This window comes from Thermopirellula anaerolimosa (assembly GCF_054657335.1).
Genome location: NZ_BAAHYX010000001.1, coordinates 1 through 47,365, shown reverse-complemented (window position 1 = coordinate 47,365; position 47,365 = coordinate 1). Strand labels below are relative to the sequence as shown.

46 protein-coding genes, 1 other RNA gene and 2 pseudogenes are annotated in these 47,365 nt (G+C 65.2%); 37 read left to right on the top strand and 12 right to left on the bottom strand.

From position 1 onward, the window contains the following. The 14 genes and pseudogenes from ACYQ6J_RS00240 to ACYQ6J_RS00175 all read left to right on the top strand — a co-directional run. Positions 1–572, top strand: a 572-nt coding sequence (locus ACYQ6J_RS00240) for an AAA family ATPase (RefSeq protein WP_460182185.1), incomplete at its 5' end; no start/stop codon positions are given. Between the two features lie 5 nt (positions 573–577). Continuing rightward, positions 578–793, top strand: a pseudogene (locus ACYQ6J_RS00235) (DUF669 domain-containing protein); the annotation flags it as partial. A gap of 58 nt (positions 794–851) precedes the next feature. Further along, entirely contained in the window at positions 852–1,034 is a 183-nt protein-coding gene (locus ACYQ6J_RS00230) for a hypothetical protein (protein WP_460182188.1), read from the top strand. Between the two features lie 102 nt (positions 1,035–1,136). Next, positions 1,137–1,796, top strand: coding sequence for a hypothetical protein (locus ACYQ6J_RS00225; protein ID WP_460182187.1), 660 nt, complete (start codon positions 1,137–1,139; stop codon positions 1,794–1,796). A gap of 269 nt (positions 1,797–2,065) precedes the next feature. Beyond that, on the top strand, positions 2,066–2,455 hold the full coding sequence (locus ACYQ6J_RS00220) for a RusA family crossover junction endodeoxyribonuclease (RefSeq protein WP_460182184.1): 390 nt from the start codon (positions 2,066–2,068) through the stop codon (positions 2,453–2,455). Beyond that, a complete protein-coding gene (locus ACYQ6J_RS00215) occupies positions 2,455–4,146 on the top strand; it encodes a DEAD/DEAH box helicase (protein WP_460182186.1) in 1,692 nt (563 codons plus the stop codon). Before ACYQ6J_RS00220 ends, ACYQ6J_RS00215 begins: the two co-directional genes overlap by 1 nt. 14 nt (positions 4,147–4,160) lie before the next feature. Beyond that, complete coding sequence (locus ACYQ6J_RS00210; RefSeq protein WP_460182183.1) at positions 4,161–5,423, top strand: DNA N-6-adenine-methyltransferase; 1,263 nt, start codon at positions 4,161–4,163, stop codon at positions 5,421–5,423. Further along, positions 5,410–5,847 (top strand): hypothetical protein, encoded by a 438-nt coding sequence (locus tag ACYQ6J_RS00205; protein ID WP_460182182.1) that lies wholly within the window; start codon positions 5,410–5,412, stop codon positions 5,845–5,847. Before ACYQ6J_RS00210 ends, ACYQ6J_RS00205 begins: the two co-directional genes overlap by 14 nt. Continuing rightward, a complete protein-coding gene (locus ACYQ6J_RS00200; protein ID WP_460182181.1) occupies positions 5,831–6,211 on the top strand; it encodes a dATP/dGTP diphosphohydrolase domain-containing protein in 381 nt (126 codons plus the stop codon). Before ACYQ6J_RS00205 ends, ACYQ6J_RS00200 begins: the two co-directional genes overlap by 17 nt. Next, entirely contained in the window at positions 6,212–8,497 is a 2,286-nt protein-coding gene (locus ACYQ6J_RS00195) for a DUF3987 domain-containing protein (RefSeq protein WP_460182180.1), read from the top strand. A 281-nt stretch (positions 8,498–8,778) separates the two neighbouring features. Then, the gene (locus ACYQ6J_RS00190; protein ID WP_460182179.1) at positions 8,779–8,943 is read left to right on the top strand and encodes a hypothetical protein; all 165 of its coding nucleotides are present in this window, start codon (positions 8,779–8,781) and stop codon (positions 8,941–8,943) included. Positions 8,944–9,126: 183 nt separating this feature from the next. Then, complete coding sequence (locus ACYQ6J_RS00185; protein ID WP_460182178.1) at positions 9,127–11,529, top strand: DNA methyltransferase; 2,403 nt, start codon at positions 9,127–9,129, stop codon at positions 11,527–11,529. Beyond that, positions 11,526–11,777: pseudogene (locus ACYQ6J_RS00180) on the top strand (HNH endonuclease signature motif containing protein); the annotation flags it as partial. The gene ACYQ6J_RS00185 and the pseudogene ACYQ6J_RS00180, both read left to right, overlap by 4 nt. Before the next feature lie 211 nt (positions 11,778–11,988). Then, positions 11,989–12,366, top strand: coding sequence for a DUF1937 family protein (locus ACYQ6J_RS00175; protein WP_460182177.1), 378 nt, complete (start codon positions 11,989–11,991; stop codon positions 12,364–12,366). Between the two features lie 20 nt (positions 12,367–12,386). Here the strand turns inward: ACYQ6J_RS00175 and ACYQ6J_RS00170 are convergent, their stop codons facing one another. The 9 genes from ACYQ6J_RS00170 to ACYQ6J_RS00130 form a co-directional block, all read right to left on the bottom strand. Then, a complete protein-coding gene (locus tag ACYQ6J_RS00170; RefSeq protein WP_460182176.1) occupies positions 12,387–13,061 on the bottom strand; it encodes a class II glutamine amidotransferase in 675 nt (224 codons plus the stop codon). A 9-nt stretch (positions 13,062–13,070) separates the two neighbouring features. Next, entirely contained in the window at positions 13,071–13,361 is a 291-nt protein-coding gene (locus tag ACYQ6J_RS00165) for a hypothetical protein (protein WP_460182175.1), read from the bottom strand. Positions 13,362–13,386: 25 nt separating this feature from the next. Continuing rightward, an RNA gene (locus ACYQ6J_RS00160) (hammerhead ribozyme type II) lies at positions 13,387–13,457 on the bottom strand. Continuing rightward, positions 13,458–14,309, bottom strand: a complete 852-nt coding sequence (locus ACYQ6J_RS00155) for an amidoligase family protein (RefSeq protein ID WP_460182174.1) — start codon at positions 14,307–14,309, stop codon at positions 13,458–13,460. A gap of 366 nt (positions 14,310–14,675) precedes the next feature. Further along, positions 14,676–15,239, bottom strand: a complete 564-nt coding sequence (locus ACYQ6J_RS00150) for a winged helix-turn-helix domain-containing protein (protein WP_460182173.1) — start codon at positions 15,237–15,239, stop codon at positions 14,676–14,678. Positions 15,240–15,272: 33 nt separating this feature from the next. Then, positions 15,273–15,608 carry a DUF6900 domain-containing protein gene (locus tag ACYQ6J_RS00145; protein WP_460182172.1) on the bottom strand — a complete coding sequence of 112 codons (336 nt, stop codon included), beginning with the start codon at positions 15,606–15,608 and terminating at the stop codon, positions 15,273–15,275. 18 nt (positions 15,609–15,626) lie between these two features. Continuing rightward, positions 15,627–15,869 (bottom strand): hypothetical protein, encoded by a 243-nt coding sequence (locus ACYQ6J_RS00140; protein WP_460182171.1) that lies wholly within the window; start codon positions 15,867–15,869, stop codon positions 15,627–15,629. 18 nt (positions 15,870–15,887) lie between these two features. Continuing rightward, complete coding sequence (locus ACYQ6J_RS00135; RefSeq protein ID WP_460182170.1) at positions 15,888–16,088, bottom strand: hypothetical protein; 201 nt, start codon at positions 16,086–16,088, stop codon at positions 15,888–15,890. A 12-nt stretch (positions 16,089–16,100) separates the two neighbouring features. Then, positions 16,101–16,346 (bottom strand): hypothetical protein, encoded by a 246-nt coding sequence (locus ACYQ6J_RS00130; RefSeq protein WP_460182169.1) that lies wholly within the window; start codon positions 16,344–16,346, stop codon positions 16,101–16,103. 145 nt (positions 16,347–16,491) lie between these two features. On the opposite strand from ACYQ6J_RS00130, the gene ACYQ6J_RS00125 reads away from it, so the two are divergent. The 17 genes from ACYQ6J_RS00125 (at position 16,492) to ACYQ6J_RS00050 (ending at position 30,738) form a co-directional block, all read left to right on the top strand. Beyond that, positions 16,492–16,716 carry a hypothetical protein gene (locus ACYQ6J_RS00125; RefSeq protein WP_460182168.1) on the top strand — a complete coding sequence of 75 codons (225 nt, stop codon included), beginning with the start codon at positions 16,492–16,494 and terminating at the stop codon, positions 16,714–16,716. After that, the gene (locus tag ACYQ6J_RS00120) at positions 16,706–18,982 is read left to right on the top strand and encodes a terminase gpA endonuclease subunit (protein WP_460182167.1); all 2,277 of its coding nucleotides are present in this window, start codon (positions 16,706–16,708) and stop codon (positions 18,980–18,982) included. The genes ACYQ6J_RS00125 and ACYQ6J_RS00120 overlap by 11 nt, the downstream gene beginning before the upstream one ends. Then, a complete protein-coding gene (locus tag ACYQ6J_RS18940; RefSeq protein WP_487248090.1) occupies positions 18,975–19,193 on the top strand; it encodes an NrdR family transcriptional regulator in 219 nt (72 codons plus the stop codon). The genes ACYQ6J_RS00120 and ACYQ6J_RS18940 overlap by 8 nt, the downstream gene beginning before the upstream one ends. Before the next feature lie 279 nt (positions 19,194–19,472). Next, positions 19,473–19,670 (top strand): hypothetical protein, encoded by a 198-nt coding sequence (locus ACYQ6J_RS00115; protein WP_460182166.1) that lies wholly within the window; start codon positions 19,473–19,475, stop codon positions 19,668–19,670. A 13-nt stretch (positions 19,671–19,683) separates the two neighbouring features. Next, positions 19,684–21,150, top strand: coding sequence for a phage portal protein (locus ACYQ6J_RS00110; protein ID WP_460182165.1), 1,467 nt, complete (start codon positions 19,684–19,686; stop codon positions 21,148–21,150). Continuing rightward, on the top strand, positions 21,131–23,257 hold the full coding sequence (locus ACYQ6J_RS00105; protein WP_460182164.1) for a phage major capsid protein: 2,127 nt from the start codon (positions 21,131–21,133) through the stop codon (positions 23,255–23,257). The genes ACYQ6J_RS00110 and ACYQ6J_RS00105 overlap by 20 nt, the downstream gene beginning before the upstream one ends. Positions 23,258–23,303: 46 nt before the next feature. Further along, positions 23,304–23,639 carry a DUF2190 family protein gene (locus ACYQ6J_RS00100; RefSeq protein WP_460182163.1) on the top strand — a complete coding sequence of 112 codons (336 nt, stop codon included), beginning with the start codon at positions 23,304–23,306 and terminating at the stop codon, positions 23,637–23,639. A gap of 7 nt (positions 23,640–23,646) precedes the next feature. Next, positions 23,647–24,027, top strand: coding sequence for a hypothetical protein (locus ACYQ6J_RS00095; RefSeq protein ID WP_460182162.1), 381 nt, complete (start codon positions 23,647–23,649; stop codon positions 24,025–24,027). 6 nt (positions 24,028–24,033) lie between these two features. Then, the gene (locus tag ACYQ6J_RS00090) at positions 24,034–24,681 is read left to right on the top strand and encodes a hypothetical protein (protein ID WP_460182161.1); all 648 of its coding nucleotides are present in this window, start codon (positions 24,034–24,036) and stop codon (positions 24,679–24,681) included. A gap of 25 nt (positions 24,682–24,706) precedes the next feature. Further along, entirely contained in the window at positions 24,707–25,984 is a 1,278-nt protein-coding gene (locus ACYQ6J_RS00085; RefSeq protein ID WP_460182160.1) for a hypothetical protein, read from the top strand. Between the two features lie 5 nt (positions 25,985–25,989). Then, entirely contained in the window at positions 25,990–26,418 is a 429-nt protein-coding gene (locus tag ACYQ6J_RS00080; RefSeq protein WP_460182159.1) for a hypothetical protein, read from the top strand. A 12-nt stretch (positions 26,419–26,430) separates the two neighbouring features. Further along, positions 26,431–26,814 carry an HK97-gp10 family putative phage morphogenesis protein gene (locus ACYQ6J_RS00075; RefSeq protein ID WP_460182158.1) on the top strand — a complete coding sequence of 128 codons (384 nt, stop codon included), beginning with the start codon at positions 26,431–26,433 and terminating at the stop codon, positions 26,812–26,814. A gap of 41 nt (positions 26,815–26,855) precedes the next feature. Next, the gene (locus tag ACYQ6J_RS00070; RefSeq protein ID WP_460182157.1) at positions 26,856–27,245 is read left to right on the top strand and encodes a phage tail tube protein; all 390 of its coding nucleotides are present in this window, start codon (positions 26,856–26,858) and stop codon (positions 27,243–27,245) included. A 41-nt stretch (positions 27,246–27,286) separates the two neighbouring features. Continuing rightward, positions 27,287–27,721, top strand: coding sequence for a hypothetical protein (locus ACYQ6J_RS00065; protein ID WP_460182156.1), 435 nt, complete (start codon positions 27,287–27,289; stop codon positions 27,719–27,721). A 20-nt stretch (positions 27,722–27,741) separates the two neighbouring features. Beyond that, positions 27,742–27,936, top strand: a complete 195-nt coding sequence (locus tag ACYQ6J_RS00060; protein WP_460182155.1) for a hypothetical protein — start codon at positions 27,742–27,744, stop codon at positions 27,934–27,936. Between the two features lie 144 nt (positions 27,937–28,080). Then, a complete protein-coding gene (locus tag ACYQ6J_RS00055; RefSeq protein WP_460182154.1) occupies positions 28,081–29,922 on the top strand; it encodes a phage tail tape measure protein in 1,842 nt (613 codons plus the stop codon). 18 nt (positions 29,923–29,940) lie between these two features. After that, the gene (locus ACYQ6J_RS00050; RefSeq protein ID WP_460182153.1) at positions 29,941–30,738 is read left to right on the top strand and encodes a hypothetical protein; all 798 of its coding nucleotides are present in this window, start codon (positions 29,941–29,943) and stop codon (positions 30,736–30,738) included. Here ACYQ6J_RS00050 and ACYQ6J_RS00045 read toward each other — a convergent pair. The 3 genes from ACYQ6J_RS00045 to ACYQ6J_RS00035 all read right to left on the bottom strand — a co-directional run bounded on the left by ACYQ6J_RS00045 (position 30,696) and on the right by ACYQ6J_RS00035 (position 32,824). After that, a complete protein-coding gene (locus ACYQ6J_RS00045) occupies positions 30,696–31,379 on the bottom strand; it encodes a hypothetical protein (RefSeq protein ID WP_460182152.1) in 684 nt (227 codons plus the stop codon). The two genes, ACYQ6J_RS00050 and ACYQ6J_RS00045, sit on opposite strands and share 43 nt — an antisense overlap. Positions 31,380–31,504: 125 nt before the next feature. Continuing rightward, positions 31,505–31,999, bottom strand: coding sequence for a hypothetical protein (locus ACYQ6J_RS00040; RefSeq protein ID WP_460182151.1), 495 nt, complete (start codon positions 31,997–31,999; stop codon positions 31,505–31,507). 93 nt (positions 32,000–32,092) lie between these two features. Next, complete coding sequence (locus ACYQ6J_RS00035; RefSeq protein ID WP_460182150.1) at positions 32,093–32,824, bottom strand: hypothetical protein; 732 nt, start codon at positions 32,822–32,824, stop codon at positions 32,093–32,095. Between the two features lie 33 nt (positions 32,825–32,857). Here ACYQ6J_RS00035 and ACYQ6J_RS00030 point away from each other — a divergent pair, with 33 nt between their 5' ends. The 6 genes from ACYQ6J_RS00030 to ACYQ6J_RS00005 all read left to right on the top strand — a co-directional run. Then, positions 32,858–33,130, top strand: coding sequence for a hypothetical protein (locus tag ACYQ6J_RS00030; RefSeq protein WP_460182149.1), 273 nt, complete (start codon positions 32,858–32,860; stop codon positions 33,128–33,130). Continuing rightward, complete coding sequence (locus ACYQ6J_RS00025; RefSeq protein ID WP_460182148.1) at positions 33,127–34,176, top strand: glycosyltransferase family 4 protein; 1,050 nt, start codon at positions 33,127–33,129, stop codon at positions 34,174–34,176. The genes ACYQ6J_RS00030 and ACYQ6J_RS00025 overlap by 4 nt, the downstream gene beginning before the upstream one ends. Beyond that, positions 34,173–35,477 (top strand): radical SAM protein, encoded by a 1,305-nt coding sequence (locus ACYQ6J_RS00020; protein ID WP_460182147.1) that lies wholly within the window; start codon positions 34,173–34,175, stop codon positions 35,475–35,477. Before ACYQ6J_RS00025 ends, ACYQ6J_RS00020 begins: the two co-directional genes overlap by 4 nt. Further along, entirely contained in the window at positions 35,470–36,402 is a 933-nt protein-coding gene (locus ACYQ6J_RS00015; RefSeq protein WP_460182146.1) for a glycosyltransferase family 2 protein, read from the top strand. The genes ACYQ6J_RS00020 and ACYQ6J_RS00015 overlap by 8 nt, the downstream gene beginning before the upstream one ends. Positions 36,403–36,829: 427 nt before the next feature. Continuing rightward, the gene (locus ACYQ6J_RS00010; protein ID WP_460182145.1) at positions 36,830–39,961 is read left to right on the top strand and encodes a tetratricopeptide repeat protein; all 3,132 of its coding nucleotides are present in this window, start codon (positions 36,830–36,832) and stop codon (positions 39,959–39,961) included. Between the two features lie 1,157 nt (positions 39,962–41,118). Continuing rightward, on the top strand, positions 41,119–47,365 hold a 6,247-nt coding region (locus ACYQ6J_RS00005), incomplete at its 3' end, for an Ig-like domain-containing protein (RefSeq protein WP_460182144.1).

Here is a 47,365-nt window from a genome sequence, read left to right as displayed (position 1 = left end):
GCCACCGCACGCCGTATCTGGCCAGTTGGCCGGAGATCGAGCCCTGGCTCGACGGCCTGGCCTCAGGCGGCCACGACTACCAGACGGTCGTGATCGACTCGATCGACTGGCTCTTGCGCAGGATCGAGGAGCACGTGGCCGGCGTGGACGGCACGCCCACCGGCATGAAACAGACCCTCAACCGCTCGCACGGCGGCTACGGCAACGGCCGACAGGTGCTCAAGAACTACGTCTACCAGTACCTCTTGCCGGTCTTGGATCGGCTGGTCAACGCGGGCGTAGCCGTGCTGCTATTGGCCCATGCCGCCCGCCGCTCGATCACCACGATCGACGGGATCGAACTGGAGAAGTCCGCCCCGGAGATTCACCCCGACTTGGCCAACACGATGATCGAGTGGTCCGACTTCGTCGGAGCGATTCGTCTTGTCGGCCAGGAACGGGAACTCGTCCTCTGCGAGACGCCGCAACTGGTGGCCAAGAACCGCTATGGGCTGTCGGAGAGCCTGCCTTTGTCCTGGCCGGCCTTCGTCGCGGCCGTGAGCAACCGCAACCTCAAGCCCCAAGGAGCCTGAACATCATGGCGAACCTCGGCAATTTCGATGCGTCTCAGGTGGAGCCTACCACCGCATTCGATCCCATCCCCGCCGGGAAATACCTGGCGATGATCACCGCCTCGGAGATGAAGCCGAACAAGGCCGGCACGGGCAGCTACCTCGAGCTGGTCTTCACGATCCTCGAGGGCGAGTACAAGGGTCGGCAGCTTTGGGTACGGCTCAACCTGGACAACCCCAACGAGCTGGCGGTGAAGATCGCCCGGGCCGAGCTGTCGGCCATCTGCCGGGCCGTCGGGCGTGCTCACGCCGCGCGACAGCGTGGAGCTGCACAACCTGCCGCTGGTGATCAAGGCCGGCTGCCAGAAGCGCAAGGACACCGACGAGATCGCCAACGTCATCCGTGGCTACGAGAAGCGGGACGCCGCGACCGGCCGGCCGCAACAGGCCCAATCGAGCACGCCGCCGTGGCGGAGGCCGTGATGGCTTGCAGTGTAGCGAGACAGGGCTGGGGTCAGACGGGGCATGGTCCGGCCTGGCGTGGCGTGGTCAGGCGTGGTGCGGCTGGGCAAGGCAAGGCGTGGCATGGCTTTTCATTCACAAGGGGAACGTATGCACAACGGAAACGGCAAACCCAAATCTATCGGGCCCGAGGCGACCAACGGCGCCTGCGGCACCATCGCGCTTTCGTTGCCTTATCGCGTCAAGGTTACGGTCCGCGGCGAGGCCGACGTGCTATTCCACCGTTGGAACTGCGAAGCGGTCGAGGCCAAGGCGAAGGCGGCCAAGGGTTCGGCAGCCAAGAAGGCCGACGATCTGGAATCCTACGTCTACCGCAATGATGCCGGGGAACTGTGCCTCCCCGGGGAGTACCTGCGGCAGGCGATCATTGCTGCCGCCAAGTACCGGCAGGACCCCCGCTCGCCACGCAAAAGCGCGATGGACTTGGTGAAGGCGGCCATCGTCAGCCTGACGCCGTTGGCCAGTCTGGGAGTGAAGGCGTGGGACTACGAGCATCGCTGCCGCGTGCAGGTGCAGCGCAACGGAGTCACCCGCGTGCGGCCAGCCCTCGGCGCCGGCTGGTCGGCGTCCTTCGTGCTTCTGGTGAATCTGCCGGAATACGTCTCGCTGGAGATGCTGCATGGCCTGCTGACGGATGCCGGGCGGTTGATCGGCGTGGGCGACTTCCGGCCCACCTACGGCCGGTTCCAAGTAATGCGATTCGATCTGTTGGACGCGCAATGACAGGGCATGGCCGGGCATGGCGGGCCTTGGCACGGCTTGGACAGGCGAGGTTTGGCACGGTTCGGCGTGGCGTGGCAGAAACGAGGAGGTCATAGGCGTGCGTGCGAGCCGGCGCGGTGGAGCGGCGACGACAGGTCAGCGCCCCGGTGGAGCCGAAAAGGAAAGGCGAAGGCGAAACGATCGTCCCCGCGACTTGCAGGACACGCACCGGCGACTGTCGGTCCCCTGCGAGACGCACGCCTGCACCTCCGCACGAAGAAAGGAAGAGCATGCTTACGGTGGAGCTGTCCTACCCGCCGTCTGTCAATCATTACTGGCGACGAGTTGGGCCGCGGACCCTGATCAGCCGCCAAGGACGGGCGTATCGCCGCGACGTGGCGACCGCCGTGCGGCTGATCGACCATGCGGCAGACCGACTGCCCTTGACCGGTCCGCTCCGTGTGGAAGTCTCGCTGTATCCGCCCGATCGCCGGCGACGCGACTTGGACAACGCCCTGAAGGCGCTGCTCGATGCGCTTCAGCATGCAGGCGTGTACCCGGACGACAGCTTGATTGAACAGCTCTCGGTCGAGAAGCGAGACGTTGTGAAAGGGGGCAAAGCCGTCGTGACGATCCGGCGGCGGTGCGTGCTGTGCGACGGGCTGGAGGTGCCGACGTGATGCAGCTCCGTCCCTACCAGCAGGCTGCGGTCGAGGCCGTCTACGAGCACCTCCGCACGCGCGACGACAATCCGGCGGTCGTGCTTCCCACAGCGGCCGGCAAGTCCCTCGTCATCGCCCAGTTGGTCCAAGACGCCGTGCTCAGGTGGAACGGCCGGGTGCTGGTGCTGGCCCACGTCAAGGAACTCTTGGAGCAGAACGCGGACAAGATTCGCCGGCTGTGCCCGGAGGTCGCAATCGGCATCTACTCGGCGGGGCTGAATCGCCGCGAAGGCGACAAACCTGTCGTGGTCGCTGGCATCCAATCGGTCTACAAGCGGGCCTGCGAGCTGGATGCCTTCGACCTGGTGATCGTCGACGAGGTCCACATGGTGCCCCCCGACGGCGAAGGGATGTATCGCACCTTTCTGGCCGAGGCGAAGGTCGTCAATCCGCACACGCGAGTCATCGGCCTGACGGCTACGCCGTTTCGCCTGTCCAGCGGACCGATCTGCACACCGGACGGCATCCTCAACCACATCTGCTACGAGGTGGGCGTGCGGGAACTCATGCGCGACGGCTACCTCTGCCCCCTGGTCACGAAGGCTGGCATCCACAAGGCCGAGTTTGAGCGACTGCACATCCGCGGCGGCGAATTCGTGGCGGACGAGGTCGAGGCCATGATGGACACCGATCGCTTGGTGATCGCGGCGTGCAGCGAGATCGTCACGCACACGCACGATCGCCGGAGTGTGTTGGTGTTTGCCGCCGGTGTGCGGCACGGGCGCCACGTGGCCCGCGTGCTGGCCGAGATGTCGGGGCAAGAGGTGGGCTTTCTGGACGGCCAGACGCCGGCCGCCGAGCGCGCCGAACTGATCGCCCGCTTCCGCCGCGAACCGCTTTCGGGCGACTTGTTCGGCAAGAGCGTGCCCCTGAAATACCTGGTCAACGTCAACGTCCTGACCACGGGCTTCGACGCCCCGAACATCGACTGCGTGGCCATCCTGCGTCCCACGATGTCGCCGGGACTCTGGTATCAGGCGGTCGGGAGGGGCTTCCGGATACATCCCGGCAAGCAGAACTGCCTTGTCCTGGACTTCGGCGGTAACGCCCTGCGCCACGGGCCGGTGGATCAACTGAAGACGCCCGAAGCGCCCGGGCGCGGCAGCGGCGAGGCGCCGGCCAAGGAATGTCCCGAATGCCATGCGGTGATCGCTGCCGGCTACGCCCGCTGCCCCGAGTGCGGCCACCAGTTCCCGCCGCCGGAAAGGCAGCGCCATGACGCCCGAGCCGCCACCACAGGCGTGCTCTCAGGCCAGGTCACCGACACCGAGTACGAGGTCCTGGACATCCGCTACAGCGTCCACACCAAGCGAGACGCCCCGCCGGATGCCCCGCGGTCCATGCGTGTGGAATACCGCATCGGCCAGTTCACCTGGGTCTCCGAGTGGGTCTGCTTCGAGCATGGCGGCTACGCCCGCTGGAAGGCCGAACAGTGGTGGCGGCGCCGTTCGCCCGACCCGGTGCCGGAGACGGCCGAGCGGGCCGTCGAGGTCGCCGAGGCGGGCGGGGTGGCGTGGACCGAAAAGATCGTGGTGCGCACGGTGGCCGGCGAGAAATACGACCGCATCGTGGGCTACACCCTGGGGCCGAAGCCGGACCCCGTGCCAGTTGGCCCCTCGGAATACGACCTGGACGACGTTCCGTTCTGAACGGAGGCAACGCTGTGAATGCCGTCTTGGAATGCTTGCCCCTGGACTTGGTGGACGACCACCCGGATAACCCGCGGCTGGCGTTCCGCGAGGACGTGATCGACGCCATCGCCGCGAACCTCGATGGCCAGTACCCGCAGAAGCACGCCATCCACGTGCGGCCGGTGGACGGGCGGTTTCAGTTGATGGCCGGCCACCACCGCGTCCGGGCCGCACGCAAGGCCGGTTTGCAGAGGATTTGGGCCTGGGTGGAACCGCTCGATGACCAGGCGGCGATGATGGAACTCGTGCTCTCGAACCAGCAGGGGGAACTGTCGCCCCTGGAAATCGGCTTGCATTGTCTGAAGGCGGTGCCATTAGGCAAAGGCGGTCGTGGCGTTGCCGGCGGACTGCGTGAATACGCTCGCCGAATTGGCAAGACGCATCCATACATTTTCCAAATGCGCAACGCTGCCGAGGTGTTGTCTGAATGCCGGAAAATGGTAAGTCAACTTACCGTTTTCTCGGACAAAGCCCAACACCTGGCGGCCGTCCACAAGCTGCCCCAAGACAGGTGGCCCGAGTTCGTCGAGTGGATCGCCCAAGCCAACCCCACGGTGGCCGAGGTGGAAGAGCGGGTGGCCCGGGCCCTCGGCCCCACAACACACCCCCAGCCCCTCGGAGATCACGATCCGGAGGAGCCAGGCGAGCCGCGAAGCACCATTTGGGACCCCGCATTCGGCCCACCAGACGAAGCCGAGTCGGACGAAGGGGATGAACCCCAGCGCGGGCTGCCCCACGTCGCCTTCAACACGGGCGACAGCGAGTGGTACACGCCGCAGGAGTTCATCGAGCGGGCGGTGGCCGTCATGGGCGGCATCGACCTGGACCCGGCTTCTACAGCCGTGGCCAACCAGGTCGTCCAGGCCGCGGAATACTTCACCGCCCAAGAGAACGGACTGGCGCGGCCTTGGCGGGGGCGGGTGTTTCTCAACCCGCCCTACGCCCAGCCCCTGGTGCAGCAGTTCGCCGACAAGCTCGTCCAACACGTCCAAGAGGGCGACGTGACGGAAGCGGTGGTGCTGGTCAACAACGCCACCGAGACCCGCTGGTTCCAGACGCTCTTGACGGCCGCCCGGGCAGTCTGCTTCCCGGCGGGGCGGGTGCAGTTCTGGCGGCCCGATAGGGGCTCGGCCAGCCCGCTGCAAGGGCAGGCGGTGATCTACTGCGGCCCCCAGGTGGATCGGTTCCAAGAAACCTTCGCGGACTTGGGGAGGGTGTGCCATGTCGCCCAATGATCCACCCCATGTGATGCACTGGGATTGCCGGAAGCATGGATGCTTCAACCAGAAAAAGCGGCTCAAGTTCCGGTTTCTTTCCGACTGTCTGCCCGACCGCATCGCCTTCACAGACATCGACGCCATCACGGAGATCAACGGCAATCTGCTCGTGTTGGAATGGAAGGCTCACACGGGGCTCACCCGAGGCCAACGGATTTTGTTCGAGCGACTGACGCTGACGTGTCCGGCCACGGTGCTGGTGGTCGAGGGCGATGCCGAGCAGATGTCCGTTATCAGCGTCCGCATGGTGTGGTGCGGCAAGATCGGCCCCCCGGAACCCGCGGACCTGGAACGCCTGCGGCAAGAGATCCGAGCCTGGGCCCAGTGGGCTGCGGCCAATCGGGCTTTCCAAAGGAAGTACAAGCATGAGCGAGACCGTTGACGCGATTGACGAACCGGTCATGCTGCCCCAGAAGGGGCTGGCACGCTTCGCCACCGGCGCGGTGCGCGGCACGGACGCCGACGGCGAGCGTTGGGATTTGATCACGCCCATCGGGCTGCGGCGCCTGGCCGAGACCTGCGCCGAAGGCGCGGCGAAGTACGGCGAGCACAACTGGCAGAAGGGCATCCCGGCCAGCGTAATGCTCAATCACGCCATCCGGCACATCTACCTCTACCTGGCAGGCGACAGGGGCGAAGACCACCTGGCCCACGCCGCCTGGAACATCCTGGGCGTGTGCCACTTCGAAGAGGCGCTGCCCGAGATGATCGACATTCCCACCAGGGCAGACGGCAGGAAGTCGTAGATGCTACAGTTGCTCGAAAACCTGTTCGGCGAAGCGCTCTCGCCCGCGCGACGGGTCGTGGTGTTCACCACGCCGTCGCGGCAGACGCGGCTGTTCGCCGACTACCAGCAGTTGGCCGGCTATGCCAACAAGCAGAGCCGCTCGCAAAACGTCTACTTCGGGCTGGGACTGGTGGCGGGAACGCCGCGTGGCCGTGGCAAACAGGCCGACATCGCCGCCATCGGCGGACTGTGGGCCGACATCGATGTTTCCAGCCAGGCCCATCCCAAGCCGAACTTGCCACAGAGCATCGATGAGGCTCACGACCTGCTGGCCCACATGCCGCTTGCACCCTCGGCCGTGGTCTACAGCGGCCACGGCCTGCACGCCTACTGGTTTTTCCATGAGCCGTGGCTCTTCGCCGACGACGCGGACCGCCAGAAGGCAGCCGCGCTAGCCAAAGGATGGCACGCCCTGCTGTGCCGCAAAGCCGCTGCGCGGGGCTGGGCGCTGGAAAACCTCGGCGACCTGACCCGCGTGCTGCGCCTGCCGGACACGCTCAACCACAACAGCCAAGGTCCGCCCGTTGAAGTCCGCCTGTTGCAATTGGATGAACTCCGCCGCTATGCATCTGACGACTTCGAGCCGTACCTGCCCGCCGAGTCCGAACCACAGGTTGTGTGTGGCACGCTGGTCTTGCGTCCCGACGCCCAGCCCCCGGCTCAAAAACTCTTGGACTTGGCCGGCAAAAGCCCCTTGTTCTGGCAAACGTGGAACCGGCAGCGGACCGACCTGGCCGACCCGTCCGCCAGCGGCTACGACCTGAGCCTTGCCACCATCGCCGCACTCAACGAGTGGACCGACCAAGAGATCGCCGACCTCATGATCGCCTTCCGGCGGCACCACAACGACAACCCAGAAAAGGCCCTGCGGCAGGACTACCTGCAGCGAACCATCGCCAAAGCCCGGCAGGCGAAACCGAACGGCGAGGTGGTGGACATCTCATCCCTCATCGGCCCGAGTGAGCCGCAACCACCGGCCGAGCCGACCCCACCCGACCCCGGGCCCATGCCGGACGACCTTCTGGACGTGCCCGGCTTCATCCGGCAGGTGACCGACTACACGCTGGCCGTCTCGCCCTATCCCCAGCCAGCATTGGCCTTCGCCGCAGCCCTCGTCCTCCAAGCCTTCCTGGCCGGACGGAAGGTCCGCGATGCGGCCGACAACCGCACCAATCTCTACGTCCTCGCGCTGGCCAATAGCGGCGCGGGCAAGAATGAGCCCCGCAAGGTCAACCAGCGCATCTGCGTCGAGGCAGGCCTCCAGGACTGCCTGGGCGACGCCTTCGCCTCCGGGGAAGGCATCGAGGACCGCTTGTTCCTCACGCCCTCGGTCCTGTTCCAGACCGACGAGATCGACGGCCTGATGAACGCCATCAACCGGGCCTCCGACGCCCGCCACGAGGGCATCATGAACGTGCTGCTGAAGATGTACACCTCCAGCAGCACCATCTATCCCCTGCGGGTCAAGGCCGGCGGCCGCTCGCCCGGGGTGGTCGACCAGCCCTCGCTGTGCATGCTCGGCACGGCCGTGCCCAAGTACTACTACGAGGCCTTGAGCGTGCGCATGCTCAACAACGGCTTCTTCGCGCGGTTGATCGTGCTGGAGGCGGGCAAGCGCGGCCGGGGCCAGACGCCGCTGTCGCGGCCGATCCCAGAGGCTATCCTGTGCACCGCACGCTGGTGGACCGACTTCCGCCCCGGCGAAGGCAACCTTCAGAACTGGCACCCCATCCCGGTCTGCGTGGAGGCGACGCCGGAAGCTGAAGCGGCGTTGGAGGAGTTCCGCGCGCTGGCCGACGACCGCTATGCCGAAGCCGAAGACCGGGACGACCCGGCGGGCATGGCCATCTGGGCTCGGGCTTACGAGAAGGCCCGCAAGCTCGCGCTGGTCTACGCCGCAAGCGAGAACCATCTTCAGATGCGGATCGACGAGCCGGCCGTGCAGTGGGCGTGGCGATTCGTGGACTACCAGACTCGGCGGATGCTCTTCATGGCCGGCCAGCACGTGGCGGAGGGCCAGTTTGACGCCAAGTGCAAGCGGATGATCGAGGTGTTGGGCAATTGGCGCAAGCGTCGCGGTGATGCCTGGATGCCCCATTGGTATCTGTCGCGACGGCTTGGTTGGAGCGACCGAGACATCGAAGAGGTGCGCAACGCACTGGTGAGCCAGCGACGCATCGCCTACGAGATCGGCTCGACGCCGGACCGGGGCCGGATCGGCCAAAGGTACAGGCTATCGGAGTGATCGTTAATTACCGCCTCGAAAGGCGGGAATTAGCAACGGTTTCGGGTAATTACCGACGAAATCGGCTAATTGCCGCCTGAGCCGAGGCGGGAATTAGGGAAGTCGTAAGATGAAAGAAATAAATAACTTACATCTTCTTCTCTCTAATTACCGCATATTCCGCCCACCCGCCCACGCGCACGCATTAGCGCGCGTACGCGCGCGAGGGGGCGGTCGGTGGTGGGCTAGGTACTTCCCGGCCAAAACCCCACTAACGGGGCGTGCGGGAACGGGGCCGAACCATGGGAGAGTTTTATTGGATGGTCAAGACTTTGGACGCAGGGAGGCAAGCCATGAAGATCGAGCTTTGGGCACCGGGCCGCATCCGGCCCAGCGGAAGGGCAGGCCGGGAGAATCGGCCCGTAAAGGCCCCCAAAACGCCCGTAGCGGGGCGATTGCAAGGGTAATGGACATCCGTATATCTCCCGGCCGAAGCCCCGCCACGCGGCCACCAGGGGCCTAGAAACGGCCAAACGGTACCGGTGGGGGGGCGGCTCTCGGCCCCATGTGCAAGGCGTGTCCGCGTGGCCCCTGCGGAAACGACGCTCCCCGCCACATCCGTCCCCAATGTCGCAGTCACGGAGGAAAGCATGAAGATTGAATGGATCGACGTAGACCGGCTGATTCCCTATGAGCGGAACCCGCGACAAAACGACCAGGCCGTCGAGGCCGTGGCCCGGTCCATCCGGGAGTATGGCTTCAAGCAACCAATCGTGGTGGACGCCGATGGGGTGATCATCTGCGGCCACACGCGCTGGAAGGCGGCCCAGAAGCTGGGTCTGGAGAAAGTGCCCGTCCACGTGGCCAAGGACCTGTCGCCCGAGCAGGTCAAGGCCTACCGCATCGCCGACAACAAGACGGCCGAGCTGGCCGAGTGGAACTACGAGCTACTGCCCATCGAGCTGGGCGAGCTTCAGGGGATGAACTACGACCTGGGCCTCTTGGGCTTCTCGGAAGAGGAACTGGCCGAACTGCTAGACCCGGGCGTGAAAAAAGGCCTGTGCGACCCTGACGAGGTGCCCGAGCCGCCCGATGAGCCGATCACCCGGCCTGGCGACCTGTGGCTCTTGGGCGACCACCGGCTGCTCTGTGGCGATGCGGGGAAGGCCGAGGACGTGGACCGGCTGCTGGATGGCAACCCGGTGCACCTGGTGAACACCGACCCGCCGTACAACGTGCGGGTCGAGCCCCGATCGAACAACGCCATCGCTGCGGGCTTGAGCTCGTATCCTTCGGCCGAAGAGCTGCAGGGCGGGCGTCGTTGGCGTGGGCACCACCAGTCGATGGACGTGGCCCGGCACCCGGAGAAAGCCAAATCCACGCACCGCAAGCTGCGGGCCAAGGACCGGCCGCTGGAAAACGACTTCGTTTCGGACGAAGAGTTCAACCGGCTTCTGCACGCCTGGTTCGGCAATATCGCGCGGGCGCTGCGTCCCGGCCACGCCTTCTACATCTGGGGCGGCTATGCGAATCTGGGCAACTATCCCCCAGTGCTCAAGGAGCACAAGCTCTACTTCTCGCAAGGAATCGTGTGGGACAAAGAGCATCCCGTGTTGACCCGAAAAGACTTTCTTGGGTGCTTCGAACTTGCGTTCTACGGGTGGAAGGAGGGCGCGGGCCACCGCTTCTTCGGCCCCAACAACGTGCCCGACCTGTGGCAGGTCAAGAAGGTCAGCCCGCAGAAGATGCTCCACTTATGCCTTCACCCCGAGAGCCTGGTCCTGACGGAGGCTGGCTATCGCCCGATTCGGTCCCTTCAAACGGGCGACCGCGTTTTTTCAGGCGACGGCACCTTCCACGATGTCGTCCATGTGTCGTCGCATCCCTATACGTCCGAGTACCTGTATCGGATCACGGCCAAGGGGGGAAACATCACCACGGAGGCCTCGGACAACCACCCGTTTCTCATCTGGCGTCCCGCACGCTGCGGCCGGAGCATCGTGGGCGGCGAGGTGGGTTGGGTGCGCGCCGATGAAGTGCAGGCCGGCGATTACACGATGACCCCCGTCCTCGCCGGCGATGGTCCCGATCCCTTTCCTGAGCTGGACGAAGACTTCTGGTTCTTGTTCGGCTTGTACCTGGCCCAGGGGCATCTACAGGCGGCCGGCCACGGGGATCACCGCTACCCGGTCTTCTCGATCCACAAGAGGCGGCAGGATTTGGCTGCGCGAATCTGCAAGCAATGGCCCCGCGCCAGCGAGTACGACCCGAACGATTACGCGCAGCGGCCCTCCAGCGGGCTGGTGGTGATGGCCTTCGACGCCGATGCCGGAGAGCGGTTCGAGGCCCTGGGGGGCCGTCACGCTCATGCCAAGCGGATGGCGCCGGAAGTCTTTTCCCTGCCGCGCGCGAAGCGCAGCGCCATCCTGCACGGTTGGCTCAACGGCGACGGCTGCAAGGTCCACGATCGCCCGTATTGGCAGGGGAACACGGTGTCGGCGGATCTGGCCGCGCAGTTGGCCTTGCTGGCCGAGTCGGTGGGCTACCGAGCGAACGTCTACGCATACGATCCCCCTCCCGACCTCGGCGGAGTCGGCGACCGACGCTTTCAGAGCCGGCGGCGGGTCTACTACCTCTACTTTTACGAACAGACCCAATTGGCCAAGCGTGGTTGTCCCACCTGGGTGGAGCACGGCGGCCAGGAGTACTCGCTGCGGCGCGTTAAGAGCGTAGAACGGGTGCCCTACGGAGGGCAGGTATGGAATCTCAGTATCGAGGGGCACCCGTCGTTTCAGACGGCTGTCGGGCTATCGCACAACACCGAAAAGCCCGTGGAGCTGGCCGTGCGGGCGATCCAGTACTCGTCGCTTGCCGGCGAGAACGTGTTGGATCTGTTCGGCGGCAGCGGCTCGACGCTCATCGCGGCCGAGCAGACCGGGCGGCGTGCGTTCCTGATGGAACTGGACCCGCTGTACTGCGACACCATCGTCCAGCGCTTCGAAAACTTCACGGGCAAGAAGGCGGAGCGAAAAAGATTGGAGGCAGCGGTATGACCCATCCAGACTCTGTCGCTGCGCGTTTCTGGAGAAAAGTCGATCGTTCCGCACTGGAAGGTTGTTGGAATTGGACGGCATCCACAGGGACGGGCGGCTACGGTCAGATCAACATCAACGGAAAACCAAGACCTGCATCCCGCGTGGCGTTTGAATTGGTCTACGGCGAGATTCCCGAGGGTCTGTTTGTCTGTCACTGGTGCGACAACCGATTGTGCGTGAATCCAGACCATCTGTTCTTGGGGACTCCGGCAGACAACATACACGACATGGATGCGAAGGGGCGGCGCGTCAACACACCCCACCTTGGCTCGCGTCACGGTTGTGCCAAGCTCGACGAGCAGAAGGTGGCCGAGATCAAACGAAGGATTCAGGCGGGGGAACCGCAAAAGGCGTTGGCCGCGTTACCCCCGGGGCAATCAATCACATTGCGAAGAGACGGCAATGGAGACACGTTGCGTGAAAAGAAGCCACCTTACGTACCTCGCCAGTCCGTATTCGCATCCCGACGCGGCGGTGCGCCAAGAGCGTTTCGAGGCCGCTTGCCGTGCGGCCGCGGAACTCATCCGGCGGGGCCACGTGGTGTTCTCGCCCATCGCCCACAGCCACTGCATTGCCCAGCACGGCCTGCCCGTGGACTGGGGCTTTTGGCAGCGGCAGGACATCGAGCTTCTGGCCGCCTGCGACGAACTGTGGGTGCTCAAGCTCGACGGCTGGCAACACAGCCGCGGGGTGCAAGCCGAGATTGCCATCGTCCGGGCGCTGGGCAAGCCGGTCCGCTTTGTGAGCGAGGCGGAGTTGACCGAAGAGAAGGCCGCCGGGATGGCGGCGTGTTGAGGAGGGGATGCACGATGCGTCTACGCGAGAATCGAGAGGTCCTGATGCTTGAGCGAGCCGCCCTCCAGCCGCAGCACGCGAGCAGACTCGTCGGGGATCGAGAACGCCTTGCCCGGCAGCCCCGCGGGCAGGCTGGCGAAGTAGAACCCGCCGGGCGTCTGGCAGAAGCACAGCGGGTTCCCGCAGCGGACGACCAGAAACCGCAGGGGCTTGTTCCACAGGCCGAGCAGGGCCAGGGGGCCTTCGGTTCGGGCCACGGCCCAGGCGGCCCGCTCAAGAAGCGTCCCGGCTCGGCGCATCATGAGCAGGCCCAGCACCTCGCTATCGCAGTCGGTCTTGGGCCGCAGTCGGTAGCGCCGCACCAGGTCGGCGTAGTTTCGGACCACGCCGTTGTGGACTACAAAGCCGCGGCCGGCCGGATGGGGATGGTTGTTGCGGTTGTCCTGGGGGTCGCCGTGGGTGGCCCAGCGGCAGTGGCCGATGACGGCTACCGCGTGGCGGCAGACGTCCAGGTCGGCCAGGCAGGCCGTAGCCGCGCCCGGGCGCTTGAAGGTGTGCATCGTGCCGTCGACGTCGATCCACGCCAGGCCGAAGGCATGGCGGCCGCGGGTTTCCGTCTCGGCGGCAATGTGCCGCAGGCGGGCCAGGTCCGGCCCGCGTCCATCGGTGCTCAGGAATCCGAAGATGCCGCACATGGCCGCCCCCTACGCCAGATCACCGGATTGCAGGCGGATCGCGTGGGATTCCAAGGCGTCTGCTACCGCAGCGAGCAAGGCGGCATCGCGTCGGGCGGTGGCGGCAAGCTCGCGCTGGCGGCAGACGGCGGCGTCGCCCCGCCGGGCATCGGCCATGTCCGAGAGGCGTTCGGCCAGGCGGGCGATTTCTGCGGCCCAATCGCCCGGCGTGACATCCGCGCGGATGCCCCGGGCCAGGACCGCGGCCCACTCGGTGGCGGTCAGACGCTGGTCGGCAGCGAGTCGCTTCGTGTGCGTCATGGTTGTGATCCTTTCGTCGCTTCGGTTTGGGTTGCCTCGTCAGGCGGCCGGCACCCATCCGGCCACGACGCCCGCGTCCGTGCGTGCGTTTCGGCTTCAGGGCATGGCGTCGTACTTCTTGGCCAACCGGCGGAACTCGGCCTTGATCTGGTCCTGTGGGATGGCGTCGGAAATCCATCCGTACTGCTTGCCGCCGTGGATGCGGGCGTAGCCTTTTCCCCAGGCCAAGTAGCCCAGCAGGCGTTCCGTCTCGCTCTGGCCCGGGCCCGACTTCTTCCAGCCGCCCGTGGGAGCCTTCGGGGTCCAGGTAGGCATCCGCTTGGCCGCCAGGGCCCGCTCCACCAAGCCCAGGCAGACCTGAATCCAGCCGGCGACCTTGGTGGGATTGAGCGAACCGCTGAAGACGCGGAACTCGACCGTGTCCTTGGTTCCGCGGGCGAGATTGGTCAGGTTCAAGGCGTGGTAGCGGTCACGGTCCAAGGCGGGCTTGGCCGACTTGTCGCTTCCGTACTTCCGCACCCCGCCGCAGTACCTGCCCCGCTCGCGGTTCTTGGTGCCGGTGATCGCGTAGAGGCCCTTTTCCAGGTAGGCGACGATGGTGACCAGCCGGGCCAGGGCCTCGCTCGGCCAATCGCGATTCCAGCCGACATGGACGTGGACGCCGCAGGAGGCGTTGACCCGGTGCCCCTTGGCCTCAAGCGTGCTGAGCACCTCGATTACCTGGCGGATGCCTTCTTCGCCTTGGAGCACGGGGCTGACGATTTCGCACTTGTGGCCGCCATTGCCGTTGTCGATGGAACCGTCCGCTTCGGCCTTCCAGCCGGCCGGCAGGTACGGCACCTGGATTCCGCGGCGGTAGGGGCCGATGCGCAGGCCGTCGTTTCGCACGGCGCTATCCGGGGCGATGGTCTCGATTTCGAGACCGAAGGTGAGGTCGCTGGCGTTCATGGCGTTTCCATCGATGGTGTAATGTTCATGCGTACATTACACAGGAGCCATGAACGGCCAAAAACATCAAGCGGATTTCCGCCCCGGCAGGCCGGATTTTTCGGAATACTTTCGGGCCGCTCGGTAGCACCGCCTCACGCTTGTGACCGGTGGGGGAGCAGCGCTTTCGGCCAGCCGGCCGGAAGATGGGGGCTTAAGACGGGCGGGGTCGTTGCCGGGCCAGGGTGCGGGGGTCGCGCTGTGTTGGCCACGTGGGGCCCACCGTGGCCGCGTGTGGCGTCGCAGGCGGGGACGGGGGCCCGTGGGCCAAGGCCAAAAGAAAACCCCGGGGGAACCCCCGGGGATAGCCGACCGGCGCGCTCTCGTTTAGGCCCTGGCGAACTTGCCGCGCTCGACTTTGCGGAAGCGGGACTCGGCCCCCTTGGCCGCGATCTCCCGCGCGATGGCTGCGTAGAGCGTCCGATCGGGCGTCTTGCCGCCGGGCGACTTCCAATAGCCTTTGGCCTCGACCGCCGCGACGATTTCCTTGGCTGTCATCGGCCGGCCCGCTTCTTCCAGCACGCGGGCGGCGGCGTCCAGGCCGCTGGGCCGCTTTGCCTTGGGTTCGCCCGGTTTGGCCCCTGGGACGTCCTTCTTGCCTTTGGCTCTGGCGCCTGCCTTGGGCGTGTTCCTGCCCTTGGTAGCCGCCGTGGGCGATTTGGGCGGGCCCAGGGCGGACGCCGCGGCCCCAACTTCCGCGGGCTGGACGTTGCCGCCCGCCGCCTCGCCTCGCAGCCGCTGGGCGCTCTTGATGCGGACCTTCTTGCCCGTGGCCAGGTTCGTGGCGTCCCAGCCGCCATGGCGGTTCTCGCCGTCGATCCGGACCGGCACCAGCTTGTCGGTCACCTTGGCGGTGTAGACCTTGCCGATCTGTACTTCGTCGCGTTTCATCGCATCGCTCCTTGGAACAGGGGAAAACAGGGGTTACTTCGTTGCCGCCCGGCCCGCCTCGTAGGCCGCACGCAGGGCCAGCTTCACCTTGCCGATCGGAAGCTCAACGTGTACGTCGTAGGTGCCACGGGCGTGCCAGGCGGTCTGGATGCCCAGCACGTCCTTGGCGATCTTTTCGAGGTTCCCGTCCACATGCGTTCGCCGGTTGCAATGCCGGGCCATGAACAGGTACTGCTCACGTGCCGCCTTGGTATCGGCGACGCTTGCCGCCCGACGCCACAGCGCGGCCGCCTGGGGCCAGGCCTCGGCCCGCTGGGCGGCCTCGGCCTCTTGGGCGTAGTCGAGATGTTTCGTTTGGCGTTCAGGCATAGTTGTGCTCCTCGTGCGTTATGGGGTCTTGGTGGATGGCGAGTTGCCCATTGGGGTGACCTCGAAGTCGGAGACCCACAACTCGCCATCGGGGTTGCGATGGAGTTGGCAGTCGTCGCCGCCGGTGACATCGATTCGGTACAGCCAGCCGTCGTCGTACTCGGCCGCTGCGATCACGCCCTGGGCTACGGACATCCCTTGGGCGATGTCGATTGCCACCGGCGTCCCGATCGGCAGGGGCGGCTTCTTCGTGTTTGCCATCTCGGCGCTCCTTGGGGGTTAGTACCGTGGCGTACTCTCGACGATGGTGAGGTGGAACTGCTGGCCATTGGGCAGCGAGACCACCAGTCCACGGTTCATGGTCAATACGCCCGCGTCATGGAACGTGGTGACGTGGCCGCCGACGGGGTCGAGCCGCCGCGTAAGCAGGTTCGCCAGCTTGGTCTCGAATCGCTCTTCGGTCATGGGTTGCTTTGCCATGATCGTCCTCCTTCAGTCGTTGACCGGGATGGTCATGATCCGCCCGGTCGGCTTGTGGTAGGAAAGGTACGCGAACTCGATTCCCGCCGCCTCGATCCGCTCGGCCTCGGCCTGCGTGAGGGTGAGGTATTTGAGGCTTCTACCCCCATCGGCCCCGATCATGATGGCCCGCTGGTCGCCCGAGGTGTTCAGGTACCGGAGGGCCTCGGCGGCGCTACCGTGTTCGGTCGCCTGGATGGTGATCTGGCGAGTCTTCATGGACACGTCTCCGATTCTGGTGCGGGTTCTGGAATTCCCCTCGCGTCATGACACAGGAGCCATGTTTCGGCCAGCGCATCAAGCGGAATCCCCGCCGCACGGCCCGGAATTTCAGGAATACTTTTTGGTCCAGGCGTAGCACCCGATGAACGCAACCAGCGCCCAACAGCAGCAGGCAAGCCCGCTCAATCCCCAGGCCTTGCGGCTGGAGGACCTGGCCCGGGTTCTGTCGGCTTTGGGGCCGCGGCCGGTGACCGTGGAATTGCTCCAAGCGGACATCGACGCCGGGGCCCCGACCAATGCCGATGGCACGCTGAACCTGGTCCATTACGTGGCCTGGCTGGTCAAGGAGATGGGCCGTGGCGATTGACCCCAGGCGACTGCGTCCCAGCGAGCTGTGCCGGCTGGTCAACTCCACGCCGCTAGGCACGGTCTTGGACGAGCGGCAACTGCACCGGCACCGCACCCGGGCCGGCTTTCGCATCGGCGACGGGCGGCATGTGGACCTGTTTCGTTATGCCGCTTGGCTGGTGGAGCTGCGCCACACGCCGCGCCCGCAAGCCGAGGGCGACCCGTACGAGAAGCTCAAGGAGCGTGCCGCGGCTCGGAACAAGGCCCTGTCGCTTGCCGGCCGCGACATCGGCCAATTGCCGGTGGTGGTCAACCCCGAGCGGAAAGCGCAAGCCGCCCAAGACTTCCGCTTCTTCTGCGAGCAGTACTTCCCGATGACGTTCCACTTGCCGTGGTCGGCGGATCACCTGAAAGTGATGGCCAAGATCGAGCAGGCCGTGCTTCGCGGTGGGCTCTTTGCGATGGCCATGCCCAGGGGGGCGGGGAAGTCGTCGCTGGCCGAGACGGCCTGTCTTTGGGCGGTACTGTATGGCCACCGGGAGTTCGTGTGTCTTATCGGCTCGGACGAAGGCCACGCGATGGACATGCTCGAGTCGATCAAGATGGAACTGGACGGCAACGAGCTGCTCTTGGAAGACTTCCCCGAGGTGGTCTACCCGATCCATTGCCTGGAGGGCATCGCCAATCGCTGCGCCGGGCAGCTTTACCAGGGCCAGCGGACCCATATCGGTTGGACCGCCCGGGAGATCGTCCTGCCCACGATTCCCGGAAGCAAGGCCGCAGGCGCGATCATCAAGGTGGCGGGACTGACGGGCCGCATCCGGGGCATGAAGTTCAAGCGGGCCGATGGGAAGACCGTCAGGCCCAGCCTGGTGGTGCTAGACGATCCTCAGACCGACGAGAGTGCCCGCAGCCTGTCGCAGTGCGCCACGCGGGAGAGCATCTTGGCCGGGGCCGTGCTCGGCTTGGCCGGTCCGGGCAGGAAGATCGCCGGGGTCATGCCCTGCACGGTGATCCGCCCGGGCGACATGGCCGACAACATTCTGAATCGGGATAAGCATCCAGAGTGGAATGGCGAGCGGACGAAACTGGTCTATACCTTCCCCACGAATGAAAAACTTTGGCAGCAGTATGCCGAACTGCGGGCCGAGAGCTTCCGCCGGGGCGGCCACGGCGAGGAGGCCACGGAGTTCTACCGCCAAAACCGCAAGGCGATGGACGAGGGCGCCGTGGTGGCGTGGCCGGAGCGGTTCAACCACGACGAGCTATCCGCCATCCAGCATGCCATGAACCTGAAGCTCCAGGACGAGCGGGCCTTCTGGGCCGAGTACCAGAACGAGCCCTTGCCCGAGGAGTCGGCTCAAGATGAGGACCTTTCGGCCGAGGCAGTCGCCGCGAAGCTCAATCGCATGCGTCGAGGCGAGGTGCCCGTGGGCGGCAACCATTTGACGATGTTCGTCGACGTGCAGCAGGCGCTGCTGTTCTACGTGGTCTGCGCATGGGAGGACGATTTCACCGGCTACGTGATCGACTACGGCACCTATCCACCGCAACATCGGCCCTATTTCACGCTCCGCGATGCCCGGCCCACGCTCGCGGCGGTAACGAAAGCCGGCGGCGTGGAAGGGGCGATCTATGCCGGGCTGGAAAAACTCACCGGCGACTACCTGGGCCGCGAGTTCCGCAGGGATGATGGGGCCCAGTTGCGGATCGAACGGTGCTTGGTGGATGCCAACTGGGGCCAATCCACCGATGTGGTCTACCAGTTCTGCCGCCAGTCGGCCCATGCCGCGGTGGTGATGCCCAGTCACGGCCGGTTCATCGGGGCATCGAGCCGGCCGCTCAATGACTACCAGCGCAAGCCGGGTGATCGCGTGGGGCTGAACTGGCGTATCCCGAACGTCCAGGGGCGCCGGGCGGTGCGGTACGTGATTTACGACACGAACTTCTGGAAGTCGTTCGTCTACGCCCGGCTGGCCGTGGCGATGGGCGACCGGGGCTGCTTGTCGCTCTTTGGCCAACGGCCGGAGGAGCACCGGTTGTTTGCCGAGCACGTGACGGCCGAGTACCGCGTGAAGACCGAAGGCCGGGGCCGGACGGTGGACGAGTGGAAGCTGCGTCCGTCCGCCGGGGATAACCACTGGCTCGACTGCCTGGTGGGCTGCGCCGTGGCCGCGTCGATCCAGGGGGTTTCACTGCCGGGCCTGTCCGCCGAACCAGGCCGGGACCGCCGGCGGGTGAGCTTTGCGGAGCTTCAGCGGAGGCGTCGAGAGCATCATGGATGATCCATCCCAAGCCCCAAGTCCCACGTCCCAGGCTAGCCCCCCGCGTGGCATTGCCTGCCCTCGATGCGGGTGCTGCCACTTGCGCACCACGCACACCGAGCCATTACGAAACGGCCGCATCCGCCGCCGCAAGGTCTGTCGGCATTGCGGCCGACGCATGGTGACCTATGAGTCGCCACCATCCCAACGGGTGGCGGATCGCTATATGTAGCACGATTTCGATCTTTTTGGCAAATTGGCGGACAGGTTGCGCCCAATTGGCATATGTAAGAGATAGGCGGACTAGCCCTGTGGCAACCCGTGGCGAGCTCGTGGCCGTCCCCCGCTGGGCAGGGCTGGATCGCTATATGTAGCACGATTTCGGAATTCTGGGCGAAAAGCTCCGACAGTTCGGCCTCGCGCCGGGCAGGTCAACTAATAGGGGGAGGCCCGAGGCCGGGTTTCGGCCGGGCCCGCTCGAAGCTATTCGCCTTTGCGGGAGTAACAGCCGGTGAGCGACCATCTCGACGACACCATCCGCCAGAACGCCCAAGGGCCGGCCAAGGTGGCCGGCGACGCGGGCACGGTCGAGCAGCACCCGCTTTCGGAGCAGATCGAGGCGGATAAGTACTTGTCGGCGAAAGAGGCTGTGCAGAAGAAGCAGCGCGGCCTGCGGTTCAACAAGCTCGTCCCGCCGGGGGTGAACTGAGTTGTTTGCATGGATGCGGCAGTTGTGGCCAAGGAAGGCCACCCCGGTTCGTCGTCGTCCGCGTGCGTGGCAGGCCGCGCTTCCCCTGCGGGCCCGCTACGACGCGGCGATGACCACCGAAGAGAACCGCCGGCACTGGGCGGCGGCCGATGGGCTTTCGGCCCGGGCGGCCAACAGCGCTGAGGTCCGGCGGATCCTGCGGAACCGCGCCCGCTACGAGGTGGCCAACAACAGCTACGCCCGCGGCATCGTGCTCACGCTGGCCAACGATTCCGTGGGCACCGGCCCGCGGCTCCAGATGCTCACCTCAAATGCTGAGGCGAACCGGCGGATCGAGCAGGAGTTTTCCAGGTGGGCCAAGGCAGTGGGCCTGGCCGAGAAGCTTCGCACCATGCGCATGGCCCGAGCCCAGGATGGCGAGGCCTTTGCCATTCTCACGAGCAACCCGCGATTGCCCACGCCCGTGAAGCTCGACCTGCGCCTGGTCGAGGCCGACCAGGTGACCACGCCGGACCTGAATGCCCTGGCCGGCAATGCCGTCGATGGCATCCTCTTCGACGCCTTCGGCAACCCGATCGAGTACCACGTGCTGCGCGACCACCCGGGCGATGCCCAGTTGGCTTTGGGACTCCAGTACGACCGCCTGCCGGCCGAGGCCGTGGTGCATTGGTTTCGTGTGGATCGTCCGGGACAAGTTCGCGGCATTCCCGACATCATGCCGGCCCTGCCGCTCTTCGCCCAGCTTCGGCGGTTCACGCTAGCGGTGATCGCCGCGGCCGAGACCGCGGCCGACTTCGCCGGCATCCTCTACACCGACGCCCCGCCGGGCGGCGAGGCGGACGCGGCCGAGCCGTTCGAGCCCATCGAGCTGGAAAGCCGGGCCCTGGTCACCATGCCCGGCGGCTGGAAGATGAGCCAGCTTCAGGCCGAGCAGCCCGCCACCACCTACGCGGAGTTCAAACGAGAAATCCTCAACGAAATCGCCCGCTGCTTGAACATGCCGTTCAACATCGCGGCGGGCAACTCGAGCGGCTACAACTACGCCTCCGGCCGGCTGGACCACCAGACCTACTACAAGAGTCTGCGGGTCGAGCAGGCCCATTTGGAAAGTGTGGTGCTCGATCGCGTGCTGGCCGCGTGGCTCGATGAGGCGGTGCTGATCCCGGAGCTGTGGCCGGAGGACCTGGGGCCGATGCCCGAGTGGCCGCATCAGTGGTTCTGGGACGGGCAGGAGCACGTGGACCCGGCCAAGGAAGCGACGGCCCAGGCGACGCGATTGGCCAGCCATACGACGACGTTGGCCTACGAGTACGCCCGACAAGGCCGCGATTGGGAAGATGCCCTGCGCCAGCGGGCCAAGGAATTGGCCCTGATGCGCAAGCTGGGGCTCAATGCAGCCCAGACCGTGCCGGGGCCGGCATCGGATGAGGAGCCTACGGACGATGAGGAGGAAGTGACCAATGCCGCTGCCGCAGCGTAAGCCGGGTGAATCGCATGACGAGTTCATCGAGCGGTGCATGGCCGATCCGGTCATGGTCGAAGAGTTTCCCGACGCAGCTCAGCGCAGGGCTGTCTGCCAGCGCCAGGGGAGGGTGCGCACGGAAGCGCATCTGAACCTGGTCTGCGACCCGGGCTCGATCACGATCGAGGCTGCGTCGGAAGACGCTTCGGCCGATGATGGCGCAAAACCCAAGCTGCCGCGGTTCTCGATGGTCGCCTACACGGGCGGGCCCATGCGGATCGCCGGTTGGCGCTATCCGGTGATCGTGGACCTGGCCGGCCTGTCCATCCCGTCGCAGAGTCGGCCGATCCGTTTCGGCCACGACATGCAAAGCGGCGTCGGTCACACCGACGCCATCCGCATCGATGACGGGCGCCTGGTGGCCACGGGCGTGGTGTCCCGCGACACGCAGGCCGCCCGCGAGATCGTCGCCAGTGCCCGCAACGGCTTTCCCTGGCAGGCCTCGATCGCCGCGGCCGTCGAGGAGTTCGAGTTCGTTCGTGAGAACCAGAAGGTGCTGGTCAACGGCCGCCAGTTCGCCGGGCCAGTCAATGTGGTCCGCAAGGCCACGCTCGGCGAGATCAGTTTCGTGGACCTGGGGGCTGACGGGGCTACCAGCGCCAGCCTGGCCGCAGCAAGCAAGCAGGAGAACCCACCGATGGAAAGCCTTTCCCACACCCATCCTCAAGTGCAGGCTGACGAGCCGGCGGATACGCGGGCCGCGACGGCCGAAAACGCTTCTGGGCCCACCTCGCAAGCCCCAAGTCTCAAGCCCCAGGCCTCCGACGCCCAGGCCGCTGAGGCGGCACGGGTGCTGGCCGTCCGCATGATCTGCGGCGGCAAGCACCCGCAGATCGAGGCCCAGGCGATCCAGGAGAACTGGGACGTGAGTCGCACCGCGCTGGCGGTCCTGCGAGCCGAGCGCCCCAAGGCCCCGGCCGTGCATGTCCGCAGCCCAGAGGTTGTCACCGGGCGATTGCTCGAGGCCGCCTGCATGCTGACGGCCAAGGCCCAAGGTGTGGAAGACCTCTTCGACGAGCCGACCCTGGATGCGGCCGGCCGCCGGTTCCGCGGCGGGATCGGCCTCCAAGAGCTTCTCTTGGAAGCCGCTTGGGCCAACGGCTACACCGGCCGCAGCTTCCGCGACAGCCGCGCTGTGCTGCGGTTCGCCTTCCGGCCGGAACTGGAGGCCGGCTTCTCGACCATCGACATCGGCGGCATCCTATCGAACGTGGCCAACAAGTTCCTCTTGGACGGATTCTTCTCCGTCGAGCGGACCTGGCGGAACATCTGCGCGGTGCGGAACGTCTCGGACTTCAAGACCGTGACCAGCTACCGCCTGATCGGCACGGACCAGTACGAGCAGGTCGCCCCGGGCGGGGAACTCAAGCACGGCACGCTGGGCAACGAGACGTACACGAACAAGGCCGATACCTACGGTCTGGTGCTCTCGATCGACCGGCGGGACATCATCAACGATGATCTGGGGGCGATCACCACCGTGCCGCGCAAGCTCGGCCGGGGGTCGGGCCTGAAGCTGAACGACGTCTTTTGGAGCACGTTCCTCAATAACGCCAGCTTCTTCACGGCGGCCAACAAGAACTACCTGGAAGGGGCCGACACGGCCCTGTCGATCGACGGACTGACCAAGGCCGAGGTGGCCTTCATGGACCAGGTGGACTCGGACGGCAAGCCGATCGGGATCATGCCGGCGATTCTCCTGGTGCCCACGGCGCTATCAGCCATTGGCTCGCAGCTCTACAAGTCGATGGAGCTGCGCGACACGACGAGCAACAAGAGCTACCCGGTGGCCAACCCGCACCAGGGCAAGTTCCGGGTGGAGGTGGCACGCTATCTGTCGAACGCCGCCTACGCGGGCAGTTCCAGCAAGGCCTGGTATCTCTTGGCCCTACCGGACGACCTGCCGGTGATCGAGGTCGCGTTCCTCAACGGCCAGGAGAGCCCGACGATCGAGACGGCGGATGCCGATTTCTCGGTGCTCGGCATCCAGATGCGCGGCTACCATGATTTTGGCGTAGCCCTGCAAGACCCGCGTGGCGGCGTGAAGATGAAGGGTGAGGCGTGAGCACGCTGCCGACAACTGAAGGCTGAACACGGAAGGAGCAACCCAGATGGCACTTGCGGTTTTCGTACAGCAGGGGGAGCAGATCGACTACACGCCGTCGGCGGATGTGGCGGCCGGCGATGTGGTGGTCCAGGAGGACCTGGTCGGGATCGCCCGCAGCGCAATCCCCGCCGGCACGCCGGGCTCGCTGGCCGTGGCCGGGGTGTTCGACGTGGTCAAGGCCAGTGCGACGGAGTTCGCGGCCGGGGCCAAGGTCTATTGGGACGCCACGAACAAGGTGGCGGTGACCACCGACGGCGCCGGGGCGAACAAGCTCCTGGGCAAGGCCGTGCGCGCGGCGGGCGCCGGGGCGACCGTGGTCCGCGTCCGGCTGAGCCAGTGATCCGCTCATGGGCGACCTGCTCGATGACGGCTTGGCCTGGCTGGCCGAGCGGCTCAAGGTCCATGCCTCGCGGCCGGTTATCTACCGACGCGGGACCGACGAGACGACTGTTCAAGCGATCGTCGGGCGGACGCTCCTGAAGCTCGACGACGGCTATGGTGGCGTGCGCATGGAGTGGACCGACCGAGACTTTTTGATTGCGGCCGATGACCTCATTCTCGCCGGCCAGAAGGCGTTGCCCCGGCGGGGAGATCAGATTCGAGAGACCACCGGCGGCAAGACGCTGGTCTACGAGGTGCTGGCGCCAGGCAGTGAACCCGAGTGGCGCTGGAGCGACCCGCATCGCAGGCTGCTGCGGATTCACACCAAGCAGATCGGCGAGGAGTGACTGACGATGATGCGACTGTGTGCGGCGATTCTAATGGCTGTGCTGGTGGGGCTGGCGGCGGTGGGTCTCGGGGCCGTGGTCGGCGGCAATCGGGCACCCGATGGGACCGAAGTCCAGTGCGACCTGCCTGTCGAGCTGCATCGCCGCAACACGACCTCGCGGGGTCAGGGCTGCTGCGTGTGGACTTCGATCCACCATGCGGCCCTGTGGCAGAACGTGCCGGCCTATCAAGAGGCCCCGAAGTGGATTCAGGAGCACGGCATCCCCGGCGGGGCGTATCCGGGGGCCGTGGAAAAATACCTGCCCGAGATGGCCCGCCAGCGTGGTGCAAGCCAGGCGCCTGCGTTCCTCAACTACGAGGGCAGCGACCTGGAACTGTTGAAGCTGGCCTGCCGCACGGGCCGGATGCCTGCGGTCACGTATAGCTATAGCCCCAGCGGCCGCTATGGCGGAGGGCGGATCGCCCACATGGTCAACCTGGTCCACGCCGACGATCGCTACTTCGCCGTCTTGGACAACAACTACATCGGGGAGAACCAGATCGAGTGGATGACGCCTGAGGAGTTCCGGCGTTCGTGGACGGGCCTGGGGGGCGGGTGGGCGGTGATCCTCCTGGCTCCGCCCCCGCCCCCACCGCCAACCAGCGCAAACTGAGGGCTCTCACGCGGAAGGACCTGTCATGTACGCACTCTTGTTTCCGCTTCTGTTGGGCCAGTGCGGTCCCGGCGGTTGCGCGATCCCGTCGGGTTGGCCGCAGTGGCAACCGATGGTTGTCGACCGCACGGTGTGGCAGCCGGCCGTCTTCGATGTCGAAGTCGTTCCGCCTGATGCTCAGGTTTGGTTCGATAGCCACGCAGTGCGGCTTCTGGGCGGAAAGGGCCGCGTCCAGACGCCGCCCCTGGAGCCGGGCCGGCGCTACCGCTATCGCGTGACGGCCCGCTGGGGGGATGTCCAGCGTGAGTGGACTCTGAGCTTCTCCCCTGGGCAGACGGTCCGCGTGGTGCTGCGGCGCGATGAACCCGCGCCCTCGACGTCGGGGAGCACCGCGTCGCCCAGCGGCTCCTCGGCCGCCCGACAATCGCCACCGGCTTCGACCAAGCCGGCTCAGCCACAACCGCCTTCGCCGCCACCCTCGTCCCCCGAGGAAGGCGTGAGGCTGAAGACTGAAGACCGCAGGAAGGCGGACAACAGTCCCTCCAGCCTCCCGCCTTCAGCCTCCGGTCTTCCGCAAGGCCAGTTGCCGGTGGTGGAACAAGACGGAGTCCAGAACTTCGGCATCGACCGAGCCGGCCTGAACGGTTCGGCCGAGCGGATCACGCTGGGCGGCCGGGAGATCACCCGCTCCGAAGCCACGCAAATCCTCCAGGCCGGCAGCTTGGCCGATGACAGCGGCAAGTTGCGCCTGACGGTGATCGGTAACGACGTGGATCGCAAGCGGGTGCTGGATGATTTGAAAGGTCCGCTTGCCGATGTTGCGGCTCAATGTCTGGTCCAGGACTATCCGCCGGAACACTGGGCCGTAGCCGGGGCAGGCTTCCACACGGCCGGCAAACCGACGATCTACGTCCAGGCCCCGGACGGCAGGGTACTGCACCGGCAGGACGACTATGCCGACGGGGCGGAAGGCTTTCGACAGGCCTTCGAGCGCGTGCGCAGGCCCGATCCGGACTACCGCCCCGACAAAGATCGCGACCTGAGGCGGCCCGCAGATGGCTTGCTGGCCAAGCTGATCGACTTGCTGGCGCGACCGTTCCGCGTGATTCTCTCGTGGCTTCTGGCCGCGGGCGTGGTGTTCATCCTGGTTGTGCTGGTCATGAAGGGCTGGTTTGTCTACCTCTTGGGCCTGTTGGCGAGCCTGGTACCCGGACCGCCGAAGACGGCCGGCACCGCGCAAAGCCAAGCCGCCAAGAGCCGGTCGGCTCGGCAATCGGCCGCCAAGTCGCGCGCAAGGAGGTGATCCGCGTGTCCACGATCGTAGCGCTGGCCGATGCGGTCGTCTCGGAGCTGAATGGCGAAGGATGGAGTCTCCCGTTCGCCGCCCGGCGGCTCTATCGGCCACGGTTCGAGCCGGCGGACCTGAAGACGCTCCAGGTGAGCGTCGTGCCTCGGAGCCTGGTCATCGAGGCCGCAAGCCGCGCGGACGACAGCCGCCAGTACCAGATCGACATAGCGGTCCAGCAGAAGCTCGATGCCGACCCGTCCGAAGAGATCGACCCGCTTCTGGGGCTGGTCGAAGAGATCGCCCGGCACTTCCGGTTGCGGCGGCCGGCGGCGATGCCCACCGCCGTGTGCGTCAAGGTGGAAAACGATCCGGTCTACGCAGTGGAACATCTCGACGAGCTGCGATGCTTCACCAGCATCATCACGCTCTCGTTCCGCATGGTGGGGTGAGCGATGGTGGGAATGAAGGCGAGAACCCGCAGCCAGATGCACAAGGTCGCCCGGAAGGCCAAGCGGGCCAGCATCGAAAACCTCGGCCATGCCGGCGGGGCGATCCGCCTGGCGGCGGTGCGGAGCGTCCGCAAGCGCAAAGGGCCGTCGCCGGCCGGCCAGCCGCCGCACACGCACACCCGACGGCTGCCCCGGGCGATCAAGTACGCCGTCGAGAAATCCCGGCAGGCGGTGGTGATCGGGCCGGATGTCGAATCGTTTGGCATGGCCGGCAAGGCCCACGAGCATGGCGGGCGTTATCGGCGCGAGCGTTACCCGAAGCGTCCCTTCATGGGCCCGGCGCTGGAGAAGACCAAAGACCGCCTGCCGAAGCTCTGGGCCGGTTCCGTGCGGTGAGAGAGGCTGAAGACTGAACGCGGGAGGCTCGAGGAGATCAGATGGCAACCAATTGGAAACTCGGCCGCGAGTGCACGCTGTCGATCGGCACCAACCAGTTGAAACTGGCCAAGGAGGTGACCGTCGAGCTGGGCGGCAGCGAGGCCGACGTGACTACCCGGGACAGCCAGGGCATCAAGCGGAGCGTGGTGGCACTCAAGGAGCTGACCATCTCGGGCACGGCCGTCTACTCGCCGGATGATGCGGCCGTGCAGGCGCTTGTTTCCGCCTACACGGGCGGCACGCCCCTGGAGGTGACGGTCTCGGACCCGACCCTGAGCTACACGGGCAAGTGGGCGGTTACGAGCCTTTCGCAGGGCCAGCCGCTGGAAGATGTGGCCACCCTGGATTTCACCCTCAAACCGACGCTGGAGGCTTCGACCGGAGTATGAGAACGTTTCAGGATAGCGCCGGCCGAACGTGGACGATCGCGGTGACCGTGGACGCAGTCAAGCGGGTCCGCGACCTGTTGAAGGAGGATCTACTTGACATCGAGCGGGTCTTTCCGCGGCTGCTGGCCGATCCGATTCTGCTGTGCGACGTGGTGTACTGCGTCTGCAAGCCGCAGGCGGACGCCGAGCGGATCACCGACGTGGATTTCGCTCGCGCCATGGCCGGAGATGTCATCGCCCACGCCAAGGCGGCTTTAGTCGAAGAGCTCGTGGATTTTTTCCCCGAGCCGAGCCGGCGAGAGACGCTCCGGCTGGCGATCCGGAAGTACGACGAGCTGGCCGAACGGACGAAGGAATTGATCAAAGCGCGGCTGAACAGCCCGGTGCTGGCGCAGGAGATCGAGGCGGCGTTGACCAGCGTTGGCGACTCATTTACGAGCTTGCCGGCATCGTCGGCGTCGCCCCCGGACCGCTGACCCTTCGGGAATTGTGCTGGATGGTCGAGGGGCGGCAGCGGGACCAGTGGAACCACACGGCGCAATTGCTGGCGATGGTGTATAACGCCTTTCGCGGGAAAGGGCAACGAGCTTTGGGGCCGGTGGATTTTCACCCGCTTGTGAAGAAGCCCACCGCAGCCATGACACTCAAGCAGCTGAGCGAACTGGGAATTTTGAAATCGCCCAAGCAGTGACCTATGGCAAGCCCTTCCGGTATCCGAGCAGGCCAAGCCTTCGTCGAGCTCTTTGCCGACGACAGCCGGTTGGTTCGCGGCCTGAAGGCCGCTTCGAAGCGGCTTGTGGATTGGGGTAAAAATATTACAGCGGCGGGGCAACGGATGCTTCTCGGCGGGATGACGCTCTTAGGGCCGATGACCGGATTCTCCAAGGTGTTCGCCGATATGGGCAGCCGACTCGCGGACATGAGTGCCCGAACGGGCGTCTCGGTCGAGGCCTTGTCGGAGTTAGGGTATGCAGCCGAGATGTCTGGCGCCGACCTCGAGACGCTCGAAGGCGGCTTGCGGAAGATGCAGAAAACGATCGCTGAGGCTGCCTCAGGGTCGCAGGCGGCCCAGGACGCGCTTGTAAGGCTGGGACTCTCGATCGCCGATCTGGAGCGCCTTTCGCCCGACGAGCAGTTCATGCGGATCGCCGACCGGCTGGCGGGAATCGCAAACCCCACGCAGCGGGCGGCGGCAGCGATGGAGGTCTTCGGGAAATCCGGCGCGAAACTCCTGCCGATGATGGCCGACGGCGCCGCAGGCTTGGAGGCGATGCGGCGGCAAGCTCGGGACCTAGGCCTGGCGATGTCGAGCGAAGATGCAGCCGCGGCCGACGAGTTCGGCGACGCGCTGGACACTCTGTGGAAGTCGCTCAAGATGGGCGTGGCGACGATCGGTTCGGCCTTGGCCCCGATCCTAAGTGATCTGGCTCGGCGGGTGACGGGCATCATCAAGGCCGTCTCCGACTGGATCAGAGAAAACAAAACGGTCGTCGTCACGGTGTTCAAGGTCGCCGCGGCCATCGTGGCCGGCGGGGCGGCCCTGATCGTCCTGGGCGGCATTCTCTCCGGGCTGGGTTTCGCCTTCGGGACGCTGGTCAGCATCGTCACCGGCGTGGGCACGGCCTTGGGCGTGATTGGGACGGTTTTGGGCGGGATCCTTTCGCCCGTGGGCCTGGTGATCGCGGCCCTGGCGTCACTGGGCGGGTATCTGCTCTACGTGTCGGGAGCCGGCCAACAGGCCCTGTCGTGGCTGGGCCAACAGTTCGCCGCGCTGCGGGACACGGCGCTTGCGGCCTGGAAGGGCATCTCCGATGCGCTGGCTGCCGGCGACATCGGCCTGGCCGCCCGGATTCTTTGGCTGACACTCAAGGTGGAGTGGCAGAAGGGTGTCGCGTGGCTTACAGACCAGTGGATCGGCTTCAAAGAGGCCTTCATGGCCGTGGCCGTCGAGGCGGTCTACGGCACGGCCAAGATTCTCGCCTCCGCTTGGGCCGGCCTTCAGGCCGCCTGGGTCGAGACCGTGGCGTGCATGTCGAAGGCCTGGACCACATTCACGCACCACCTGGTCACCGGATGGCGCACGGCCCAGAACTGGATCGCCAAGAAGTTCGTGCAGCTTATGGCGATGTTCGATGAGAGTGTCGATGTCGAGGCCGCGCAAAAGATCCTCGATGAGGATTTCACACGGGAACAGCGCCAGCGGGATCAGGCCACCCAGCAGCAACTCCGCGACATCGAAACCACCCGGCAGGCCAAACGCCAGGCGATCGACGAGGAAGAGCGCGGCACGCTCGACGCCCTTGAAGAGGAACGGCAGCGCAGGCACGTCGAGCGCCGGCGGCAGTACGACGCGGACCTCAAGGCGGCCGAGGACGCGGTTGCCGAGGCCAAGCGCCAGTGGCAGGAGGCCCTCGACGAGGCGGCCCGCAAACGGGCGAAGCTCAAAGAGACCGCTGCGCCGGAGCGGATCAAGGGCATCGGCGACCTGGAGAGTTTTGACTTCGAGGGGCTGGCCCAGCGATCCGTCAGCGTAGTCGGGACTTTCAACCCACTGGCCGCGGCCGGCCTTGGAACCGGCGGCCCCTTGGAGCGTGCTGCCCGGGCAGGCGAGGAGACGGCCAAGAACACACGCAAGCTCGTCCAACAGGCCCAGCACGGCAACCTGGTGTTCGCCTGATTAGCGGGTGCGTTGCGGGTGGCGATCACTGTTCACGAAAAATGGAACAGCCGCGAGACGACCGAGGGCGAGAGCCCATCGGTTGACCTTATCTATATCGTCCGGGGCACGGCCGACGACCTGGCCGCCAAGGCAGCCCTGGCGGCGGCTTCGCCGGTGCTCTACGACGGCCTGGTCCGCCAGAGCCTGCACATCGAGCGCGTCGCCGAGGACATCTGGGAAGGCTCGGTCCGCTACGGCGAGCTTCAGCCCCCCGAGACCGGCGATTCCACGTACCAGTTCGACACCGGCGGCGGGACTCAGCATATCACGCAGGGCCTCCAGACGGTCGGCCGCTACGCCCCGCCGGGCAAGACCGCCCCGGACTTCCAAGGCGCCATCGGCGTTACCCACGACAACGTCGAGGGCGTGGACATCACCGTGCCGGTCTACAACTTCTCGGAGACGCATTACATCGCCTCGGGCCTGGTCACGCCCGGCTACAAGGCCACGCTCTTCTTTCTTACCGGCAAGGTCAACGGCGCTGCGTTTCGTGGTTTCGCCGCGGGCGAAGTGCTGTTCATGGGTGCCTCGGGCTCCAAGCGTGGCCAGGACGACTGGGAGATCACCTTCCGCTTCGCCGCAAGCCCGAACGTCACCGGACTGGTGATCGGCAACATCACGGGCATCAACAAGAAGGGCTGGGAATACCTCTGGGTCCGCTATGCGGATGCCGAGGATGCGGCGTCCGGGACGCTGGTAAAAAGGCCGATCGCCGCCTACGTCGAGCAGGTCTACCCGTATGGGGATTTCTCGGGCCTGGGGATCGGGACCTGAGGGAGGCTGCCGCCGTGGGAAACCCCTTCAAAAAGGTGCGGCCCGGCCAGAAGCTGGAAATCCCGGCCGAGGCCTTCAACACGTTCATCGACGCCGCGCTGGACTTCAAGGCCCGGCAGCGAAGCCAAGGGCAATCCTGCAATCCCTGCTATCCCAATAGCACGATCATCAAGGTCCGCAACCAAACAGGCGCGGACCGTGAGCGGTTCGACGTCCTGGGCCTCGACGAGCCGATCATCCATCCGCTGGAAAACCTCCAGGCCTTCAAGAACGAGCCGGCCTGCTACGGGGCCGTGCCCGAGAAGCCGCGGCACTTCGGCCGGTTCGCCGTGCTGTTGGAGCCGGTCCCCGCTGGCGAAATCGCCCATTACGCCTGCGTAAGCGGAATCACGGTCGCCCGGGTGAACGTCACGCACGAGTGGCACACCCGGGCCGACATTGCCGATAGCAGTTGCGGCTACCTGGAAAGCTGCGATACCGAAGGGGCGGCTGTCATCCTTTGGAAGCAGCCGGGCACGGGCATGAAGTGGGCCGTGGTGAAAATCGGCGTGCCCTATGAGGTAGACTTCTGGGCCCGGCTGCTGTCTGCGGAAGAACTCAGCCCCAATCGCTGGCGATACCAATTCGTCGAGCTGGTCCACAGCGACGTGGCGGAAGGCTACGGCTCTTGGGTGGCCAAACCGGGCGGCCGAACGGGCTATGCCTACAACTCGGTCGAAGACCCCAACGACGGCGAGGGGCTCGAAGGCAACGGGGTCGACGTGGACTACCTCGAGGAGTGCTGCCGCCGGGCAGGCGAACAATGCTGCGATGGCGGGTGGCCTTCGTCTTCCAGCGGGAGCGATGGCTCGTCGTGCTGCCGGCTCCTGCCTGCCGGCATCGGGGCTATCGTGCGGATGAAGGAAATCCGCTTCGGCACCAACCCCGAGGCCCGGATCGAGTACTGGTTCCAATACGAGAACGAGTACGACTGCTGCCTGCCCACCAGTAGTTCGAGTTCGTCGAGCAGCTCCAGCAGCTCGTCCTCGTCGAGCAGCGGTTCTTCATCCTCCGGCAGTAGTTCTTCCTCCTCGGGTAGTTCGTCCAGCAGCTCATCATCCTCCAGCAGTTCTTCCGGGTCGTCGAGCAGCTCCAGCAGCGGATCGTCCGGGTCGAGCTCCGGAAGTTCCAGCAGCGGCTCCAGCGGCAGCAGCTCATCCGGATCATCCGGTAGCTCCGGCTCCTCCGGCAGTTCCGGCGAGTGCCAATGCGTGACGGTCATTACGGGCGTCTCCGTGGACGAAAATGGCTGCCTGGTCGTGACCGCCCGGGAAATCTGTATGCCGGTGGACTGTCCGGTGGGCGATGAATACACCTACACAGTCTGCCTGCCCTCCTCGAGCAGTTCCTCCAGCGGCAGCTCCAGTTCGTCTTCGTCGAGCGGTTCTTCTGGGTCTTCGTCCAGCAGCGGTTCGTCCAGTTCTTCCTCCGGCAGTTCGTCGGGCTCCTCATCGGGCTCGTCCTCCGGCAGCAGTTCGTCTTCGAGTGGTTCATCAAGCGCCGGGCCGTCGTCGAGCTCAAGCGGTCCGTCCGGTAGTTCGTCGTCCAGCGGGGAAAGCTCATCCTCCTCGGGCGGTTCTTCCAGTAGCGGCCCGTCATCCAGCGGCCCTTCCGGCAGTTCGTCAAGCAGCTCTGGGAGTGGCAGCTCGTCAAGCTCGTCGTCAAGCGGCGTACCGTCGAGCAGCGGCCCTTCGTCGAGTGCCTTCGGCAGTTGTTCCAGTTCGAGCAGCGGTTCCAGTAGTAGCGGGCAGAGCAGCTCATCGTCGTCCGGGCCCGACAGCAGTTCTTCCGGTGGCAGTTCGTCCTCGCCGAGCAGCCCCGGATCATCTTCGTCAAGCGGCTCGGGCTTTTCGTCGAGTGGTTCGGCCCCACCCCCACCTCCTCCGCCTCCGCCACCACCGCCACCGCCTCCGCCGAGCAGTTCGTCCAGTGGTAGCGTGTCGAGCTCGTCAGGCCTGCCGAGCAGTTCGTCCGGTTCGTCAGGCGATTCAAGCAGTAGTTCCTCTGGCGTCGGAACGCCCGGTTCGTCGTCCGGCAGCAGCCCCACGAGCAGTAGTGGCGAGGAGTCCAGCGGTTGGTGGTGAGCATGGCAGTGCGGCTGATTCGATACGGCGGCGCGGTCAAGCGCTGGATCGCCGCCGGTCGGCCGGTGCGGAGCGACGAGCGCGTGCGAGAGATCTTCGACACCCTCTGCCGGCCGTGCGAACGCTTCGACGCCAAGCGGCAGACCTGCCGGCTGTGCGGGTGCCACGTGCGGCCAGGCGGCTCGGCCCTGGCCAACAAGATCAAGATGGCGACCGAGCGATGCCCCTTGAGGCCGCCCAGGTGGATCGAGGAGGTTTTCCAAGGATGACGCTCTTCATTCTCGGTTATCCCGGTGGCATGGGCGGGGCGAACACCGAATGCTGGCACACGGTGAAGCTTTGGCGCCAGGCAGGCTGGGACGTGCACCTGATTCCCACCTGGGGGCGCGACGAGCGGTGGCGCGGGCGGTTGGATGCAATCGGCGCCGTGACCCACCACGTGCCGGCTGCCGACCTGGAAAAGGTCCCCAGGCTGGCCGGCTCGGTCGTGGTGGCCATGTGCAACGGGAATCTCTGGGGCGTCTACGGCCGGCTCCGCAAACTGGGCTGCCGCGTGGTGTGGGTCAACTGCATGACGTTCCTGTTTCCCGACGAGCGGCGGGCCGCGCAGGAGCACGGCCCTGCCGACGCCTACGTGTTCCAAAGCCAGTTCCAGCGCTCGATGCTCGAACCAGAGCTTGCAAGAATCGGCTACCGGCCTGAGCAAGGCCATCTGATTCGCGGGGCGTTCGACCTGGGCGAGTTTCCGTTCTGCCCGCGGCAGCATCGACCGAACACGGAGTTCGTCATCGGCCGGCTGGCCCGGCCGGACCTCGACAAGTGGTCCAGTAATACGTGGCCCATCTACGCGGCGATTCCCTATGCCCATCGCAAGGCCCTGGTGATGGGCTGGACCGAGCGGCTGGCCGGGAAGCTCGGCAAGCCGCCGTCCTGGGCGACATGCCTCAAACCCCAGGAAATTCCCACGCAAGAGTTCCTGGGCCGCTGCCACGCCATGCTGTGCATCAACGGCGGTGCCCGGGAGAATTGGCCCCGCGTGGGCCTCGAGGCGATGGCCGCCGGCGTGCCCATCGTCACTCAGAACCAGTGGGGCTGGCGGGAGATGGTCCGTCACGGCGTGACCGGCTTCTTGTGCAATGGCGACCAGGAGTTGGCCTACTACACGGCCCACCTGGCCTACGACGAGCGGCGGCGGCTCACTATGGCCGAGGCCGCCCGGGCACACGTCGAGCGCCTGGCTGACCCGGAAACCATCCTGGCCGGCTGGCAGCGGCTTTTCGATTCCCTGGGCACTGCATGGAGCAAGGCTGCATGATCGGCATCGCCATTGCTGCGGTTGGAATCAAGCCCGAGATCGTACGTCGCTGCTACCAGTCGCTGGCCGACGCCCGGATCACTGTGCCGTATCGCGTCCATGTGCAAACGGCCTGCGAAGGCCAATTCAGCCGCTCGGCCGCCCGCAATCAGGCCATCCTGGCCCTGCTGCCCTACTGTGACAAGATCATCTGCCTTGACGTGGACTGCCTGGTTCCGCCGGGCCTTGTCGAACACGCGGCCGAGAACATCCGCGATGGGCAAGCCGTGTGGACTCTGGTGCGCAGGATACCCGCCTTCGACGGCCGATACCGCTGGGACGAGTGGAAAGCCACCAACCCTTGGCCTTGGGGCACCGGGGCCTTCGTGGGCATGACCACCGCCGATTGGCTTCTAGTGGGCGGCTGGGATGAGCGGATCACCACCTGGGGCAGCGAAGACGATGTGCTGGCCCTTCGCCGCAAGGAACACCGCATCGAGACGCTCAAAGTGACCGATTGGCCGCTGGTGCACGTGGACCACGAGTATCGCGGACGGAACCTCCAGCACGCGAAAGAGAATCGGCAGATCGGCGCCGCCCCGCCGCCGCGAAACTACCTGGCCGGCCGGCTGCCGCTAGCCAAGGCCCAACACACCCTTTTCCTTTGGCCCACGGCACGCTGTCAGGGCGCCTGCCCACGGTGCAGCCAGCGTTCACTCATGCAGTTCGCACCAGACTACGAGATGACGCTGGAAGAGATCGACGCGCTCATCGACGCCGTGCGCCAGTCGAGTTACCCGGCTTTCCAGAAGGTCATCCTGGCTGGCGGCGAGACCCTCCTCTGGTCGCATCTGGCCGAAGGCCTGCGGCGGCTGGCCGAGGCCAAGTTGGGTCCGATTCAGCTTTTCACCAACGGCCTGGCGCTTGATCGGGCGGACTTGGCTGCTCCGTATGTCCGCGAGTTCCGCGTCTCGGCTTATACCTGGAACGGCCAGGCGGTCCAGGCGTTCCGAGCCCGTTATGGATCAAAGGTCCGCGTGGTGGATTCCCGCAAGCATTGGGCCTTGCCTATGGGGCCGCGCGGCGAAGAAACCCTGCCGGCTGACTGCGTGGGGCCCGGATACTCGGTGTATGACTGGCACGTCTATACCTGCTGCAACTCGCCGGCCATTCCGATGGCCCTGGGGACGCCGATCCACGAGACGCCGCGATGCCGGCTCCAGCCGGGGTTCATCGAAGCGCTGCTGCCCCTGCGACAAAAGATGGACCGGTACTGCCGGGCCTGCATCGGCAACCGGAAGGTGCAACCGTGGCTTGGTTAGTATCCGCCCCCAGGCCCCAAGTCCCATGCCCCAAGCCCCGATGAAGATCGCCTGCTTGTGCGCGACGTTCAACCGGCCGGCCCAGCTGGCCGAGGCGGTCGAGTCGTTCTTGCGTCAGACCTACCCGGCCGAGCTGCGAGAGCTCGTCATCCTCGACGACGCCGGGCAGTACGACCCGGCGGCCTGCGACCATTTGCCCGGGGTGAAGCTCGTCACCACCCGGCACCGCTTCCGCACACTGGGTGAGAAGCGGAACGCCTCAGCGGCTCTGGTGTCACCCGATGTGGACGCCTACGCCGTGTGGGACGATGACGACATTTATCTGCCCTGGCACCTGGAGACGATGGCGCAGGTCTTCGCGGCCGGTATCTCCTGGTCGCGGCCCGCGGAGGTCTGGATCGACCGCCGCACGCACTTGCAGCGTAAGACGACCGGCGGGCTGTTCCACGGTTCGTGGGGCTTCACCCGCGAAGCATTTCTGGCCGTAGGGGGCTATCCCGCCATGCAATCCGGTCAGGACCAGGCCCTTGCCGGGCGACTGAAGAAGGCCGGCTTCAAACCAGTATCACCGAGTGAGCTGGTTACCCCATCCGGACTGACCGAGCTTGCCACCACTCCCAGTGCAAAGCCAGTACAACCACGCTCCCAAGCTTCCTCTTCCCATCAAGCCCCAGTTTCCCCCGTGGCCAGCGATACAGCGCCTTCCCCTGACGGCGGTGACGTTTCTTGCCTTTCCCTTCCTTCCTACATCTACCGCTGGCACACCTACCCCGGCGCCCGGCACATCTCGGCCCTCGGCAAGGACGGCTACGAGCGGCGAGGCGAGGAGACCATCGCCCCCATCTCCTGCGTCACGCCGCGGTGGTCGGCCTGCTGGGACGGACTGGCGCTGAGGGCAACGCCGCCCCAGGCAACGGCGTCGTAAGTACAGCCCTCGAGGCGGCCGCTCGCAGGATTCCCCAGGCGTTCTGCTCGCGTCGGCCGAAGCATCTGGGCCACTGTCGTCCGTCCATCTCCCGCTACCCCGCCGACTCGATCGACTCCAAAGCGTAGGGGGCAATCCGCACAACCCCGTGACAGATGCCCGTCAAAATGTCAGCTCTGGTTGGGTATCATCCCCCACTGCCGACCGGCCGGCACGAGGGATGTGAGCCGGTAGGCGAAAAAATCTTGGAGGGGGTACTTGACAACACACACACACAGACTTAGACTAGACGGCGCAATCCCGGAATACGGGAATATTCGCTGGCGGTGTTGGCGCCCGCGCTGAACCGTACTGCGGCCACTCGGGTGCCCAGGGCGGAGGAATTTCCGCGCCAGCCATATGGCCAAAAAGTGTGGGGAAGGGGACGATGGGCAGCAGCGTACCCGACCTGACGGCACAACGCAGCCGCCACGGCCCGCACCGGGCCGGGGAAGCGGCCCAGGAGGGAGCGTCTCGCGGTGGAGGGGCACATCAGGAGGGCATATCGAGGGTCCCGACATTGCGGGCAGGGGTAGAGGCCTTCCAGCGGCGCTGGCCCGGGGCGAGAAGTCCGAGCCACCAGTCGCCCATTTTTCTGATGGCTGCGGGGTGGCGTACCGGATCAACTCTTCTGCAGAGGATGCTCTCCGGCGATTGTCTGATCTGGGGTGAGCCCTTCGGTCAAGGAGGTCTTCTGGATTCGGTGCCCGACCTGTTTCGAAGGATCACCGGTTTCTGGCCGGAGGAATCCTTTTTCTTTCGCGGACAAGGGCGAGTCGAGCGGACGTGCGGGCCGATCGAGAACCTATATCCGTCGCCGGAAGACCTGGTGCGGGCTTATGTGGGTTTCTTCGAGAGGCTGTTTGCCCAACCGGCCGCGGAGGCGGGATTTGCCCGCTGGGGGATGAAGACGGTGCGGCTGTCGGCCGATCACGCCTTTTTCTTCCGCTGGCTCTTTCCCCCGGCGAAGTTGGTCTTCCTCACGCGCAACCCCTATCACGCCTTTCGCTCGTATTGGACGATCAGCCAGAGGCGCGGCGTGCGTTGGTTTCACCGCTGGCCGGATCGTCCTGTGACGCCCGAACATTTTGCCCGGAACTGGGCGGAACTCACCGCGGGTTTCCTGGAGCACGCGGAGGAACTTGGGGCGCACTTTGTGCGTTACGAGGATTTGATTGGCGGCGCAGTTGCGCTCGGGGAATTAGAGGAGTACCTGGGGGTCCAACTGTCACGGGATGCCCTGGCCAGCAACCCCGGCGGGTGGCCGATTCCCGATGAAGAACTGGCCGCCCCGTATTACGAGGCGATCGCCCAATGGGTGGAACCATTGGCGGAAAGGTTGGGATACGCCAAGCCAACGGCGGGCAGTCCTCAAGGCTTTCGCCAAGAGGTGCCGAAGGAGGCATCAGCCGACCAAACTGAGCGAGCTTTCCAAGAGGCGCTTGGCGCCCATCAGCGGGGCGATCTGGAGACTGCTGAACGGACCTATCGGCGGATATTGGATCATGAGCCGAATCACGCCGGGGCCTGGCATTTTCTGGGGGTCATCAGTCTTGTGCGGCGAGACTATCCGGCTGCGCGGCAGCAACTGGAACGGTCGCTGACCCTTTGCGACAGCAAGGCGGTTTACTGGAACAACTACGGGGCCTTGCTCAAGGAAGTGGGAGAGTATCGGCAGGCGGAAGCGGCGTTTCATCGGGCCCTGCAAAGGAATCAAGACTATGCCGACGCCTGGGCCAATCTGGGCCATGTGCAGTACCTTCTGCATCTCGCGCCCCAGCTTGTCGAACGCTCCTTGCGAAGCGCCCTGGCTTTGAACCCGCACCATGCGGACGCGACTTTCTGGCTCGGCGACTTCTATCAGGCCTGTGGGCGTGCCGCCGAGGCGGTGGCGCAGTATCGTCGCGGATTGGAGCTTGCCCCGGAGTACCCCGGCGGCCACAAGCGGCTGGCGGAGACGCTGGCGGCAGCCAACCAGTTCGAGGCGGCAAAGGATGCGTTCCAGGAGGCGATTGCCCGCCGGCCCGAGGATGTACAGCTTCATCTGGCCCTAGGCGCGGTCCATGCCAAGCTGGAAGAGGTCGAGGCAGCCAAGGAGACCTACCGCAGGGCCGCCTTGCTGTGTCCGGAGCGGGCGATCTGGAGGTGGAAGTACCTGGGGGTGTGCCCGACGGTCTTTGATTGCGAAGAGGATATCGAGCAGTACTGGCAGGGGCTTCAGGAAGGCTTGCTCGAAGCCCTCGAAGAGAAGGTTTCTTTGGATTGGCGGGTGCTCCCTTTCGATGGTTACACCCCTTCGTTCAACCTGCCGCATCTGGGGCGCTGTTGCCGGGAGATCAAGGAGCTGTTCTCGGCGCGGTTCGAGCCGGCATTCCCTCAGCGGGCTTTGCAGCCGGGCGGGGGGCGTAAGATCCGCGTCGGTTTCCTGGTCACCGCCGGGCACGAAGGGGGTTTCTTGCGCGGCATGTCGAAGATCGTCGCCGGGCTGGACCACCGCTTTGAAGTGGCGATCTTCTGCGCGGAGGGGGCAGTGGGCCGGTTTCGAGCCGCAATCGCCCGCGACGATGTCCGCTACGTGAGTTTTCCCCGGCGGTTCGATCAGGCGGTGGAGGCCGTCCGGGAGACACGGTGTCACATCATTTACCACTGGAAGGTCGGCCCCGATCCCTGGAGCTATTTCCTGCCCATGGCCCGGCTGGCCCCGGTTCAATGCGTCTCCTGCGGTTCTCACGGCACCAGCGGCGTGCGGGCCGTGGATTACTACATCTCTTCCCCTTGGATGGAATGCCCGGAAGAAGCGGTGGATTCGGCCCAGCATTATACCGAGAGGCTGATTCTGCTGGAGACGTTCCCCATGTTCCAGTCGCGGCAACCGATGCCGCAAGACGTCGGCCGGGGCCACTTCGGGTTGCCGGGAGAGGGGGCCTTTTACTTCTGCCCCCACCGGCTGCCGAAATATTGCCCGCAGTTCGATTTCTTTCTCCGCGACATCCTGGAGGCAGACCCGCGGGGGTTTGTCGTGCTGCTGGCAGGCCCCGACGGGCGGCTGGCGGAGAAGCTCCGCCGCCGCATGGAGGGGAACTTGGGGGTCGTGTTTCGGCGGGTTTATTTCCGGTCGGCGATGCCCGTGGCGGAATACTATCGTTTGCTGCGGTTGGCCACTGTGGTGCTCGATACGCCTGTATACGCCAGCTGCCTGACGGCCTACGACGCCTTTTCGATGGGTGTCCCGGTGCTCACGCAGCCGGGGCCGTTGGCCGTGCAGTGCTATGCCGCGGGCCTGTACCGGCGGATGGGAATGGAGGATGAATTGGTGGTATGGGACGGAGACGAGTACGTGGCCAAGGCGGTCAGGATCGGCACCGAGCCGGAGTACCGCGAGCACCTGGTACGGTGGATCGGCCAGCGGGCCGAGGCGGTGTTCGACGACCAGCGGGTGATCGGCCAGTACGAGCGTTTCTTCGAAAGTGCGATGGAGAGAACTCCGGCGGCAGGTGCCGCGATGGCCGCCGCAACGTGACGGCCCGGCGGTGGCCCGTCGGAACGTTAGCTGGGAGCGGATGATCGAGTTGCTTTTTAGGAAGGGCAGAGACTATGCGGACACTTGGAAGCATCCGCACGGTAGCCGGAAGGCGCCGCTGCGTCTCGGGGAGTGCGAAGGGTCGCACGAAGCGGCTCAGTCTGGAGTTGCTGGAAAAGCGAATTCCCGTCAGCTCGTCGGTGTTGGGCGTGGTCGGGCTGGCTCTCTTGGGAGATTTGTTCGACGACACGGGCCGGGCGGCCCTTTACAGCGAAGACACGGATGGGGCGACGAGCGGCCCTCGCAAACGAGCCTCACCGGCTGAGGCGTTCTCCTGGGATTCGCACGAGCGGCGAAGCTTGCTCTCCGTCTTTCGTTCCAAATCGCTGGACACGAGTGCCGACGGGCGGTCCTATTTCGAGGGCCGGCAAGGGAGCGGTCCGGCCAGGGCGGTTGACGATGCGCAAAGTCTCTTTGTCTCGGCTGGCTCTGCCGAAGTGGGCCGTCCCTTGCAATTCGGATTGGGTGAAGGGTTTTCGGTCCAGATGGCGGGCCTGGGCCTTGGTGGCTCTGCGGGGCTAGGCGGGGGTTTTCGTGTCCCGGCGGCCGCCGCCTGGGGCAGCTCTTGGTTTGTGCCATCTCTTCGGGCAGATGGGGTGGGTGGTGGAGAAACCGGGAGCGCATCCAGCACTTCGAGCGGCAGTCCGCTTGCCCGGCATGCCGCGAAGCCGATAGCGCCCTCCGCACGCCCGCTTGTGACCTTGTCCGACGACGGGCCTACCCCGGCAGCTTCCCTGTCGTCGGCAGCGACTCCCGAGCGAGCTTCTTCCCCTGCGGCCGGAGCGTCACCGGCAACCGGCGGCGTACCCGCTGGTCCCCCAGCGATTGCCGCCCCGGGTGCAATAGCGCCGACGATTGGTGATCGAACCGGCGCCGACGTTGCACTACACCGCAGTAACGGTCGACCTCTTGGGGGTATGTCCTCGATTACGCTCTCGGACGAACCCTCCGTTGGCGATGGCCTGCTTCTCCAGCCAGGAGGCATCGAGTTGTCTCCTGACGCTTCGGCCGATTTCCTTCAAACGTCACCTGACCCGGTTCGCACCATTGGCAGTGAGACGGCCGGCGGTATTTCGCCTGCGGGCGGCTGGTTCCCCATGTACCCACACCGGCAATCGGAGCTTCTCGGAAACGCACTCAACGGTGCCCATCACACCGAAGGGAAGCGGCTGGTCGTCTCCTTGGATACCGGCCCGCGGCACGGTTCGTTGACCCTCGAGGAGGACGGGAGTTTCGCTTATCGTCCCGAGAAGGGGTTCCTGGGGTTCGACGAGTTCACGTGCGCGGTGAGCACTCTGGACGGGCGGGCGTCGCAGATCGCCACGGTTGTCATTCCCGTCTTGCCCGAGTTCGATCCCGGGGCAAGTCCGGCAGTAGGCGCACTTGCCCCCACGGGCTCGCGGGCGGCTGTTTTCGATGCGTATTCGGCCGCAAAGACGGTGGACGGGGGAGAAATCCTGCGGGCGTGTCAATGGGAGGTTGATCCAACGTCGATGTTTGTGCCTTCGCTGCAAGGGGACTTCGTGGGATCGTTTTCCTGGGATTTCCCCATCGGCTGCTTGCCTGCGGTGACAAGGGATGCCGGCGAGGGAACCGGTGTGATCACCGTCAGTTGCGAGGTGGCCTCGGCGGAGGACGCGCAAGGCAACTGGTACTACAGCGAATTGGTCTACTGCTCTTATTCGTTCCACTCGCTCGGCAGCCGGTATTTCGGAGAACGAATCACGCGGATCGACGCCTTTGCGGTGGACGGTGTCGTGTCGTACTGTTACACGTCACGCGCACTGGACACAAGCAGCGTGCCGTCCGCGGTTGCCGGCACTGTGGACATCGCCGAAGCCCGCTTCAGTGGTCGCGTGGATACGGTGAGCATCGACTCCACGATCGTCGCTTATGAGGCCGCCGGCTCGGCCGATGCGGCCCGCGCGCTCGAGATTCACAGCCAGGTCTTGGAGACGGATTCGGTAGGCAGCAGCCCCCGCAGCGAGACTCAGGACGGTCAGATGCTCCAGGGGGGCGAGAAGACATCCGAACGCTCGGCCACGTTCGTGATCACGCGCTTCGATTATTCCTTCCTGCCGGAGCAGGACGAGTGGATCTGCGAAGGCACGCGGCAGGAGAGCGGCAGTGAGATCCTTGCGGCGGACTACCAATTGACGAGTACGCCCTCGCTGCCAGTCGAAGGACCGGTTGTCGAGGCGTCGTCGCCCGCCACCGGCCTGACGACGGCGGAGGATGCGACATGGGCTTCATGGCCTGAGGCTGACAAAGTCGTCCGTGAAACCGGTCAGACCACGCAGGTCCACCAGTACACGGCATTTTCGGTACTCCGCGGCGGCGTATGGGATTCCATCAGGACTGGGACGCGAAGCACGCAGGCCACCACCGAGGAAGCCATCCGTACCGCACCCTACGGGATCGACTCTTGGGGGGCCGACACGGTTTCCCAAACGCAAACCACCGAAACGGAAGCGTATCACATGGTTTTCTTGTCGGGGGTGTTGGCCGGCGGCACGATGACGCTGTCGGGCGAAACGACCAGTACCAAGACCAGTAGCCACAGCGGTACCTATACGATCAGCACATTCGAGAGTTCCGGCGGCATTCAGCTGGAGCGGAGCGGCCAGGGAGCATGGAGTGAATCGTCTCAGTACAGCTACCAGGACTCGTACGAGTATACGAAGACCTTTGACATCGGCGACCCCGAGGACCCCGAGGACGACGTGTGGGTGCTCAGCAGCGGCTATTCCCAGACGCAGGTCTTGGAGTCCACTGAGTTCGGGGACATTGCCTCCGGCACTTACGTCAAGACGATTCTCAACGGCCCCGGGCCTGAGGACGACGAGGTCATCGAGGGTTGCTGGGATGAGGGGGTGGTGGAGCTGTATTGGTCCCACCGGACCGTGGAGTCCACGGTGGATGCTTCCGGCCAGTGGGTCAATGGCGGCACGGAAGAATTTAGCGAGTCGGGCTACCGCTACGTCAATACGACGACGGATGACATGGAATACTCACGCTCGATCACCGGAGGGACGGTGAGCGGCATCATCGGAATGTACGAGGGCAAGTTCAAACTGTACGACTTTGCCGGTACTCGCACGCTGACCGAAATCGAGGGCCAATCGGTTTGGGTTCTGACGGCGGGCACGGGCAAGGAAATCGAAGCCGAATCGAGCGGGCGGTCCTATGACGGCGCGGGGACCTACACGATCAGCGGCAGTAGCGGCAGCGGGGCCGACTATCAGAGCTGGAGCATCGACGGCTCGATCGTGGAATTCGGGCGGATCGGGGGCGGCCATGCGGTGATCACCGACTACGAACCCGCAGACCGCATGTGGCAGGTAACCGATGTAACTCCGGTGCTATACAATACGGAATGGATTTACTACAGCGACACGTCTAGCGGCCAGTACACGCAGGGGCCCATGTCGGGCCAGATTACCCAGCGCGACGGCCTCTACTGGTACCGGTGGGACGCTTTTGTCTGGGAGGATCCCAACCAGCCGGGCATCCTGGCAGGCACGGCCATCGAGCGGGCTCTTCTGAGGCTGGATAACGCCAGCAGCGCTTCCGGCCAGATCGAGGATTTCTATGCCGGATTCGGAGGTAGTGGCTGCGGTTATGGTCAAGTGACCTTCCAGCGGGAAGACAGCGATCAAAGCAGCTTCCGCCAAGAGACCGGAATATCGTTCACCTTGGTACAGGAGACCACGGGCTGCGGATGTGGCTGCGGGTGCGGCTCCGGTGCCGCCCATTTCTGGCGACACGAATCGGGATGGCTGGACGAGTCCGCCTCAAGGGAGATGACCACGCGCCGCTGGACCGACACTCCCCAACAGGCGTCCTCGGGCTGCGAGCCGGGCGTCACCGAGCGGACCATTGAATTCGACGAGACCGACGGGTGGTCCACTTCGCGCAGGGAGCGATGGGCCGTCGTACCAGAGGAGTCGACCCTGGACCATGAGGATTATTACCTGGATCGGGTGGAGGTCTGGCAACTCGCCGACGGCAGCGGCATCGAGCGGTTCTGGAATGACTACTCTGCCCGCGAAACGACCTCCGGAACCGAAAACATCACTTACGACGGTCAGCAGATGGAAGGATCCTCCAATCGGACGCTGGATCGCTCCTTCGCGCGAACACTCACGATCGAGGAAGAATTCGATCGGGTCAACAGCCGCTGGGACTACACCTACAGCGGGACGGGCTGTGAATCGATCGATGACAGCTCCACGGGATGTGGCACCTACACCCCTGAAGCGTCCTGCGGCTGTGGTTGTGGCTGCGGTTGTGGAGGAGGCTCTCCGGCGTACGATGGAACGATCAACTATTCTCGTGCCGAGGAATTTGAAACGAGTCGCAATCTCGTTTACTCCAAACCTGCAAGCCACGAGAGTGTTGCCCCGAGAACGATCTACGACGGTCCCACCAGTTTGTCGAGCGGCTGCGGGTGCGACGGCGGCATTCCCTCTCCGGGCATTTGGGACAGCGCCGGGTGGGCCGTCTCGGGCAGCGGTGCAGGGACGATCCAGGAAACATGGCACGTGGACCACCAGCGCCAGCGCGATTGGACCGGCGCGCCTATAGGAGGCACCACGCTTTCCGGAACAGAGACCGAAAGCAGTGATGACACGTGGCTCTACAGCTTGACCTTCAGCGAAGCCAAACCGCAGGGTACGTCTTCGACCGCCTGGCAATTCACTAGCGTCTCCGGGGAAGGTGGTGGTCTGTTCTATGCCGATCACACCATCGAAGGATCGGGTAACTACCAGTTCGATGTCAGGCAAGGGTTGGCCACGCTTCAGGGCGTGAAGAACTACAGCGAGTCTCTTGTTGAAACAAATAACCATTCGATCGGCTTCATCATCACCGCAAACGGCCAAATCGCCTTCGACATGGCCGGCCACGGAAACCAGACTCTCACCAAGGACTTCGACTACGACGGTCAGACGGGCGCCACTTCGTATGCCGGCGGCTACGGCACGATCACCCTCGATGAGTCGGGCGACGTTCATCTGGAGCAAACGCGCAGCGTTGATTGGCATTACGATGGGGTCGATTACGATGCCGATGCCGAGACAACGAAAACTACCAGCGGCTCTCATGTACATAACTACCAGGACGATTACAGCTACAGCGGGTGCGGCTACTCGTATAGCGAGCATGCCTCCTGGTCGGAGAACAGTTCTTGGGAAAACCAGTTGACGAAACGTCACGCATTCTCCGACTCGGCCTGGTCCACCCTCTGGACGGACCGCTTTACCTCCTACGAACAGTCGGGGTGCGGGGGTGGCGGCGGTTCGAAGGCCACCAGTTACTCAAGCTCCGGTTGCGGCTGCGGGTGTGGAGAAGGCAGTTCGGAAAGCGACAACTATTCCTGGACCGGAAGCTGGTCGGAGTCCTACGATTCGGCTACCGATGATTATTCCCTCAGCGGTGGAATCGACAACCATGTAACCGGCGCTGCCAGTGGTTGCGGTTGCGGAAGTTCTTATGACGAGTGGGTTGACTACATCGGCTTCCGCTGGCCGACCTATACCTCACCCTATGCCTTCGATTATGTCTATCCCACGCAGACAGGCAAGCTCAACGGCGGCCTGGGAGAAGGTTGCGGGTGCGGCTGCGGCGGCGGCCTGTATGGTTTCGAGACCTACGTTCCCATCGGTCGTACCAGTGATACTTCGGCCAATAGCACCATCGGTCGGCTACCCACCGGCGGGCTCACCGCACCCTCGCCGCTGGCTGCCGCCGCCGATCTCAGCCCGCAGTTGGGCCCGTTCCGCACGCTCCCGGAGGCTCCCGCTGCGGCGCGAGCGGTGGGGCTGACCAGCTACCGGGAGCCCAACGCCATCCACGGCAACGGGTCCCCCGAGTTGCCCCAGAACGCGGTGTTCGCCGAGTGGGGAGCCTGGCGCGACCGCGGTCGGCTGAATCAAGATCTGGAGGACGCCATCGAGGAACTGGCCAACTTGACGACGCCGCCACCCGGCGGCCCGCGGCCCGACAAGACGGAGATGCCCGGGGTGGTGGTCCTGGATCTGTACGACACGGATCAAAGCGGCGATCAGTCGGTGACGGTGAGTGTGCCGAGCGGGGCCGGCTCGGGCCACGCCCTGCGGGCACCGGAGGGGCCCGACGCCCTGGTGGCGGCCTCGCTGGAGGGCGGCAGCCTGACGATCTCGGTCCCACAAGGCTCTACCGCCGCCGGCCTGACGGCCGTCACGGTCGTGGGCAAGGATGCCGAGGGGCTGCCGGTCGCCTGGACGGTGTTGGTCCATGTAGTGGCCGTGGAGGGTTACACGGTCGAGGAGCAGGCCTGGGGCGAAACGACCTGGGACGCCCCGGAAGATTCCGGCGACGATTGGGCCTTGCTGTGGCAGTGTAACGACTACCGCTGGCTGCCGCAAACGACGTTCGACGGCCTCGTGACCGCCGCCGATTGGTCCTTCGCCTCGGTAACAGTTGATTCGAGCCGCGAGCGTTGGGCCTACGGCACTCCCAGCGCCACGGGCGAAATAGTGGTAAACCCCGTTGTCACCTTCGGCGGCCAGAACATCTACTTCGAAACGCTCAACACGGCCGCTGTCGGCCTCCACCGCCAGACAACGCTCGACGAGGCGGGCAATCCCCAGGTGGTGTACAACGCCGACCAACCTCGAGTGGCGGTCACGTATGTAAGCCTCGTGGAGTGGGATCCGGTTTCCTGGTCGCGGGAAATCGAGGTGGCTGACTACAATGCCACTACGGGCGTGGCCAAGCTCACCACCGGCGAGGACGGTTATCTGGTCTATCCCGACTACGCCCAGCATCCGGTCGTTCCGCAGCCGATCGACCACAACACGGTGCGAGTGAAAGTCGAGCTGGGCGCTCCGGTGCCTGAAGGTATGGTCGGCACGGTCCACCTGGTCTGGTTCGATCCGGATAACACCGTAGCGAACGTTCCGTCTGCTCCACCGGCCAATACCGGTCACGGGATCCGCGACAACGCCGCCTCGCTCGTAGCGGCCGGCGGCGGGCTTCCGGGTTTCAGCCTCGATTTCACCACCGAAGGCCCCTCACCCAACAGCCACTGGATGAAGAAGGCGTACCTGGCCATTGAAGATGCCCGGTATGGCGACAACTTCATCGTGGCCGTGCATCCCCACTCGGGGATTGCCGAGACGTTCGAGTTCCGCGACGACCGGTCGGGCAACCTGGTGCTCATGCACCCGAACAACACGGGCCTGTGGACGCCGCTACCGGACGACAATGATCCCAACGACGACCCGGCCGACGGCGTCCAGGATCACCGTACCTCGGTGCTGACCATCATCCCCTCGGTGGACATCGACACCGACAGCGACA

Bases quoted from the DNA above. Each gene is read 5' to 3' on its own strand.
- ACYQ6J_RS00225 (WP_460182187.1), top strand. From the start codon at position 1,137: ATGGCTTTTCATTCACAAGGGGAACGTATGCACAACGGAAACGGCAAA.
- ACYQ6J_RS00220 (WP_460182184.1), top strand. From the start codon at position 2,066: ATGCTTACGGTGGAGCTGTCCTACCCGCCGTCTGTCAATCATTACTGG.
- ACYQ6J_RS00215 (WP_460182186.1), top strand. From the start codon at position 2,455: ATGCAGCTCCGTCCCTACCAGCAGGCTGCGGTCGAGGCCGTCTACGAG.
- ACYQ6J_RS00205 (WP_460182182.1), top strand. From the start codon at position 5,410: ATGTCGCCCAATGATCCACCCCATGTGATGCACTGGGATTGCCGGAAG.
- ACYQ6J_RS00200 (WP_460182181.1), top strand. From the start codon at position 5,831: ATGAGCGAGACCGTTGACGCGATTGACGAACCGGTCATGCTGCCCCAG.
- ACYQ6J_RS00195 (WP_460182180.1), top strand. From the start codon at position 6,212: ATGCTACAGTTGCTCGAAAACCTGTTCGGCGAAGCGCTCTCGCCCGCG.
- ACYQ6J_RS00190 (WP_460182179.1), top strand. From the start codon at position 8,779: ATGGGAGAGTTTTATTGGATGGTCAAGACTTTGGACGCAGGGAGGCAA.
- ACYQ6J_RS00185 (WP_460182178.1), top strand. From the start codon at position 9,127: ATGAAGATTGAATGGATCGACGTAGACCGGCTGATTCCCTATGAGCGG.
- ACYQ6J_RS00170 (WP_460182176.1), bottom strand. From the start codon at position 13,061: ATGTGCGGCATCTTCGGATTCCTGAGCACCGATGGACGCGGGCCGGAC.
- ACYQ6J_RS00165 (WP_460182175.1), bottom strand. From the start codon at position 13,361: ATGACGCACACGAAGCGACTCGCTGCCGACCAGCGTCTGACCGCCACC.
- ACYQ6J_RS00155 (WP_460182174.1), bottom strand. From the start codon at position 14,309: ATGAACGCCAGCGACCTCACCTTCGGTCTCGAAATCGAGACCATCGCC.
- ACYQ6J_RS00150 (WP_460182173.1), bottom strand. From the start codon at position 15,239: ATGAAACGCGACGAAGTACAGATCGGCAAGGTCTACACCGCCAAGGTG.
- ACYQ6J_RS00145 (WP_460182172.1), bottom strand. From the start codon at position 15,608: ATGCCTGAACGCCAAACGAAACATCTCGACTACGCCCAAGAGGCCGAG.
- ACYQ6J_RS00140 (WP_460182171.1), bottom strand. From the start codon at position 15,869: ATGGCAAACACGAAGAAGCCGCCCCTGCCGATCGGGACGCCGGTGGCA.
- ACYQ6J_RS00135 (WP_460182170.1), bottom strand. From the start codon at position 16,088: ATGGCAAAGCAACCCATGACCGAAGAGCGATTCGAGACCAAGCTGGCG.
- ACYQ6J_RS00130 (WP_460182169.1), bottom strand. From the start codon at position 16,346: ATGAAGACTCGCCAGATCACCATCCAGGCGACCGAACACGGTAGCGCC.
- ACYQ6J_RS00125 (WP_460182168.1), top strand. From the start codon at position 16,492: ATGAACGCAACCAGCGCCCAACAGCAGCAGGCAAGCCCGCTCAATCCC.
- ACYQ6J_RS18940 (WP_487248090.1), top strand. From the start codon at position 18,975: ATGGATGATCCATCCCAAGCCCCAAGTCCCACGTCCCAGGCTAGCCCC.
- ACYQ6J_RS00110 (WP_460182165.1), top strand. From the start codon at position 19,684: ATGCGGCAGTTGTGGCCAAGGAAGGCCACCCCGGTTCGTCGTCGTCCG.
- ACYQ6J_RS00105 (WP_460182164.1), top strand. From the start codon at position 21,131: ATGCCGCTGCCGCAGCGTAAGCCGGGTGAATCGCATGACGAGTTCATC.
- ACYQ6J_RS00100 (WP_460182163.1), top strand. From the start codon at position 23,304: ATGGCACTTGCGGTTTTCGTACAGCAGGGGGAGCAGATCGACTACACG.
- ACYQ6J_RS00095 (WP_460182162.1), top strand. From the start codon at position 23,647: ATGGGCGACCTGCTCGATGACGGCTTGGCCTGGCTGGCCGAGCGGCTC.
- ACYQ6J_RS00090 (WP_460182161.1), top strand. From the start codon at position 24,034: ATGATGCGACTGTGTGCGGCGATTCTAATGGCTGTGCTGGTGGGGCTG.
- ACYQ6J_RS00085 (WP_460182160.1), top strand. From the start codon at position 24,707: ATGTACGCACTCTTGTTTCCGCTTCTGTTGGGCCAGTGCGGTCCCGGC.
- ACYQ6J_RS00075 (WP_460182158.1), top strand. From the start codon at position 26,431: ATGAAGGCGAGAACCCGCAGCCAGATGCACAAGGTCGCCCGGAAGGCC.
- ACYQ6J_RS00070 (WP_460182157.1), top strand. From the start codon at position 26,856: ATGGCAACCAATTGGAAACTCGGCCGCGAGTGCACGCTGTCGATCGGC.
- ACYQ6J_RS00060 (WP_460182155.1), top strand. From the start codon at position 27,742: ATGGTCGAGGGGCGGCAGCGGGACCAGTGGAACCACACGGCGCAATTG.
- ACYQ6J_RS00055 (WP_460182154.1), top strand. From the start codon at position 28,081: ATGCTTCTCGGCGGGATGACGCTCTTAGGGCCGATGACCGGATTCTCC.
- ACYQ6J_RS00040 (WP_460182151.1), bottom strand. From the start codon at position 31,999: ATGACCGTCACGCATTGGCACTCGCCGGAACTGCCGGAGGAGCCGGAG.
- ACYQ6J_RS00025 (WP_460182148.1), top strand. From the start codon at position 33,127: ATGACGCTCTTCATTCTCGGTTATCCCGGTGGCATGGGCGGGGCGAAC.
- ACYQ6J_RS00020 (WP_460182147.1), top strand. From the start codon at position 34,173: ATGATCGGCATCGCCATTGCTGCGGTTGGAATCAAGCCCGAGATCGTA.
- ACYQ6J_RS00010 (WP_460182145.1), top strand. From the start codon at position 36,830: ATGGGCAGCAGCGTACCCGACCTGACGGCACAACGCAGCCGCCACGGC.